At 45.9% G+C, this 54,431-nt stretch carries 53 protein-coding genes, 1 tRNA gene, 1 rRNA gene and 1 riboswitch; of the genes, 38 read left to right on the plus strand and 17 right to left on the minus strand.

What is annotated here, in order from left to right:
• Nucleotides 1-3: 3 nt before the first annotated feature.
• Together rrf and D8S93_RS22125 are read left to right on the plus strand one after the other, a co-directional pair.
• Nucleotides 4-120 (plus strand): 5S ribosomal RNA (gene rrf, locus D8S93_RS22120).
• A gap of 70 nt (nucleotides 121-190) precedes the next feature.
• Nucleotides 191-281: transfer RNA gene (locus D8S93_RS22125), tRNA-Ser, on the plus strand.
• A 724-nt stretch (nucleotides 282-1,005) separates the two neighbouring features.
• Here the strand turns inward: D8S93_RS22125 and D8S93_RS22130 are convergent.
• From D8S93_RS22130 to hemC, 4 genes are read right to left on the minus strand one after another with little or no spacing between them, the layout of a single operon-like run.
• A complete protein-coding gene (locus tag D8S93_RS22130; protein ID WP_152815575.1) occupies nucleotides 1,006-2,187 on the minus strand; it encodes a heme biosynthesis protein HemY in 1,182 nt (393 codons plus the stop codon).
• Complete coding sequence (locus tag D8S93_RS22135) at nucleotides 2,187-3,398, minus strand: uroporphyrinogen-III C-methyltransferase (protein WP_152815578.1); 1,212 nt, start codon at nucleotides 3,396-3,398, stop codon at nucleotides 2,187-2,189. Before D8S93_RS22135 ends, D8S93_RS22130 begins: the two co-directional genes overlap by 1 nt.
• Before the next feature lie 17 nt (nucleotides 3,399-3,415).
• Complete coding sequence (locus D8S93_RS22140) at nucleotides 3,416-4,144, minus strand: uroporphyrinogen-III synthase (protein ID WP_152815581.1); 729 nt, start codon at nucleotides 4,142-4,144, stop codon at nucleotides 3,416-3,418.
• 2 nt (nucleotides 4,145-4,146) lie between these two features.
• Nucleotides 4,147-5,085, minus strand: coding sequence for a hydroxymethylbilane synthase (hemC, locus tag D8S93_RS22145; RefSeq protein WP_005393847.1), 939 nt, complete (start codon nucleotides 5,083-5,085; stop codon nucleotides 4,147-4,149).
• 346 nt (nucleotides 5,086-5,431) lie between these two features.
• On the opposite strand from hemC, the gene D8S93_RS22150 reads away from it, so the two are divergent.
• Nucleotides 5,432-7,960 carry a class I adenylate cyclase gene (locus D8S93_RS22150; RefSeq protein ID WP_005393844.1) on the plus strand — a complete coding sequence of 843 codons (2,529 nt, stop codon included), beginning with the start codon at nucleotides 5,432-5,434 and terminating at the stop codon, nucleotides 7,958-7,960.
• Nucleotides 7,961-8,029: 69 nt separating this feature from the next.
• Here the strand turns inward: D8S93_RS22150 and cyaY are convergent, their stop codons facing one another.
• On the minus strand, nucleotides 8,030-8,344 hold the full coding sequence (gene cyaY / locus D8S93_RS22155) for an iron donor protein CyaY (protein WP_054868105.1): 315 nt from the start codon (nucleotides 8,342-8,344) through the stop codon (nucleotides 8,030-8,032).
• A gap of 74 nt (nucleotides 8,345-8,418) precedes the next feature.
• Between cyaY and lptM the strand changes: the two genes are divergently transcribed.
• The 7 genes from lptM to D8S93_RS22190 all read left to right on the plus strand — a co-directional run bounded on the left by lptM (nucleotide 8,419) and on the right by D8S93_RS22190 (nucleotide 15,664).
• Entirely contained in the window at nucleotides 8,419-8,535 is a 117-nt protein-coding gene (gene lptM, locus D8S93_RS25445; protein ID WP_005378746.1) for an LPS translocon maturation chaperone LptM, read from the plus strand.
• A gap of 61 nt (nucleotides 8,536-8,596) precedes the next feature.
• Complete coding sequence (gene lysA, locus D8S93_RS22165; RefSeq protein WP_006743007.1) at nucleotides 8,597-9,850, plus strand: diaminopimelate decarboxylase; 1,254 nt, start codon at nucleotides 8,597-8,599, stop codon at nucleotides 9,848-9,850.
• 10 nt (nucleotides 9,851-9,860) lie between these two features.
• The gene (gene dapF, locus D8S93_RS22170) at nucleotides 9,861-10,691 is read left to right on the plus strand and encodes a diaminopimelate epimerase (RefSeq protein WP_152815584.1); all 831 of its coding nucleotides are present in this window, start codon (nucleotides 9,861-9,863) and stop codon (nucleotides 10,689-10,691) included.
• Nucleotides 10,685-11,416 (plus strand): DUF484 family protein, encoded by a 732-nt coding sequence (locus D8S93_RS22175; RefSeq protein WP_006743009.1) that lies wholly within the window; start codon nucleotides 10,685-10,687, stop codon nucleotides 11,414-11,416. The genes dapF and D8S93_RS22175 overlap by 7 nt, the downstream gene beginning before the upstream one ends.
• Nucleotides 11,382-12,314 carry a tyrosine recombinase XerC gene (gene xerC / locus D8S93_RS22180; protein WP_012841287.1) on the plus strand — a complete coding sequence of 311 codons (933 nt, stop codon included), beginning with the start codon at nucleotides 11,382-11,384 and terminating at the stop codon, nucleotides 12,312-12,314. Before D8S93_RS22175 ends, xerC begins: the two co-directional genes overlap by 35 nt.
• A gap of 8 nt (nucleotides 12,315-12,322) precedes the next feature.
• Nucleotides 12,323-13,039, plus strand: a complete 717-nt coding sequence (gene yigB, locus D8S93_RS22185; protein ID WP_104971062.1) for a 5-amino-6-(5-phospho-D-ribitylamino)uracil phosphatase YigB — start codon at nucleotides 12,323-12,325, stop codon at nucleotides 13,037-13,039.
• Nucleotides 13,040-13,177: 138 nt separating this feature from the next.
• A complete protein-coding gene (locus D8S93_RS22190; RefSeq protein ID WP_152815587.1) occupies nucleotides 13,178-15,664 on the plus strand; it encodes an EAL domain-containing protein in 2,487 nt (828 codons plus the stop codon).
• 74 nt (nucleotides 15,665-15,738) lie between these two features.
• Here the strand turns inward: D8S93_RS22190 and D8S93_RS22195 are convergent, their stop codons facing one another.
• Both D8S93_RS22195 and D8S93_RS22200 read right to left on the minus strand, forming a co-directional pair.
• Complete coding sequence (locus D8S93_RS22195) at nucleotides 15,739-16,353, minus strand: tRNA-uridine aminocarboxypropyltransferase (RefSeq protein ID WP_152815590.1); 615 nt, start codon at nucleotides 16,351-16,353, stop codon at nucleotides 15,739-15,741.
• Complete coding sequence (locus D8S93_RS22200; RefSeq protein ID WP_152815593.1) at nucleotides 16,353-17,903, minus strand: COG3650 family protein; 1,551 nt, start codon at nucleotides 17,901-17,903, stop codon at nucleotides 16,353-16,355. The genes D8S93_RS22195 and D8S93_RS22200 overlap by 1 nt, the downstream gene beginning before the upstream one ends.
• Before the next feature lie 47 nt (nucleotides 17,904-17,950).
• Here D8S93_RS22200 and D8S93_RS22205 point away from each other — a divergent pair, with 47 nt between their 5' ends.
• Nucleotides 17,951-18,421 carry an EVE domain-containing protein gene (locus D8S93_RS22205; protein ID WP_152815596.1) on the plus strand — a complete coding sequence of 157 codons (471 nt, stop codon included), beginning with the start codon at nucleotides 17,951-17,953 and terminating at the stop codon, nucleotides 18,419-18,421.
• 52 nt (nucleotides 18,422-18,473) lie between these two features.
• On the opposite strand, the gene D8S93_RS22210 is transcribed toward D8S93_RS22205, so the two are convergent.
• Nucleotides 18,474-19,298 carry a Cof-type HAD-IIB family hydrolase gene (locus tag D8S93_RS22210; protein WP_152815599.1) on the minus strand — a complete coding sequence of 275 codons (825 nt, stop codon included), beginning with the start codon at nucleotides 19,296-19,298 and terminating at the stop codon, nucleotides 18,474-18,476.
• A gap of 236 nt (nucleotides 19,299-19,534) precedes the next feature.
• On the minus strand, nucleotides 19,535-20,542 hold the full coding sequence (locus D8S93_RS22215; RefSeq protein ID WP_047010230.1) for an alpha/beta fold hydrolase: 1,008 nt from the start codon (nucleotides 20,540-20,542) through the stop codon (nucleotides 19,535-19,537).
• Nucleotides 20,543-20,607: 65 nt separating this feature from the next.
• On the opposite strand from D8S93_RS22215, the gene rhtB reads away from it, so the two are divergent.
• The 7 genes from rhtB (at nucleotide 20,608) to D8S93_RS22250 (ending at nucleotide 27,288) form a co-directional block, all read left to right on the plus strand.
• Nucleotides 20,608-21,225, plus strand: coding sequence for a homoserine/homoserine lactone efflux protein (gene rhtB / locus D8S93_RS22220; protein WP_012841293.1), 618 nt, complete (start codon nucleotides 20,608-20,610; stop codon nucleotides 21,223-21,225).
• Between the two features lie 24 nt (nucleotides 21,226-21,249).
• On the plus strand, nucleotides 21,250-22,473 hold the full coding sequence (locus D8S93_RS22225; protein WP_152815602.1) for an EAL and HDOD domain-containing protein: 1,224 nt from the start codon (nucleotides 21,250-21,252) through the stop codon (nucleotides 22,471-22,473).
• Between the two features lie 155 nt (nucleotides 22,474-22,628).
• Nucleotides 22,629-22,964, plus strand: a complete 336-nt coding sequence (locus D8S93_RS22230) for a metalloregulator ArsR/SmtB family transcription factor (RefSeq protein WP_005393826.1) — start codon at nucleotides 22,629-22,631, stop codon at nucleotides 22,962-22,964.
• Nucleotides 22,965-23,006: 42 nt separating this feature from the next.
• Complete coding sequence (locus D8S93_RS22235; RefSeq protein ID WP_005393824.1) at nucleotides 23,007-24,008, plus strand: ArsJ-associated glyceraldehyde-3-phosphate dehydrogenase; 1,002 nt, start codon at nucleotides 23,007-23,009, stop codon at nucleotides 24,006-24,008.
• Nucleotides 24,009-24,020: 12 nt separating this feature from the next.
• Nucleotides 24,021-24,515: a cyclin-dependent kinase inhibitor 3 family protein gene (locus tag D8S93_RS22240; protein WP_152815605.1), complete on the plus strand. Its 495-nt coding sequence runs from the start codon at nucleotides 24,021-24,023 to the stop codon at nucleotides 24,513-24,515.
• 256 nt (nucleotides 24,516-24,771) lie between these two features.
• On the plus strand, nucleotides 24,772-25,989 hold the full coding sequence (gene arsJ, locus D8S93_RS22245; RefSeq protein ID WP_152815608.1) for an organoarsenical effux MFS transporter ArsJ: 1,218 nt from the start codon (nucleotides 24,772-24,774) through the stop codon (nucleotides 25,987-25,989).
• A 285-nt stretch (nucleotides 25,990-26,274) separates the two neighbouring features.
• Nucleotides 26,275-27,288, plus strand: coding sequence for an acyltransferase (locus D8S93_RS22250; protein ID WP_005393819.1), 1,014 nt, complete (start codon nucleotides 26,275-26,277; stop codon nucleotides 27,286-27,288).
• On the opposite strand, the gene D8S93_RS22255 is transcribed toward D8S93_RS22250, so the two are convergent.
• Nucleotides 27,285-27,614 (minus strand): DUF2500 domain-containing protein, encoded by a 330-nt coding sequence (locus tag D8S93_RS22255; protein WP_005393817.1) that lies wholly within the window; start codon nucleotides 27,612-27,614, stop codon nucleotides 27,285-27,287. The genes D8S93_RS22250 and D8S93_RS22255 overlap by 4 nt on opposite strands.
• A gap of 328 nt (nucleotides 27,615-27,942) precedes the next feature.
• Between D8S93_RS22255 and D8S93_RS22260 the strand changes: the two genes are divergently transcribed.
• The 4 genes from D8S93_RS22260 (at nucleotide 27,943) to D8S93_RS22285 (ending at nucleotide 30,997) form a co-directional block, all read left to right on the plus strand.
• A complete protein-coding gene (locus D8S93_RS22260) occupies nucleotides 27,943-28,311 on the plus strand; it encodes a hypothetical protein (protein WP_005393815.1) in 369 nt (122 codons plus the stop codon).
• Nucleotides 28,312-29,393: 1,082 nt separating this feature from the next.
• Nucleotides 29,394-30,014 (plus strand): lysoplasmalogenase, encoded by a 621-nt coding sequence (locus D8S93_RS22275; RefSeq protein ID WP_005393811.1) that lies wholly within the window; start codon nucleotides 29,394-29,396, stop codon nucleotides 30,012-30,014.
• Between the two features lie 69 nt (nucleotides 30,015-30,083).
• The gene (locus tag D8S93_RS22280; protein WP_005393809.1) at nucleotides 30,084-30,305 is read left to right on the plus strand and encodes a YecH family metal-binding protein; all 222 of its coding nucleotides are present in this window, start codon (nucleotides 30,084-30,086) and stop codon (nucleotides 30,303-30,305) included.
• A 107-nt stretch (nucleotides 30,306-30,412) separates the two neighbouring features.
• On the plus strand, nucleotides 30,413-30,997 hold the full coding sequence (locus D8S93_RS22285; protein WP_005393807.1) for a YhgN family NAAT transporter: 585 nt from the start codon (nucleotides 30,413-30,415) through the stop codon (nucleotides 30,995-30,997).
• Between the two features lie 57 nt (nucleotides 30,998-31,054).
• On the opposite strand, the gene D8S93_RS22290 is transcribed toward D8S93_RS22285, so the two are convergent.
• Nucleotides 31,055-31,321 carry a DUF1145 domain-containing protein gene (locus D8S93_RS22290; protein WP_005393805.1) on the minus strand — a complete coding sequence of 89 codons (267 nt, stop codon included), beginning with the start codon at nucleotides 31,319-31,321 and terminating at the stop codon, nucleotides 31,055-31,057.
• Between the two features lie 25 nt (nucleotides 31,322-31,346).
• A complete protein-coding gene (gene rsmD / locus D8S93_RS22295) occupies nucleotides 31,347-31,946 on the minus strand; it encodes a 16S rRNA (guanine(966)-N(2))-methyltransferase RsmD (RefSeq protein WP_012841297.1) in 600 nt (199 codons plus the stop codon).
• Between the two features lie 230 nt (nucleotides 31,947-32,176).
• Here rsmD and ftsY point away from each other — a divergent pair, with 230 nt between their 5' ends.
• From ftsY to glpG, 6 genes are all read left to right on the plus strand, one after another.
• A complete protein-coding gene (gene ftsY, locus D8S93_RS22300; RefSeq protein WP_152815611.1) occupies nucleotides 32,177-33,409 on the plus strand; it encodes a signal recognition particle-docking protein FtsY in 1,233 nt (410 codons plus the stop codon).
• Between the two features lie 22 nt (nucleotides 33,410-33,431).
• Nucleotides 33,432-34,106, plus strand: coding sequence for a cell division ATP-binding protein FtsE (gene ftsE, locus D8S93_RS22305; RefSeq protein WP_005393800.1), 675 nt, complete (start codon nucleotides 33,432-33,434; stop codon nucleotides 34,104-34,106).
• On the plus strand, nucleotides 34,096-35,064 hold the full coding sequence (gene ftsX, locus D8S93_RS22310) for a permease-like cell division protein FtsX (protein WP_005378695.1): 969 nt from the start codon (nucleotides 34,096-34,098) through the stop codon (nucleotides 35,062-35,064). Before ftsE ends, ftsX begins: the two co-directional genes overlap by 11 nt.
• A 177-nt stretch (nucleotides 35,065-35,241) precedes the next feature.
• Nucleotides 35,242-36,099, plus strand: a complete 858-nt coding sequence (gene rpoH, locus D8S93_RS22315) for an RNA polymerase sigma factor RpoH (RefSeq protein WP_005378693.1) — start codon at nucleotides 35,242-35,244, stop codon at nucleotides 36,097-36,099.
• A 494-nt stretch (nucleotides 36,100-36,593) separates the two neighbouring features.
• The gene (gene glpE / locus D8S93_RS22320; RefSeq protein WP_005378691.1) at nucleotides 36,594-36,914 is read left to right on the plus strand and encodes a thiosulfate sulfurtransferase GlpE; all 321 of its coding nucleotides are present in this window, start codon (nucleotides 36,594-36,596) and stop codon (nucleotides 36,912-36,914) included.
• Complete coding sequence (gene glpG / locus D8S93_RS22325) at nucleotides 36,914-37,756, plus strand: rhomboid family intramembrane serine protease GlpG (protein ID WP_005393785.1); 843 nt, start codon at nucleotides 36,914-36,916, stop codon at nucleotides 37,754-37,756. Before glpE ends, glpG begins: the two co-directional genes overlap by 1 nt.
• A gap of 58 nt (nucleotides 37,757-37,814) precedes the next feature.
• Here glpG and D8S93_RS22330 read toward each other — a convergent pair whose 3' ends face one another.
• The gene (locus D8S93_RS22330) at nucleotides 37,815-38,225 is read right to left on the minus strand and encodes a flagellar basal body-associated protein FliL (protein WP_046874381.1); all 411 of its coding nucleotides are present in this window, start codon (nucleotides 38,223-38,225) and stop codon (nucleotides 37,815-37,817) included.
• A 161-nt stretch (nucleotides 38,226-38,386) separates the two neighbouring features.
• Here D8S93_RS22330 and D8S93_RS22335 point away from each other — a divergent pair, with 161 nt between their 5' ends.
• Nucleotides 38,387-38,926 carry a chorismate lyase gene (locus tag D8S93_RS22335; RefSeq protein WP_080955994.1) on the plus strand — a complete coding sequence of 180 codons (540 nt, stop codon included), beginning with the start codon at nucleotides 38,387-38,389 and terminating at the stop codon, nucleotides 38,924-38,926.
• The gene (gene ubiA, locus D8S93_RS22340) at nucleotides 38,927-39,781 is read left to right on the plus strand and encodes a 4-hydroxybenzoate octaprenyltransferase (protein ID WP_005393780.1); all 855 of its coding nucleotides are present in this window, start codon (nucleotides 38,927-38,929) and stop codon (nucleotides 39,779-39,781) included. It abuts the gene before it with no gap.
• Nucleotides 39,782-39,848: 67 nt separating this feature from the next.
• On the opposite strand, the gene plsB is transcribed toward ubiA, so the two are convergent.
• Entirely contained in the window at nucleotides 39,849-42,275 is a 2,427-nt protein-coding gene (plsB, locus tag D8S93_RS22345) for a glycerol-3-phosphate 1-O-acyltransferase PlsB (protein WP_152815614.1), read from the minus strand.
• A gap of 368 nt (nucleotides 42,276-42,643) precedes the next feature.
• Here plsB and lexA point away from each other — a divergent pair, with 368 nt between their 5' ends.
• The 3 genes from lexA to dinF all read left to right on the plus strand — a co-directional run bounded on the left by lexA (nucleotide 42,644) and on the right by dinF (nucleotide 45,652).
• Nucleotides 42,644-43,267, plus strand: a complete 624-nt coding sequence (gene lexA / locus D8S93_RS22350) for a transcriptional repressor LexA (protein ID WP_005393778.1) — start codon at nucleotides 42,644-42,646, stop codon at nucleotides 43,265-43,267.
• Between the two features lie 185 nt (nucleotides 43,268-43,452).
• Nucleotides 43,453-44,247: a class I SAM-dependent methyltransferase gene (locus tag D8S93_RS22360; RefSeq protein WP_005393777.1), complete on the plus strand. Its 795-nt coding sequence runs from the start codon at nucleotides 43,453-43,455 to the stop codon at nucleotides 44,245-44,247.
• Nucleotides 44,248-44,302: 55 nt separating this feature from the next.
• Nucleotides 44,303-45,652 (plus strand): MATE family efflux transporter DinF, encoded by a 1,350-nt coding sequence (dinF, locus tag D8S93_RS22365; protein WP_319803066.1) that lies wholly within the window; start codon nucleotides 44,303-44,305, stop codon nucleotides 45,650-45,652.
• A 56-nt stretch (nucleotides 45,653-45,708) separates the two neighbouring features.
• Here dinF and sthA read toward each other — a convergent pair whose 3' ends face one another.
• A complete protein-coding gene (sthA, locus tag D8S93_RS22370) occupies nucleotides 45,709-47,139 on the minus strand; it encodes a Si-specific NAD(P)(+) transhydrogenase (RefSeq protein ID WP_005389689.1) in 1,431 nt (476 codons plus the stop codon).
• 263 nt (nucleotides 47,140-47,402) lie between these two features.
• Here sthA and fabR point away from each other — a divergent pair, with 263 nt between their 5' ends.
• On the plus strand, nucleotides 47,403-48,044 hold the full coding sequence (fabR, locus tag D8S93_RS22375) for an HTH-type transcriptional repressor FabR (protein ID WP_005378632.1): 642 nt from the start codon (nucleotides 47,403-47,405) through the stop codon (nucleotides 48,042-48,044).
• Nucleotides 48,044-48,409, plus strand: coding sequence for a YijD family membrane protein (locus D8S93_RS22380; RefSeq protein WP_005378634.1), 366 nt, complete (start codon nucleotides 48,044-48,046; stop codon nucleotides 48,407-48,409). The genes fabR and D8S93_RS22380 overlap by 1 nt, the downstream gene beginning before the upstream one ends.
• A gap of 66 nt (nucleotides 48,410-48,475) precedes the next feature.
• Here the strand turns inward: D8S93_RS22380 and trmA are convergent, their stop codons facing one another.
• A complete protein-coding gene (gene trmA / locus D8S93_RS22385) occupies nucleotides 48,476-49,585 on the minus strand; it encodes a tRNA (uridine(54)-C5)-methyltransferase TrmA (RefSeq protein WP_033907263.1) in 1,110 nt (369 codons plus the stop codon).
• A gap of 184 nt (nucleotides 49,586-49,769) precedes the next feature.
• Nucleotides 49,770-49,970, plus strand: a riboswitch (cobalamin riboswitch).
• Nucleotides 49,971-50,025: 55 nt separating this feature from the next.
• On the opposite strand from trmA, the gene btuB reads away from it, so the two are divergent.
• Genes btuB through murI form a run of 3 tightly spaced genes read left to right on the plus strand, consistent with a single transcriptional unit; the run spans nucleotide 50,026 to nucleotide 53,449 of the window.
• Nucleotides 50,026-51,861 (plus strand): TonB-dependent vitamin B12 receptor, encoded by a 1,836-nt coding sequence (gene btuB / locus D8S93_RS22390; RefSeq protein ID WP_152815620.1) that lies wholly within the window; start codon nucleotides 50,026-50,028, stop codon nucleotides 51,859-51,861.
• A gap of 60 nt (nucleotides 51,862-51,921) precedes the next feature.
• Nucleotides 51,922-52,605 (plus strand): ATPase, encoded by a 684-nt coding sequence (locus D8S93_RS22395; RefSeq protein WP_104969913.1) that lies wholly within the window; start codon nucleotides 51,922-51,924, stop codon nucleotides 52,603-52,605.
• 40 nt (nucleotides 52,606-52,645) lie between these two features.
• Nucleotides 52,646-53,449: a glutamate racemase gene (murI, locus tag D8S93_RS22400; protein ID WP_046874611.1), complete on the plus strand. Its 804-nt coding sequence runs from the start codon at nucleotides 52,646-52,648 to the stop codon at nucleotides 53,447-53,449.
• On the opposite strand, the gene D8S93_RS22405 is transcribed toward murI, so the two are convergent.
• Nucleotides 53,412-53,867 carry an RNA-binding protein gene (locus D8S93_RS22405; protein ID WP_031780357.1) on the minus strand — a complete coding sequence of 152 codons (456 nt, stop codon included), beginning with the start codon at nucleotides 53,865-53,867 and terminating at the stop codon, nucleotides 53,412-53,414. The two genes, murI and D8S93_RS22405, sit on opposite strands and share 38 nt — an antisense overlap.
• Nucleotides 53,868-54,431 lie beyond the last annotated feature (564 nt).

Raw genomic sequence — 54,431 nt, forward strand, 5'->3', positions numbered from 1 at the left:
TTGCTTGGCGACCATAGCGTTTTGGACCCACCTGATTTCCATGCCGAACTCAGAAGTGAAACGAAATAGCGCCGATGGTAGTGTGGGGCTTCCCCATGTGAGAGTAGGACATCGCCAGGCTTTAAATATCGTTATTTGCATAGACAAGTAACAACATCATCAGTGTACTAATCTGTTGATGACAATTTGTGGAGAGATGGCTGAGTGGTTGAAAGCACCGGTCTTGAAAACCGGCATACGTTAATAGCGTATCTAGGGTTCAAATCCCTATCTCTCCGCCACTATTCAGAAGCCTCGCTAGAAATAGCGAGGCTTTCTTCGTTTCTGACGCTTGGAAATTCGTTAGGGACTGGAATCAATCCCTTAGCTGATCGTATCCCCGGACTAGGTATCCCTGCACTATGTCACTTGAGAAGCCTTGCTTTAAGCGCGTTCTCGTTATCCACGGGTTGTGCTGCGACAGAAGTTCATAACTTTATCTTCTAACGAGAGCCATCAAGTCTGAGTATTGGCATTCCTACCTCTAAGGGTAAAGTGTTTCTGTTAACAAGAGACTTGCCTTTACTCTTTACTCGATGTTACGTGCGTTAGCGCTCTTAGTGTTACCTAGTGGCTCTTCGCTATCTTGCTCTGGTTGGTACAATAAACACGTTCTAAGTATTGTATAGGACTGTCCTCACTAAAGAGAATGGAGAGTATCGGAGCTTATGTGCCTATTTTTTCTTCCTACTCTATTCCAAGTTATCTGCATTTTGTTAGTAGAGCTCCTTCCTAGAAGCTTAGATTTTGAAGAAAGTGAGTAAGCTATTTTTTAGAAGATTTTAGTGAGCTTAATGGAGTGCTTCTGGGAACGAACTAAAGAAGCTTTGCTGGGGCTTCCCAAAGAAGTTTAGGCGATTACAGGGCATTAGCTCTAGTGGATATTGCAGGTTTGTGTAGTGTTGATGAGTGACAGGCAATAAAAAAGCCGACAGTAAACTGCCGGCTTGGTTAGATGACTGCTAATTAGTCGTTCTGAACTAGCGTGAGAGCTTTACGAGAGACTTCGTGAGCGGCTTTAGTTAGATTCTGCTTCTCTAGTGTATCTGCTAGGAATGCATAATCAGAGACGTCAGAGCGAAGCTTTAAGGCGATCTCGAAGTGGTCTTGGGCTTCTTGCCACTTCTCTTGACGGAAATAGAAGTGCGCTAATGCGCTATGCGCAGCGGCGTTATCTGGCTCTTTCTTTACTACTCCCTCTAAGAAAACCACGACAGGGTGGATATCTGGCAGGTTTAGATCTGGCAGTAGTTGATAAAGCTCAGGAGCCGGTTGTTTTTTCAATGCTTCTTTTAGCACAGTAAAGGCTTCAGCATCTGCTTTCCGGGCTATCAACTCACGAGCAAAACAGGCGACTAGGTGTGTGTCTTGTTTTACTTTGCGTGCAAGGCCATTCCAATGAGAGATAAGCCCTTCGCTACCCTGTTGTTGCGCTACTTCATGGAGTAAGCCGCACTGCGCCTTTTGAATCAGCTCTGCATGTTCTTCATCCGTGATGAGTTTTGCTTTGGTTAATTGTGGCAAGAGGTCAATAAGAGGTTGCCACAATTTTAGCTGCATGTACGTTGTTTTCAGCAAGTTCAATACAATCGAATTACTCGCATACTGACCTTTTAACGATTGCAAAGTATCGAAAGCAGCCTCGAACTCGTTGTCGCGGATAAATTGTTTCGCTCGAGTCAGCTCTACTGCGAGATGAGCATTCTCTTGCTGGCTTGCTAGCTCTAGGTAGTGATCACGTTTTACTTTATCACCTTGACCTTGAGCAGCTTCAGACGCAACTAAGTAACAAAGTAGCGGCATATCGTGATGATTTGCCCAACGAGTCACTTTTTTCTCGGCACCTTTCCAGTCTCCTTCTAGGAGTTTAATAATGCCTTCATTGGTGTATCGACGGGAGTGGCGCATTTTGCGCACGCTGAAGTAGTTCCATGTTGTAGAACTTGCGTAAACTAGCTTTTTAATTAGGTACTCAAGTAGAAAAAGACCTGCGAGTGCTGCGATAACGAATACGACCAATGTCGTTACGCTCATCTCGATCGTTTTCTCAGCGATGGAGATGAGTACATAGCCTTGCTGACCAGAAAATTGAGTGCCAACAAATAGTCCTGCACCTAGTACAACAAATAGGAAAATAAGACGAAACATTACTTATCCTCCATACCTGTCATCGTTGTGACTTCGCGACGTAGGCGCTCACGGATGACATCTGATAGTTGAGACTGACTTTGCAGTTTCGTTGGGTATTCCACTTGAATGTTTTGCTGGCTTAACTGGTTAACAGTTTTGTTGAACTCTTTAACGGAATTATCGTCTTGGTTGAAGAAAGCTAATGCCCATTTGTCGGCCGTTTTTAGAGACGTGGTGTAAATTTCACCTTGCTCTTGGTACACCGCTTTTATTGCGGTCTCCAATTTGGCTTTGATGTTTTCTTTTAGGTAAAAGTGTTGCTCAGGAGAAAGCAGTGGAATGACGTTACCATCGCGCGTGCGGAAGGTAATGAAGTTTTCTGAAAAGTCTTTCAGAGAGGTCATTAAGTTATCTTGCCAGTTTGCAATATCTTCCGACACTTCAGTGTTCTCTACGACTTCTGCTTCTGGGAGTAGTGCATTGGCGAGAGGTAGCTTGTCTACTTGCTGTTGCAGAGCAGTTAAGCGTAGTACCAATCCATCACGGTCAATCAGCGGGATAGTACGAAGTTTGGTGATATCGTTCGCCATTGCTTTACGTAGTTTGACGAGGCTAGGGTCATTCAGTGCTGCAATGCGTTGATCAGCACTTTCCATTAGTTGAGTTGCGCTTTCTACGTCATGCTCTAAGAACAGTTTACGACCCGCTAATTTGACGAGGTAATCGGCTTCAGCAAGTAGCCAGTCGTTTGGTCGGCGACCTTTCACATCGGCAACGGCAAGCTGTAAGCTTTCAATGCTCTTCTGTTGCTGTCCCAGTACCACTTCCGCTTTGTGTGTCACGGTCGTTGCTCTCTCGATGGTTTCTTCTTGTACCCGGCTGAGCTCTTGCTTCATGGAAGCTTGAGTGCTTTCTAGCTGACTTTTTAGTTGGGCGATCTGCGCTTGGTAATCGGCTTGCTGCTGATGTAGCTTGTATGCGAGGCCACCGCCAAAAATAATCGATAAGATGATAGCGACTGTGCCTAGTTTAACTCCGCGCTTGCCTTGTTTTTCTTCAAACTCGACTTTGGCTGGCTCGGCTGTTTTTGGGGGCTCGGCCACTTTTGGCTGTTCTTTTTTAGGGGCCGCATCCTGCTGCGATGTGTTTTTTTCGGCTAGCGGTGCCGATGAGGTTTCTTCGGAAAGGTTTTTATCGTTATTTTTTTGGTCGTTATTTTTACTTGTCATGCCTATATCCTGTGTAGCTAGGGCTGGAGAGCCGCCAGTAATTCTTGGTTGGATGCGCTTCCCGTGCATCTCACCCGAGTGAACCCCCTTTGAAGTGCGATGTCAGCGATACGCTGACTGGGGATATACAACTCTTGTTGATTAAGCCAAGTCAATTGCTCTGACGTCAATTGGCTGCACAAATAATCCAGTTGTTCACCACTGGTGACGATGATCTGGTCAATTTGTTGGGTTTTCCATAGTGAGACACAGCTTACTGGATCGAATGGGATGAATTCTCTCTTGTAAGTCTCACTATAGTGAACTTTTGCGCCACGTCTCACCAATGCATCTTTGATCAGCTCTCTTCCACCGTTCCCACGAAGGATAAGAACCTGTTGTTGGGCCACATTATTGAGCTCTGGCAGTCGCAATAAATGTTCACTATCACTGACTTGGGGATAGTGTACTTTCTGTTGGGTACATTTGCTTAAATAGTGTGCTGTTTTTTGACCAACGGCAAGGTAAATGGCTTGTTTCGGCCATGATGTCTCGTTGCTGGTTAAGATTTGCTGTGCACATTGCACGGCATGTCGACTAACAGCGATAACAATTTGAGCTTGATGCAGGTGTTTAGAGAGGTGCGTGTCCGTGAGATCGGCGACAATGTCGATCAGAGGATGGTGATATGCGGAAATGCCGTGCCTTTCGAGCAGAGAGCAAAGCGCGTTACCTTGCTCTCCCGGCCGAGTGACCAACACTGCCATGATTATTCGTGATCTGCGTACAGCTTAGTTAGGATTTCACGAGCGCCGTTATCCAGTAGTTCATTGGCTAACTGCACTCCTAACGTTTCGCCGTCTTTACGATGGCCACGGATTTCACCACGAACAATTTCGCTGCCATCTGGTTCGCCAACTAATGCGCGTAGCCAAATGTTATCGCCATCTAGCAGGGCATAGCTGCCGATAGGTACCTGACAGCCGCCTTCTAGCGTCAGGTTCATTGCGCGCTCACACAAAACGCGGTCTACGGTGTCTTGGTGGTTAAGCGGCTCAAGTAGCTTAAGCAGCCTTTCATCGTCAAGGCGGCACTCAATACCGACAGCACCTTGGCCTACCGCAGGTAATGATTGCTCTGGCTCGATAAAGCTACGAATGCGTTCTTCAAGTTTCAATCGTTTAAGGCCAGCCGCAGCAAGAATGATCGCATCGTATTCACCCGCATCTAGTTTACCAAGGCGAGTGCCCACATTACCGCGAAGCTCTTTAATGATGATATCTGGACGATATTCTTTCAGTTGGCATTGACGGCGCAAACTGCAAGTACCAACCACTGCACCTTGAGGGAGTTCATCAATGTTGCTATAGGTATTGGAGACGAAAGCATCACGAGGGTCTTCACGTTCACAAATGGTCACGAGGCCAAGACCTTCCGGGAAATCGACGGGCACGTCCTTCATTGAGTGAACGGCAAGGTCTGCACGGCCTTCTAGCATTGCGACTTCAAGCTCTTTTACGAATAAGCCTTTGCCGCCAACTTTTGCTAGCGGTGTATCTAAAATCACGTCACCTTTGGTCACCATGGTTACTAACTCGACTTCCAAGCCAGGGTGAGCGGCTTGAAGGGCGTCTTTGACAAAGTAAGCTTGCCATAAAGCAAGAGGGCTTTTTCGAGTTGCAATGCGAATAGGTGTGGATTGTGTCATGATCTTCTCAATGCTGTTTGGATTTGGGTTTATCCTACCATTCTCATCAAGAAATGCTTACTGTTAGTTCGTTATCTCTGAGAGCTATGAATGGAATTACATGACGTTATGAAAATAGTGTGACTGGATTCTCAATTAGACTAAGGACTATTATTAGTAATAGGTAATAAGAGCGACACTACCGCGCGATTAATTTTGTGACTAAAGTATGGTTTTGCATCCTGAGTGGTGCGTGGGCGTGAAACTTTACCCGCACCAATAAAAGTGTTAAATTGATCACGTTTTTAGGCCGTTTTGGTTTAAAACGTCAGCAGATTTTCGTGATTGTTCAACCAAGGAATTCCCCTTGCAGGCTTACACCCAAAAAATCATTCAGCGACTAGATAATTTGAATCAGCAGCGAGTTGATCGCGCGCTGGCGCTTATGGATTCGCAAAGCCAGCAAGTCTTCCACTTGATTCCTGCCTTGTTGAACTACAACCACCCTGTGATTCCTGGCTATTACGATGCCGATGTCCCGTTTGGTGTGCATGGGCTGGCGCTAAATAGCATTCAGCAGCAATTCATTGATGACATCCAACTTGCGATTGGTCAGCCACTTAAGACGGCAGAGAAGCCGGCTATCTTGGGCTTATACACCATGGGCAGTACCTCATCAATTGGTCAAAGTACTTCTAGTGATTTAGATATTTGGGTGTGTATTTCGCCAGATATGGATTGTGACGAGCGAGAATTGCTGACCAATAAATGCTTGCTGATCACCGACTGGGCACAAAGCCAAGGGGTGGAGGCGAACTTCTTCTTAATGGATGAAGAACGCTTTAGAAGCAACCATTCTGAAGAGATGACGGGTGATAACTGTGGCTCATCTCAGCACTTACTTTTGCTTGATGAATTCTATCGCAGCGCGGTGCGTATTGCTGGACAGCGTTTATTATGGCAAATAGTGCCGCCAGAAATGGAAGAGTGTTACGACGAGTACGTTTCTCAATTGTGCAGTGAAGGTTACATTGACTGTAGTGAATGGATCGACTTTGGTAAATTGAACCGCATTCCTGCTGAAGAGTACTTCGGCTCGAACTTGTGGCAGCTATACAAAAGTATCGATTCTCCCTACAAATCGGTATTAAAAGCCATTCTGCTTGAAGCTTATTCGTGGGAATACCCGCATACGCAACTGCTAAGCATCGACACCAAACGTCGTTTCTTTGCCCATGAGCCAGACCTCTATGGCATGGATGCGTACTACTTAATGCTGGAAAAAGTGACTCGCTATTTAGAGCGAATCCAAGACGACACTCGTTTGGATTTGGTGCGCCGTTGCTTCTATCTCAAAACCCATGAAAAGTTGTCGCGTGAACCGGATGTCGGTTCAGTGGCTTGGCGCCGTGAAGCGCTGAGCGACATGATTGCAAAATGGGATTGGGATGCCAGCGTTGTTGCTGAGCTTGATGATCGCCGCAACTGGAAAGTTGAACAGGTAAAAGTGGTGCATCATGCGTTGCTGGATGCGTTGATGCAGAGCTACCGTAATTTGATTCAATTTGCGCGTCGCAACGACATTACCTCCGCTATCAGCCCGCAAGACATCAGTATTTTGGCTCGTAAGCTTTACGCCGCTTTTGAAGTATTGCCGGGCAAAGTGACGTTGCTCAACCCGCAGATTTCCCCTGATTTGCATGAACCGGATTTAAGCTTCATCGAAGTGAAAGATGGCGGTGTGAACAAGTCTGGTTGGTATCTCTATAAACAACCTCTGATCGCGCACCGCATTTTGGGGCAGCCATACTTAGAACATCATGAATACTTGAGCAAGCTAGTCTCTTGGGCATTCTTTAATGGTTTAATCACCGAGTCGACTCGTTTGCACGCGGTGGTGCGTGAAGCGCAACTGGATATCGATAAGTTCTACCAAATGGTGAGCGACTTACGAAATACCTTTGCGCTGCGTAAGCGCCGTCCGACGATGCAGGCATTAGCGAGCCCATGTGAAATAAGCCAGCTAGCGATGTTCATCAACTTTGAAAACGATCCTACGTCAGAGCTTTCGGGCCGTTCACTGAAAGTGGATGTAAAAAATACCGATATCTTCAGTTTTGGTCCGGAACATAAAAACTTAGTCGGCAGTGTCGACTTGGTTTACCGTAACTCCTGGCATGAAGTGCGTACGCTGCATTTCAAAGGGGAAACGGCGATGCTGGACGCACTGAAAACCATTCTGGGCAAAATGCACCAAGACGCGTTGCCACCAGAATCGGTGGATGTGTTCTGTTATGCGAAGAACATGCGTGGTGTGATGCGTAATATGGTCTACCAGCTTTTAGCGGAATGTATCGACTTACGCTTGAAGCCAGTAGAGCAAGAAAAACGCCGCCGCTTTAAAGCGATGCGCCTTGGTAACCAAACTTACGGGTTGTTCTTTGAACGTCGTGGTGTGTCGGTGCAGAAGTTAGAAAACTCAATTGATTTCTATCGCAGCATTTCTACTAACAAACTTAAAGGCTCGCCGCTATTAATGCTCGATCGTGAGCAAGAGTATCAAATGCCAGAAGCGGTGGATGGTTTTGCCAGTGAAGGTCTGGTGCAGTTCTTCTTTGAAGATAATGAAGATGGCTTCAATATTTATGTGTTGGATGAGTCAAACCAAGTTGAAGTGTATCACCAATTCAGTGGCTCCAAAGACGAGATGATTTCGTCCGTGAACAGCTTTTACACATCAGTAAAAGACGACAGTCGTGTTGCGTCGAAATTTATCAACTTTAACCTGCCGCAGTACTACCAGATTATCCATCCAGAAGAGGGCAATGCTTATATCATCCCTTATCGTAATGATGGTTGCTCGCCGCATCGTCCGACGAAAGCGGTGAATGCGTAATTAAACCCGTATCAATAAACAAAAAGAGCACTTCGGTGCTCTTTTTGTTTTGGTGACGATTGACCAGCATTATGCCCAATCAATGGCTTCGCCCGCGTGCTTTTCACACTCTTGCTTCACCATTTCAAATAGTTCCATGCCCGTTTTTGAGCAGGTCCATTTATCTTCAATAAGCTTGAAGTGGAAACCACCAGATTTGGACGCTAGCCAGATTTCATGCATCGGCTCTTGGCGGTTAATGATGATTTGGCTGCGGTCTTCAAATTCCAATGTCATTACGTTGCCAGTGACTTCGTAATCAATGTCTGCGCCTGAATCATCGATGGATTCTTCGATGATTTGTATCTGCGCATCCACCAGTTGATGAAATTCAGTATCGTTCATCCGTCTATCCTATTGCTTTTCCTGAGTGTGGTGCGATTATAGGGGGCATTGATTCAATAATCACGATATGCGAAATGAAAAAATTAGTTACTGTGTTGTTTGTGATGGTTGCCGCGACGTTAGCGGGATGTGGCCAGTCTGGCTCACTATACATTCCAGATGACACTCAACAGAATGAGCAATCACAATAAATAACCGCGCCTTAGGGTGAAATTAGGGTTCAGCAGTCGAATAAAATAAGGGAAGCGAATTTTGGATTACTTCAACTATCAGGATGATGGCCAGCTTTGGGCCGAAGACGTCCCACTTCAAGCTCTTGCAGAGCAATATGGCACTCCTCTTTACGTATATTCTCGAGCCACGCTAGAGCGCCACTGGAAGGCGTTTGATAGTGCTGTGGGTCAACATCCTCATCTAGTTTGCTACGCGGTGAAAGCGAACTCAAACCTAGGCGTATTGAACGCACTGGCGCGTTTGGGTTCGGGCTTTGATATCGTATCAGGTGGTGAACTTGAGCGTGTGATTGCCGCAGGCGGTGATCCGAAGAAAGTCGTCTTCTCTGGTGTTGGGAAAACACCTGCAGAAATGAAGCGTGCTCTTGAGCTAGGTATCAAATGTTTCAACGTTGAATCTGAGCCCGAGCTAGAACGTTTGAATAAGGTTGCGGGTGAGCTTGGTGTGATTGCGCCAATTTCTCTGCGTATCAATCCAGATGTCGACGCGAAAACACACCCTTACATTTCGACTGGTCTTCGCGACAATAAATTCGGCATTGCGTTTGATCGTGCGCCAGATGTTTATAAATTCGCGCAAAGCCTGCCGAACTTGAATGTGCAAGGCATCGACTGCCACATTGGTTCTCAGCTGACCAATATCGACCCATTTATCGACGCGACAGACCGTTTATTAGCTCTGATTGATGATTTAAAAGCGCAAGGCATTAACATTCGTCACCTTGATGTCGGCGGTGGTTTGGGTGTGGTCTATCGTGATGAGTTACCACCACAGCCTTCAGATTACGCCAAAGCGTTACTAGGTCGTCTTGAAAATCACCAAGACTTGGAGCTGATTTTTGAGCCGGGCCGAGCAATTGCTGCGAATGCAGGTATCTTGCTAACGCGTGTTGAGTTTTTAAAACATACTGAGCACAAGAACTTTGCCATCATCGATGCGGCAATGAACGACTTGATGCGTCCTGCACTATACCAAGCATGGCAAGATATCGTGCCAGTTTCGCCGCGCACGGGTGAAGCACAGACTTACGATTTGGTTGGCCCTATTTGTGAAACCGGCGACTTCTTGGGTAAAGATCGCGCACTCGTTTTGCAAGAAGGTGATCTACTCGCGGTTCGTTCAGCTGGTGCCTATGGTTTTGTGATGTCTTCGAACTACAATACTCGTACCCGAGCGGCAGAAGTAATGGTGGATGGTAAACAAAGCCACTTAGTTCGCCAGCGTGAGGAGCTGACCAGTTTGTGGCAGCTGGAACAGATTCTACCGGAGTAACACACAACAAATGCATTTCCACTTTTCCAAAATGCACGGTTTGGGCAACGACTTCATGGTCGTCGACTGTATTACCCAGAACGTGTTTTTCTCGCAAGACCTGATCCGCCGTTTGGCGGATCGTCATACCGGCGTTGGTTTTGACCAATTGCTCGTGGTAGAAGCCCCTTACGACCCTGAAACTGATTTCCATTATCGGATTTTCAATGCCGATGGTAGTGAAGTCGAGCAGTGCGGGAATGGCGCGCGCTGCTTCGCGCGCTTTGTTCGCTTGAAAGGGTTGACCAATAAATACAGCATCAGCGTAAGCACCAAAAAAGGAAAGATGATTCTCAACATCGAAGATGATGGAGAAGTGACGGTCAACATGGGTGTTCCAGAGTTTGAGCCGAACAAAATTCCTTTTAAAGCCAAGCAAAAAGAGAAAACCTACATCATGCGCGCTGGTGAAAAAACGCTGTTCTGTGGCGCGGTAAGCATGGGTAACCCGCATGTGGTGACGGTGGTCGATGACGTGAATACTGCTGATGTCGATACATTAGGCCCGCTGCTTGAGTCGCACGAGCGTTTTCCAGAGCGCGTCAACGCTGGCTTTATGCAGGTGGTGAGTCGTGACCATATTCGTCTTCGAGTTTACGAGCGAGGCGCAGGTGAAACACAAGCTTGTGGTAGCGGCGCTTGCGCGGCGGTAGCGGTAGGGATTCTTCAGGGTCTGCTGGATGAAAACGTTAAGGTTTCTCTACCAGGTGGTGAACTGCGAATTGCGTGGCAAGGTCCGGGTAAGCCGTTGTTTATGACCGGACCTACAACGCATGTATTTGATGGTCAATTGTCTTGCTAGTAGAAGAAAAAGGAAACGGTTTGTCTCAAGTAGAAGCAGATGCCTTAACGGCTGAAGTGGTGGCCGAGTACCTCAAAGATCATCCCGATTTTTTTGTGCAGCGTCCAGAGCTTGTGGATCGTCTATCTTTCCCACACTCAGACTTGGGTGCGGTGTCTTTGGTGCACATACAAATGAATCGCCAACGTCAGCGCATTGAAGAGTTAGAGGAAGAGATCACCACACTGATGTCGCTTGCGGCGAACAACGATCGCACCTTTTACGAATTTATGGATTTGCAGGGGCAGATTCTAAAGTGTGGTGACTTTAAACAAGTCATTCATTCTATTGAAGAGAAAGCTAAAGCACTTGGCTTACGCGCGTTTGTTCGATTGTTTAGTCAATGCGACGCATCGATTCAATTGAGTAAGGAAAGTTATCAACGTTTTGCGACCACTCACTTAAATGGCAAAGATGCGTACTTAGGGCGTCTGAGAAAAGTGGATCGTGAAGCTTTGTTTGGCAATATGGATGTGCCGGAAATGGGGTCCTATGTGGTACTACCGCTCGTGAAACAGCAAACACTGGGCGTGCTTGCGTTCTCTAGTGAGGATGGCGGTCATTTTCAACCAGATATGGATACCTTGTTTTTGCGTCACCTATCATTAGTAGTGGCACATCTCGCTCAAACATTGGTATGGCAAAGTTACGATGACGACAACTCCCAACACTCCTCTGCCAAATAGTCTGCAAAAGCCTCTTGAGCGCTTCTATGAATTCTTACGAAGCGAAAAGGGGCTCAGCCTACATACTCAACGCAATTACAAACAGCAGCTAGAAACCATGGCGCAGCACTTGGCTGAAATGGGACTTAAAGATTGGTCTCAAGTGGATGCAGGCTGGGTGCGCCAATTAGCAGGTAAGGGCATGCGGGAAGGCATGAAAGCCAGCAGTTTAGCGACGCGCCTCTCATCGCTGCGTAGCTTTTTCGATTTCCTTATTCTGCGTGGCGAGATGTCAGCTAATCCTGCCAAAGGGGTTTCAGCGCCACGTAAAAAGCGCCCGTTGCCGAAAAACCTCGATGTTGATGAAGTGAGCCAACTGCTTGAGGTCAACGAAGACGACCCGTTGGCTGTGCGTGATCGTGCCATGATGGAGCTGATGTACGGTGCTGGCTTGCGTTTGGCTGAGTTGGTGAGTGTGGATGTACGTGATGTACAACTGCGCAGTGGCGAGCTTCGTGTTATCGGTAAAGGCGACAAAGAACGTAAAGTTCCATTCTCTGGCATGGCAACTGAATGGGTTGCCAAGTGGTTGAAAGTCAGGGGCGATCTTGCTGCACCAGGTGAACCCGCCTTGTTTGTGTCTAAACTCGGAACGCGTATTTCGCACCGTAGCGTGCAAAAACGTATGGCAGAATGGGGACAGAAACAGTCTGTGGCGAGCCATATTAGTCCGCATAAATTGCGTCACTCGTTTGCGACACATATGCTCGAATCCAGCAATAACTTACGTGCGGTGCAAGAGCTTTTAGGGCACGAGAACATTTCGACGACCCAAATCTACACGCACTTGGATTTCCAACATTTAGCGCAAGCCTACGACCAAGCCCACCCACGCGCACGTAAAAAGAACGGGGAGTGAGCCGAAGTATGAAATTTTATCGCCGTATCGAACCTATTAAGGCCATGACCTTCGATCTTGATGACACGCTGTACGACAATTACCCGGTGATTATCCGTATGGAGCGTGAGTTGCTGGCTTGGTTGCAACAAACACATCCAGCCGTGGCGCACATGGATAAGGCTGATTGGATGCAGGTAAAAAAACATGTGCTCCAGCAGAGACCGGATCTCAGAAGCGATGTGACGCTTTGGCGTTTAGTGCAGCTAAAGCATGGTTTTCTTTCAGTTGGCTATGATGAAGCGCAAGCTCAAGCCGCAGCTGAAGAGGGTGTGCAGCTCGCTTTGGATTGGCGCAGTCAGTTTGAAGTGCCCCAATCAAGCTTAGATGTTTTAACACAACTGGGAGAGCGAGTTCCGCTCGTGGCGATCACAAACGGAAACGTCGATTTAGATAAAATTGGCTTAACGCCGTATTTTCAATGTGTACTCAAAGCAGGGCCTGATGGGTTGGCGAAACCCGCCACCGATATGTTTGCTAAGGCGAAACGGTTCTTGGATATTCCAGCAGAGAATATTCTGCATGTCGGTGATCACCTAACCACGGATGTGCATGGTGCAAAGTCGGCTGGTTTTGCGGCTTGTTGGTTCAATGATATGAATAAAAATGTCATTAACCATTCAAAAACACGTACTTTACCTGATATTGAAATCAATAGTTTGCAGCCGTTACTCACACTTTTTTAATTGCTTTCGCATTAATCCATTCTAATCTCATTTTGTGTCTAGAAAAGCAGCGTAAAGCCACGTAAATTATTCACTATTAAGTAAAAAGAGTAACGCCACACGTCGTGGTGAAGATAGTGTTACGGCAGTGGTAGGTGCATGCGAGCTTTTTCAAAACTGGTTTATGATGTCAGTCAGTTAAATGACTTTTTAGTCACTTCTCAGTTCTCTTCAAGTAAACAATATTTGGTGCAAATATTGTCGACTCAATCACGCGACTTTACGACCACACTTGCGGACGCTGTTTTATTGTTGCTGCCGAATGCTCATGTCATGGGGCATAGTACGCGTAATGTCATTCTGGAGGGGGAGATATTTACCTCTGGTTGCCTGATCAGTGTGACTGAGTTCGAACAAACCACGCTTACTTCTGCTGTACAAACCTACTCTTACTCCCCCGATATTGATGGTGGAGAGCTCAAACGCTCGCTTCTGTTGCAGCATAATTCGCAAGTGATCCTCAGCTTTGCTGTGCAAATTGAACGACGTGACTATCCCTTGTTTCAAACGTTCGCTAGTGAAGAAGTCGTGATCTCTGGAGGGTTGGCGCAGAGTATTGATGATGGATGCTGGGTGCTATATCAAAACCGAGTTTACGATAACGCTGTGGTTGCCGTAGCTTTGCACAGCGATACCTTGAAGCTATGGACAGATGCGTATTCGGAATGGAACCCGATTGGCATGCCACATAAAGTCACCCATGCAAAAGGAACGCGCTTGTATTGCTTAGGTGAACAGAAAGCGTTGGACGTATACAAGCGTTACTTGGCGGATGGGCATGACGTGACGCTGAGTCAACTGCTCAGCTTTCCTTTGTATCGAGAAAGTTTGGGGCGTAAGGAAGTTTGCACGGTAACGGAGCTACACGCTGATGGCAGTATGAGTTTCGACAGGCCTTGGTGTCTTGGTGACGAAGTACAATTTTGCTATAACCACCCCTCATTAACGCTCGAACAGGTGCGACATGGTGTGGTTGAGTTAGCCATGCACCAACCTGAAGTCGTGATAATTTTTAACTGCGCGTCACGGTTAGACTTTATTGACAGCAGCGACGAAGTCCAAGCCTTCAAAGATATCGCGACGACGTTTGGTAGTTATTGTATGGGGGAACTGCATGGCGGTATTGGACAGCCAGAAATTCTTCATCACAGTCTGACGTATTTAGCGATGCGAGAGGGAGATGAAGTACAAGCATTGAACTTGCCTAAGTCGCCCGTTAGCTCCTCTATTTCACCATTGTTTAGCTTGATTCGAAATGCGATTGGCGACCTCAACCATATGAACGCGCATATGGGGTATCAACTCGATCGCCAAACGCGCAAGTTACAAGAAAGCTATCGGCGAGATAGTCGCACTGGATTACAAAACCGAGTCGCGCTGCAAGAGCGGCTGAGTAGCATTGATTTGGATGAGCACTTGCTGACTCTAAAGCTACTTAACTTCAGCCATATCAATGAAAAATACGGTTATAGAGTAGGGGATCAGCTACTTAAAGACCTCTCAATGCATTTTACGAATCGACTGCGAAAGCGTTTTGGCATGCCAACGGCTTTGCAGCTTTATAGTATTGGGGTTGGTGAGTGGGCGTTCATATTTAAAGCTGACCAAAGCAGCGAAACCATCAAACAGCACTTTACTCGTTTTGCCGACGCGGTAGAGCAAACTAATTTTGAGCCCATTGGTCTGCGCGAAATAGATTATCTTTCTATCTCACTGTGCGGTGGCTTAGTGAGTCGTCGAGATTTTCCATCAGCTTCTGCGGATGAGCTATTGCTCAAAGGTATTGAAGCGAGGCGTTCCGGTGTGCGCAGTAATACCCATATCTGCAATGCGAAAGACATCGAAGTCAGTGAGGATGTACGTAAAGAGCAACTTGGATGGTTGAGTTGCGTCAGTAAAGCCATTCTCAAACAGAACATCATCACCTATAGCCAGCCGATAGTGCATGCGGATAGCCATAAATTGGCAAGCCAAGAATGTTTGGTTCGCATTTTGGAGGAGGATGGAACGGTGATTGCGCCAGGGCGCTTCCTGCCTATTATTTCCGATACGCATCTTTATACTCGATTGAGTCGGCACATGATCCATTCTACGTTATATTACATGCGAGATAAGCAAGGTGACTTTTCTATTAACTTGTCGCCGCAAGATTTGCTTAGTGATAAAACTTTAATGCTTTTAGAGCATGAAATTTGTCAGCTCAATGACCCTAGGCGAATTGGTTTGGAAGTGTTGGAATCTGAGCAAATCAAAGACTACGGTCTAATGATCGAAGTATGCAGTCATTTCAGAAGCTTAGGAGCGCGTATCATTGTTGATGATTTTGGCTCAGGCTATTCCAATATTGATGAAATCCTAAAGCTGGAGCCGGAAGTCATAAAGCTCGATGGTAGCTTGATTCGTGATATCGATAAAGAGTTAAAGCAGCGCAAAATAGCTTCTCAGTTGGTGCGTTTATGTCAGGTGTTTAACGCGGAGACGGTGGCGGAGTTTGTCCACAATCGAGAGGTGTGCAAAATCGCGCAGGATATGGGCGTCGACTATCTGCAAGGCTATTATCTGGGTGAGCCGACCCGATTATTTTAATGCTGTTTCACGTGAAACCATTCCAAATAAAAACGCAGCCTTGGCTGCGTTTTTTTATTTTGAGCAATTTGGTTTTAGTTGCGTGAGTTCGGTGATTGCTTGAGAGCGTGTCCACTTTTTTCGGCTTGAAATAGTGCAAGGTAGTGAGCAAAGAATGTGAGCATTTTTTGCTGGTTATTTTGCTCGCCTAGTTGTCCAAGTAAATGTGCGGCGACTTCAAACGTGCACAAATTGCCTTGTTGTTGGTTGCGTCGCAGCCGATATTGCGAGTCCGCCGATGCAGACAGCGCCATAGTAGGGATACTTTCTAACCAACGGCTCTTGTTGATCATCTTGCGCGCCTCTTGCCAGGTAGCGTCCAAAATAATAAACAGCGGATTTTTGGTTTGTTGCTGGCTTTGGAGCGCCACATGTTCGAGTGTGACGCTTTCTTCACTTGGGAATAGAAGCACTGGATACAGCGACGGATCAGCTAATCGAGCGAGCAATTCTGCTGGTGGTTGTTTTCGGTCCCAGATTACTCGCTCAATATTGAGTTGGCACTGCTCTAGTAGCTGGCCGGTATTAGTATCACGCGTCAGTTCATTCGGATGCATCAACAGCAAGATGTTGTGCTCGCTGGTAAGTTTCGGCACCAGTGAGCACATACAGTTGAATTGAAAACCACAATTTGGACACGGTTGCGACATTACAGACGAACTCCTTCGCGCACAGGGCTAACCCCATCCGAGAACAGACGCACGCCACTGATTTGGTTTGGCGTTGCCGTTGGTGCCATGCTTGGGTTGAGTGGGTAGCTAACCCCAGTGTATTGCATCACGTGTTGGGCTGCCTTAGATCCGCCACCGCTGACATTAAAAATAAGATCTCGCCAGCCATGAGAGGTTTGTTGGCCGAGCATAATCGGGCTTTGTACCAGTGTGATGCGGCTATTGAAGCGCCACTCTTTTTCGTGATGTTCAAATATCAGCAATGTACAGCCACCGGAACCACACCAATCCAGCAGTACTAATAGCTCTTCGTTACCATCGCCGTTGAGGTCGTAAGTTAGCCAACGGTATTGGTTGTTGTTGGGGTTAGTTTGGTGAATGAAGAAGTAGTTGCGCACGGCGGCATCTACTTTGGGGTCAAACTCCGCACTAGAAGGTACGTCTGCACTGCTGATGGGCTTGTTGGCGCGTTTCTCGGCTGGTTGCATCATGCCCTCATCACGAACGGTGGCAGGGTAAAGCACTAAACCACCATCGGCGATTGGGTATACCAAATTGCCGACTTTTTCTTTGGTCGCTTTGAGCTGATTGCCTTCTCGCGTAAACAGTCGCTCTGACATCAGTCTTTGTTGTTGATGATGCGTCATGACGACTTGAACCTGAGACGGACTTAATTGTTGCCAGTACCCACGTTCGATTAACGGTGCTTGCCCATTGGCGTAACTGTATTTTGTTGTGGCGCTGTGGTCTGGGTTTAAGGTCATTTGCACCTCAAAACCTTGTGATTGGGTTGAAGTCGCGACATAGGTATTGGCCCAGCCAAGCGTAGCGTCCACATTTGCAGCTGTACCACAACCTTGATAAGTGTCGCCATCATGTTTTAGCGTCGCTTTCCAGCCATACAAAGAATCACTCATCGTATCTGAGCAGAGGTTTTCTGTTAGGCGAAGTTCACCATCTTGTAGTTGATATGTGCGCTGGCGAGGTTGAAGTTGACTGCTCTTAATCGCTAATTTTTTGGTTTGTTTGCCGATTTGCTGGAATGTCAGTCCATTAGCCTCAAAGCTTGCCGACCAAGAAGGCTCATTACCAAACACGCGAGTTGGTTTGTTTGGTTGCTGACAACGGTTTGGATTTTCCGTTGTGAGGAAGTTCACTTGTTCCACGACAAAGTTAGCATCGAAATCGGCAGAAAACCCATCGATGCCCGGTGGGTTGAGATGGCCGATAACCTCGCCATACATGGTCTGGTAAGGTTCGTTATTTAACTGAATTGCTCGTTGCATTTGCTGTGGTGACAGTTGTAACCAATATTGCTTGTCGCTGCCACAAGGCATGATGTATTGACTCTCGTGACCGACGATCACTTTTCCACGTAGCATAAAGGTTTGAGGTTGAATGGTGTCAGGCTTATCTAAGGTGGCTGGTGGAGAAGCTGGGTCGGCAGCGCCAGATTGTGGCGGCTGCGAACTACATGCTTGCAGAACCAGCAGAGTGGCAAGCGCCACTGGGTTTTTCAAAGCCTTCATGTTATATCTTCCTCATTATTATTACTCAATCGGCATCGGATGGCATTATGGCATATTGGTTATTTAAAACTGAACCAGATACCTTTTCTATTGACACGCTTCGAACCCAAAAGGTTTCATGTTGGGAGGGAGTTCGTAATTATCAGGCGCGCAATATGATGCGTGACCAAGTGAAGGTGGGCGATTTCGTCCTGATTTATCACTCTTCTTGCAAGAATGTTGGTGTTGCCGGTATTGCTAAAGTCGTGAGAGAAGCCTATCCCGATCATTTCCAGTTCGATCCTGAAAGCGATTATTTCGACCCAAAGTCAGACCCAGACAACCCGCGTTGGATTATGGTGGATGTCGAATTCGTGCGTAAAACGGCGCGAGTGATTCCGTTATCGGTGATGAAAGCGATGCCAGAACTTGAGAACATGCCATTGGTGAAACGTGGAAATCGCTTGTCGATCATGCCTGTGACAGAAGAAGAGTGGGAAGCGATCCTTGGCAAAGAGAAGTTGCCAAGTCAGCGATAAAAGAAAGGGCTGCGAATGTGCAGCCCTTTGTTATTGTTTGGAGTATTGCTGCTTACAGCAAGTGATCTTGTAGGTAGTGTGCAACCGCATCTTCTGCATTGCTGCCAATCACTTCGTTATTTGGCAATGCTTTCATCACTTTCTCGTGTGATGTACCCATGACCAATCCTTTACCTGCCATCGACAGCATTTCTACGTCATTCATTCCATCACCAAATGCCACGCAATTTTCTAACGTGAGGCCGAGTTTTTTCGCTACCGCTTCAAGAGCATGGCCTTTAGACACACCTGCACTCATTATTTCCAAGCACCATGGTGTTGAAAACGCAATATTCAGCTTATCGCCAAATTGTTCACGTAGTTTGTTTTCAAATACCACCAAGCGTTCGTGGTCTTGTGCTGGATGAGTGAAGAAGATTTTCGCAATACCGTCAGTTGGCGCTTGGTCTTCATCGAATAAGACGTATGTGAATTCGTCATGGAAATCACGCAATGTTTCGTCGTCTTTGTTCATCAACCAACTGTCATTTTGATACATGTGGATAAGTATTTCTTGATCGTGCTTGATCGTGTCGATCACTCCTTGAACCAGTTCTGCAGGGACATTCTCGCTGTACATCAGCTGATCTTCCTGGTCATGCACACGGGCACCGTTCGAGGTGATCATGTAAGCCGGAATACCGACCTGACGACGGATGCTCGCAACGTCTACGTGGTGACGGCCTGTTGCAAAGACAAAGGTGTAACCCTTTTCATGCAGCGCTTTTAGCGTCTCTTTTGAGTAAGCACTGAGCTGATGGTTTGGTGCGAGTAACGTGCCATCCAGATCAGAGGCAACGATTTTAGTGATCTCTTTGCAAGGTAGCGATGTGCTCATGAAGTCCTCGTAAACGGTTTGGATAGTGTGGAACAGGTGATTGCAAACGGAGTACAGCAGACTGACTAGATCATGCTGCTCCGAATGCGGGGGAACTTTGGTCGGTTGCATCTGCATGGTTCAACGCAGCCAGACCCAAGCAGTGTACGTCAAAATGAGGATGAAAAAGAGGGTAAATCAATGTGCAGACATTTCCTCTTTAATCATGGCCGTGAAATGGTCGCCTAGAGTTCTTATTATGTTTTTTCGTTTGGCGATGATTTCGGGTCATTCATAAAGCGGAAGATCGCATCGAGTGCTTGATTACGATACTGGTCGGTCTCGAATAAGATCTCATGCTGTGCGCCTTCGATAGAAAGTAGCTCCGCATGTGGGTTGGTTTTACGCAATTTATCGATAAAACGTTTTTGTGCCAGATTGCTGACAATACGATCGTTCCCAGCTTGAATCAGGAGCACCGGTACTTTGACTTGGCGAGTCAATAAAAAGCATTGTTTTGCTGCCATTAGCCCTTGCCATACCCATCGAGTGCTCGGTCCACCGACTTGCAGTTCCGGTTTTTCCGTATAGAGATTTCGGAACCATTGGTAGCGGCCGTAACTTTGGCTGAGTGGGTTATCTTCAAAGGGTTTAGGGAAGTAGGCCTGATGTCCTGGTGCATATCGTGGCAAAGTCGATACCGCTGACATAATTTGTGTCACTGGAATCGCTATTGGCGATAAGTACCATGGCAGATTAATACCAAACATAGGCGCACTAAGAATCAAGCCGGTAAAGGGATGTTCTGGGTGAGTTTGCAGATAACGTGTAGCGATTGCGCCGCCCATGGAGTGGGCAATGATGAAACATTGCTGATAGTCGCTAAGGTCGTGTTTGTTTACGACCACGTCCATATCGTCAATATAATCAGTAAAGTCATAGACGTGACCCATATCTGAGTCAGACAATAGACGATCTGATAAACCTTGTCCGCGGTGGTCAAAGGAATAGACGTCGAAGCCTTGGCGATAGAGATCGTAAAACAGTTCTTGGTATTTCCAGGAAGATTCAATGCGCCCATTAACGATGAGCACGGCTTTTTTATGTTCTGGGTTGGTCAGTTTGCACCAGTAGATGTTCTTTTTCTCAGTTCCTTTAACAAAGCCTTCTTGGCGAGTTTGCCAAAGTGCCGCGATCGGACCACCAATTGCTTGCTCAAATAATGACTCTTGAGTATAAGTCAAAGGTGAATGGTTAGTAGCCATTAGTCGATTACCTGAAGATACGTTGTTTACGCGATGTATCATCGAAGAATTAGTGAGGAAATGCAATGGATACCCACGTCTGGTTAGCTTATGTAGTAACTGCAATCGTTTTTAGTTTGGCTCCGGGGTCTGGCACGGTGAACTCAATCAGCAATGGTTTGAGTTACGGTACTCGCAAATCTTTGGGGGCTGTGATCGGTCTCCAAATTGGTTTGGCCATTCACATTGCGTTAGTTGGGGCGGGAATTGGTGCGCTGGTCGCACAATCGGCAACGGCATTTTCTGTCATTAAATGGGTTGGCGCGGCTTATTTGGTTTGGTTGGGTATCCAGAAATGGCGAGACACCTCCAGCTTGGTAGCGGCAGAGAGCCACAAAGACATGTCTGGCAAGGCACTCTTGTACAAAGCTATTTTGATTAACCTGACGAACCCTAAATCGATTGTTTTTCTGGTGGCGTTGTTTCCACAGTTTATTGACCCGGCACAAGACCAACTGACGCAACTGTTGGTGCTTGGTGTTACGACTGTTGTGATCGACGCGTGTGTGATGTTGGGTTACACCACCTTGGCGGCGCAAATGGGACGTTTTATTCGCTCTGATAAAATCATGGGGAAAATAAACAAAGTCTTCGGTTCAATGTTTATGGGTTGTGGTGCATTATTAGCAGCTGCAAAGTCATAAGCCATTTATAGGTCCTTCTTTAGCATGAATACAACGTATGTTGCTCGCCAGCCGATCTTTAACCGCAAAAGACAGACGCTGGGTTATGAATTGTTGTTTCGAGATGGGGAGAGTAATGCATACCCTTCGCATATTGAGTCAAACCGAGCAACATACCGATTAATTGTCGAGAATTTCCTATCTCTGGGCACTAACCCAGTGATTGCTTCTTCGCGATGCTTTATCAATTTTCCTCATCAAAGCTTGGTGCGCCGCTTACCGCGCAGCTTGCCAAAAAACAAAATCGTCGTCGAAGTACTGGAAACTTGCCAGCCGACCGATGATCTTCTCGATGCGATTCGCGAGTTGTATCGAGAAGGTTATTTGATCGCGCTGGATGATTTCACCTTAACGCCGGAGTGGCGTCGCTTCTTACCTTACGTGCACATCGTTAAACTCGATATCATGGCAATGGGGTTGGAAAAAGCGTGTGCGTTGGTAAAAGCTCACCTTGCTAAACGCGTCAAGTACCACTTTTTGGCGGAACGTGTTGAAACCGCAGAAGAGTTTGAGCAAGCCAAAGCGGCTGGCTTTAAGTTTTTCCAAGGCTACTTTTTTAGCAAGCCATTAGTTTCGCAAACAAAATACGTGAGCCCTGAGCAAGTGTTAGCGCTACAGCTTTTTCGTGAAGTCTGCTCACCAGAGCCAGACTTTACTCGTATTGAAACCATCATTACGCAAGATGTCGCGTTGTCGTACAAATTATTGCGCTTTGTAAATACGCAAGCGCCAAACCTCGCAGTCGAAATCAGCTCGTTTCGTCAGGCCTTGATCTACCTTGGTCAGGATAATCTTAAGCAGTTTGTCTCCTTGGTCGTGGCGTCGTATATCTCTAGTAACAAGCCTCGAGAGCTGTACCACCTTTCATTACAACGAGCGCAGTTCTGCCAATTAATGTCGCGTTATCAGCCATTTTCCCACCTCAACGAACAAGGGTTTATGGTCGGCTTATTATCGATTTTAGATGCGATGCTTGATTTGTCGGTAGAATCTTTAGTCAAGCAATTGCCACTTAGCGAATCCGTACAACAAGCCTTATTACATCGCAAGGGAGCTTATGGTGCGCTGATTTCTCTCGAAGAGTGTTACGAGCGTGCCGACTGGTCAGGCGTTGAAAAAATCACGACGCAGTTGGGGTTGTCTTTGGAAGAGGTCAAGCTCTCGTTAGGCGAAGCGGTTCGCTGGAGTCAAAACGTCGCAACCGCGTAAATTTCTGCCGTATCTTTATTCTCTCTAACCGTTCTTCTCTCAATCTTTATTGGCTGTTTCGATGTGAAACTTTTATGACGATGATGGGTTCACTCTTGACGACATCTCAGAGTTAAATAAATATATACGCATATCCATATATAGGTATGTTTATTATGCTTCCACATCAGTTTTTCAAGCTGTTATCCGATGAAACGCGCGTACGTTGTTTAATGCTGGTGGCCCGTGAAGGCGAAACTTGCGTGGGTGATTTGGCGTTTGCGTTGCAAGAGAGTCAGCCGAAAGTTTCTCGTCATCTTGCTCAGTTACGCTCCAGTGGCATCTTGGTGGATAAACGCCGAGGGCAATGGGTGTACTACGAGTTATCGCAGCAACTACCAGGTTGGATGCGTAAGCTGATTGAAGACTTAGTGGCATCAAACTGTTTGAAGCAAGAGTACCAAGACGACATCACACGCTTGCACGATAAAAGTCGTGAGGCTTGCTGTTAATAGCAAACAGAGATTCAAGGTAGAAGATTAAAGGGTAAAACTATGACAATTAAAGTAGGCATTAATGGCTTTGGCCGAATTGGTCGTTTAGCACTGCGAGCGGCATTCGATTGGCCAGAGTTAGAGTTTGTGCAAATCAACGATGTCGCAGGTGATGCAGCGACGCTTGGCCACTTATTAGAGTTCGATTCAGTGCAAGGTCGTTGGCACCATGAAGTGCAGGTTGAGGGCAATGAACTCGTCATCAATGGCAAGCGCATCGCCACGACTCAGCAACGTGATATCGACGCCGTGAACTGGTCTGGCTGCGATGTTGTGATTGAAGCGACAGGTGTACACCGCAAAACCTCGTACCTAGACCAATACCTCGATCAAGGTGTGAAGCGCGTGGTGGTGAGTGCGCCAGTGAAAGAAGAAGGCATTGCGAACATTGTTGTTGGCGTGAACGATCATATTTTCGACCCTGAAAAACATCGTATCGTGACAGCCGCTTCGTGCACAACAAACTGTATAGCGCCTGTGGTGAAAGTCATTCATGAGAAGTTGGGCATTGAGCAATCCTCTTTCACGACAATTCACGATTTGACCAATACGCAAACCATTTTGGATGCGCCACATAAAGATCTGCGCCGTGCTCGTGCGTGCGGCATGAGTCTTATCCCGACCACTACCGGTAGTGCGACTGCGATTGTGGAAATTTTCCCAGATTTAAAAGGCAAGATTAACGGCCACGCGGTACGTGTACCGTTGGCGAATGCGTCATTGACCGACATCATCTTCGATGTAAAACGCGATACCACAGCAGAAGAAGTGAATGCTTTGCTGAAAGAGGCGTCGGAAGGGGAGCTAAAAGGCATTCTTGGCTTTGAGGAACGTCCGTTAGTGTCGATCGATTACAAAGGCGACCAACGCTCAACCATCGTTGATGCACAATCCACCATGGTGGTTGGCTCACGAATGGTGAAGATTTACGCGTGGTACGACAATGAAATGGGTTACGCAACGCGCACCGCAGAATTGGTTCGTAACGTTGGTCTGGCATAACCGGAGTTCATAATGTCTCATCCTACATGGCAATTAGATTTGGACTCTGGTGCATTAGTCCTAACACCGTGCCCGGGTACCAAAGGCGTCGAGTTGAAAGCGTCGTTGGAACAGTTGAAGGAGCAGGGGGTTCAAGCGGTCGTTACTGCATTGGACGATAGCGAGTTAGCAGCGAAAGACGTTGCGGCTTTGGGTGACACCACTCAGCAGCTGGGCATGAAATGGTTCCAGATCGAGATTGAAGATGACTGCGCACCAAGTGACGAATTTGCGGCGAAGTGGCACCAAGCCAGTCCGGAACTGCATGCGATTCTTGCTCAAGGTGGCAAAGTCGCGATGCACTGCATGGGCGGCTCGGGTCGCACAGGTTTGTTTGCGGCTCACTTGCTGCTAGAGAAGAAATGGCAGTTAGAAGATATCGTGCGAGAAGTGCAGGCTCTTCGCCCTGGTGCGTTTACAAAACCGGTGCAGCTTGAGTACATCGAACGCGTGGCGCAAGACGCTTGATCAGCTTAAATAGCTTTTGGAACATCATGATCCAAAAGCTATGTTCCAGTTTATATAATGGAAAATAGGTCAGCAGTAAAACTAAAGGTTTTAATTTAAGATTTTGTTTTTATTGGTTATCTTTGTCCGTTTGTAAATTTCGGTGTGTTTGTGAATTCGAACTAAGGTTGTATCGCCTTATGGTTGGTGTACAGGTTAATAAGCATTTGGCACATGATGATCTAAATGCTTCTATCGCTGTACATAAGAGGTCAATATGATTTCTCAATTGAACAAAAGTATTCGTCAGTACATGTTAGTGACGTTTAACTATTGGAACTTTACCGTGACCGACGGAGCGCTGCGTATGCTGGTGGTGCTCTATTTTCACGACTTGGGTTATTCCACTTTAGCTATTGCCTCACTGTTCCTTTTCTATGAATTTTTTGGTGTGGTGACCAATTTGATTGGTGGGTGGTTGGGCGCAAGGTTAGGCCTGAACAAAACCATGAACATTGGTTTAGCTATGCAAGTGTTTGCGTTGTTGATGCTGGCAGTACCCAACGCATGGCTGACGATTCCTTGGGTGATGGCGGCGCAAGCTTTGTCGGGGATTGCCAAAGATCTCAACAAGATGAGTGCCAAGAGTGCGATTAAAACATTAGTACCAGACGAGCAGCAAGGCGCACTCTACAAATGGGTGGCGATTTTGACAGGCTCGAAGAATGCACTCAAAGGGGCGGGCTTTTTTGTTGGTGGCTTGCTGTTGTCTTGGGTGGGCTTCCAAAACTCGATGTTTATTATGTCGAGTGTGCTGGCATTGGTGTTTGTTTGCAGCATGATCTGGCTAGAAGCAGACATGGGTAAAGCAAAGAGCAAACCTAAGTTTCGCCAAATTTTCTCCAAGTCCGAATCTATAAATATTTTATCTGCGGCACGTATGTTCTTGTTTGGGGCGCGTGATGTGTGGTTTGTGGTCGCTCTACCTATTTATCTTGGCAGTGTGTTTGGCTGGGATCACTTGTGGGTCGGTGGCTTTTTAGCCGCATGGGTCATTGCTTATGGGTTTGTGCAAGGCTTTGCGCCGCGTATTACTGGCAAAGCGCAAGGTCGCGTGCCTGATGGTAGTGCAGCATTAGTATGGGCAGGAATTCTTGCGTTAATTACGGGCGGTATTGCTTATGGTGTGCAAATCGGTTGGCAGCCTGAGTTGGTGATTGTTGTGGGGTTAATGATTTTTGGCGCTGTGTTTGCCATTAACTCTTCACTTCACTCGTATCTGATTGTGAGCTATGCCAAAGGCGATGGTGTGTCTCTCGATGTTGGCTTCTATTACATGGCCAATGCGATGGGACGTTTGATTGGCACGGTATTATCGGGTTGGATCTATCAAGAGGCTGGTCTTGCGGCGTGCTTATGGGTCTCCTTTGCTTTCTTGGCGCTGACGACGTTGATTTCGATTAAGTTGCCAAAAGCTAACGTTGCCACAGCGTAAATTTTGCCCGGTGTTTTTATCTGTAGATCGTACAAAATGGCTCCAACTTGGAGCCATTTTTTGTTTCTTGTACATCACGCGGCGTAATCAAGTGGTGTGGGTTCGGTCTCGTGAGTTCATGCTGATGTTTGGTTTTTGTTCCCGCCAACGGATTAGAGTGGCGATGAAATCCCCGTTGTAGGTCATTGTTGCGTTAAAAATAAGCAAAAACAGATTGTTAACCATTTCACTGGCTGAGATTTACCCTATGCTATAAACGATAAGCGACTCAAAGTAGGGAAAGGTATGAGAGAAAGGGTTCTGTTTTTTGATTTATTGCGCTGCTTTGCTGCGGTGGCAGTGATCGCCATTCACGTCTTGGCCCCTTATCGAAATGAGTTAGGAGTGATTCCGTTTGACCAATGGTTGACGGCGGTAGGCGTTAATAGCGTTACCCGCTGGGCGGTGCCAGTTTTCATTCTGATCACCGGAGCGCTGATGCTCAGTGACACTCGGCCATTTGACGGTAAGTATTATATCAAAAGGCGTTTAGGCAAAGTCTTAGTCCCATTTCTTATTTGGTCGATGTTTTATGCATACCTCTCTGGCTGGACGGCTCAAGGGTTTGACTTTGAAACCGTAAAAGAGGTGTTAAGCAATAGCCCATTCCACGCAACGTATTACCACCTCGGTTTTTTCTATTACTTTATACCGCTGTATTTTGTGATTCCGTTGTTCCAATGGATGGTACGCAACGTTGATGACAATGTGTTGTATACCTATCTCGCATTTTGGCTTTTCACCAGCACGCTGTTTTTGTTCAAGATTGATGGTCCGTGGAGTAACCAAATGTGGCTCTACATGGGTTACCTTCCTCTGGGTTATGTTCTATTTCAAAAAGTGCCTTTGAACCGCTCTATGGTGACCTTATTTACAGGGTTTGGCCTCGTCGCGTTGGCTGTGACATTTACTATGGTCGTGACGAACAGTTTAGAGGCGGAGAAGTACACGGTTGGACGCTGGCTTTCTTACAAAACACTGAATGTCATTCTAGCGGCTTCGATGATTTTCATGATCGGTCGTTACTTTGGGGAAGGCTTGTCACCAAAAGTACAAAAAGTGGTGAGTGTGATCAGTCAGCACAGCTTGGGGATTTACTTACTTCACCCAATTTTCTTATGGCCGATGAAAGCGTTTGGTTGGTACACCGGACATCCCGCATGGGTGATTCCAGTCTGGATAATTATAAGTGGAGCTGGAGCCTTGGCGATGAGCTATCTCTTTTCTCGCTCTGCCAAGACTCGTTGGTTACTGCCTTAACGTTTGATGGCGAAGTGAAGGAATTTGTTACCACGATAGGTTAGCGTTCCTTTATCTCCAGGGTTGAGTGCATGGTAGTAGTGCACTCCAATTTGGAACTCTCGTTTAGGGCCAATAGAACCGCGTTGGACATAAATCCAATATTCTTGGTCGTCTTGGCCAGGTGGTGCATCTGGGATGTCGATAGCTTGCTTATCTAAAATAGTTACCTGTGCACTTTGTTCTGGAGCATCTTCGCCCACATAGTGCTTGCTATAGAAACGAAAAAATACCCATGCGCCCAAAGCAATAAGGGCGAACAGGGCAACAATAAGTGAGATTGGCATGTTAACCTCCGATGTTTCATTGAGCTCTATTCTACAGAACTCACTGATGAAACGATGAGTTGAGATAACTTATTCATAATCTAATGAAAGGGACATGAATTTTATTCGGCGCACTTCACGGTTTATCTCAATGGGGACGCGATGAAATCGTTGCTTCATCTGCAAGCTACGTCACTAAAGCTGAACTAAGCAGCTTTCACTTGTCTGGCTATATGCGCTCAAGGGCACAAATTGAAAGTAAAATTGCACTTAACGGCTCGAAAAAGCTCTAAATTTATAGAAGAATAAAAATAACGAACACGGGAAGGGTCTAGTAAGGAGGGTTACGATGTCAGATATTGAAAAAGTAGTCATGCGTACCCGAACGATCGAAAAACTTTTGCGTACTCAGTACCATGCAGAAGGGAAAGGGTTACACCAACTTATTAATAGTTGTGAAGAACGTTTACCACATGACGTGATAGCGAAGCTTCGTTTTATCGCTACTGTGCGTAATAAAGTGGTTCACGAAGACGATTATAAGCTGGATGATCGGAAAGGCTTTATGGCGGCATGTGACGCTTGTGAAAAAGAGCTAACGCCAAGAAGCTCTCGTTTTATTTGGCGTGCAGCAATTTTGCTAATGACGTTGATTACGCTCGCAGCTCTTGGTTTCTACTACATGCATTGGGATATCTTGTCCAAACACATACAGTAGAAAAGCACAGATAAATAAAAAAGGACGCATTTGCGTCCTTTTTTATTTTTAATCAGTAGGTTAGTACATCATTGGCAGTGTCATTAAACCCACAACCACTGCAATCATTACCAGCCCTTGTTTTTGAGAAGATGAAATCATAACACTACCCCTTAATCTTTGATGAACTCGATGAATTTAATATAGCACTGTTTTTGTGGTTTGATCAACATATGCTCGATAATCTTTTCAAAAAATACACTTAACTTGTCTTTTTTACGTGTTTTTGACTAATGAAATTGTGTTTTTTGTGTTGTATTTAAAATACTCGTATTGTGTGATTGTTGTTCGCATTTCATTTAAGTATATGATTTTAAAGTGTCAATCTTGGTTTGTTGTTGGCTTGGAAATTGTTTTTTTGTTTCGTTTGGTATGTTGATTGCCGATTTTGTCTGTGTTTCTCAAAAATTGAGAAAATAAAAAGATGTGCTATGGAGGTGCATCATTGAGTTGCGGTGTGGAAGGGGAATTTTCTTATCTAATGAGAAAATATGGGCTTAAAAAGTGTTTAGTGATTTGATGGTTTATGAAGTCGGTGTTTTCGATGGTTATTGAGAATGTGGCTTTATTTATCATTAGCTTACGTTCGTTATTTGATGTTTTTGTTATTGAGTTAAGTTTGATTTTTCATGTTGTTCTAATCTGTTCATCGGTGGTTTCTACTATCTTAGCTCGCTACCAAGACGATTTTCTGTTTTGTGTCTGTTATTTATTCTTGTTGCCTGTGATGTATACAGTCTGATGGTTTAGTCATCAGTTTTTTACGTAATGGGTTACCAAGGCCATTGGGCTGCTTTTTAGTTAAATGGCCTGACTTAGCGAGGGTTATTGTGCCGTGTGATTTGATGAACTTGGCTCATGGGATAGGGCTCTGCCCCATATTTATGGCCGTCATTAAGGCTCATCGACTTAATTGTTGTGCAGACTGAGGGTTACAAAATGTTTCGAATCGCTAGCGAGATCCAACTTTCGCAGATTGTGTCTTTACATCAAAACTGGTCTACCTAGACTAGCGGCGAGTTTAAGTAAAAGGTGTATACGGCATGTGGAGTTGGCTGGCGATAGGGCTATCAGGTGTGTATTCCGTGTTGGGAGCAAAACAAGCTAACCCGACACAATCCCTCGTGTTTAAAATCTTTACTCTGCTACTTCTTCTTGTGTTGGTGTTAACTCAAGGCGCATCCGCAACATATACCTACTGGATTGCGGGTGGGCTTATTGTGTCTATGGTGGCAGATACGCTGCACTCGTTTAAAACTCGCAAGCTAATTTACTTTGCTGCGTATTTACTTGCTCAGGTGTGCTACAGCAAGTCATTTTGGGTGCAGCTTAATGGTGAGATTGTCTGGTGGCTGTTGGCCCTACTGCTCGCAGCGAGTATCGTGGCGTTCTTTTTGTTGCTACCTCAACTCGACTCTCTGGTGTTTCCTGTTGTGATCATGGGGATGATGTTGGTTCAGCTTGCTTGGGCGGCGGGTGAAGTTTGGTTGCAGGCCCCGAGCTATGCCAATGCTATCGGTTTCAGCGGAACCCTAGTTTTGATCTATTCGGCGTTGGCGTATGCGATACACGGTTACCGAAAACCGATGAAACACGCCTATTTGTGGGTAAGTGGTAGCTACTTCTTTGCCCACGCCCTCATTGTTGCCTCTATCATTTACTAATTTAAGTCAAAGCAGCTCCCGAAGATTTCAGTAAACTGGACGTATTGTTCTTGATGACTGGAGTCAATAATGAGTGAAATCCATGCCCACGAGCTGCTAAACCTACTTCGAGAAACGCCAATGGATCGCGAAGCGCTGGCACAGCACTTTGGCAACACCGTTCGCTTTCACACCTGTAAACTGAATGATCTAGACTTAGATGCATTGCTAGCATTTTTGCTCAAGCGCGACAAAATACGTGAGCTTGAAGGTAAGTTTGTGGTCAATATGGCGCGTGTCTGTAATCACTAAGCGGCGGCTATGATGCGAGGGTGAATATGCTGTTTTCGCCCTCAGCCATGTACTCACGTTGTCAGTTTGCTATACACTGGCCGCCATTTTTTAGGTGAGGCCAGAATATGGACATTCTTTCTGCAGCGACCATGCTGTTTCTAATCATGGACCCTCTCGGTAATTTGCCGATTGTGTTGTCTATTCTCAAGCACATCGATCCTAAGCGTCGCCGTAAGGTATTGATTCGTGAACTACTGTTTGCCTTACTGATCTTGATGTTGTTTCTGTTTGCAGGACAAAGCATCTTAAGTTTTTTGCATGTCCAGCCAGAAACGCTCAGCATTTCAGGTGGCATTATTCTCTTCATTATCGCGATTAAGATGATCTTTCCGAGTGCTGGCAGCATCACTGGACTGGCGGCAGGCGAGGAACCCTTTATTGTTCCGATGGCCATTCCTATGATCGCGGGCCCTTCAGTGATTGCAGCATTGCTTTTGCTATCTTCACAGCATCCAGAAAAAATGTTGGAAATGTCCGCATCAGTTGTGATTGCGTGGGGCGCAACATTCTTTATTCTAATGTTTTATGGCTTCTTTAATCGTTTGTTGGGCGAGCGTGGCTTAAAAGCGGTAGAGCGTTTAATGGGCTTGTTGCTGGTGATGATCTCTACTCAAATGTTTTTGGATGGTGTTAAGAGCTATCTTGGGTGATGGAAGAAACGCAATAAAAAAGCCGCTCTTGTGAGCGGCTTTTTAGTATTTGGGCGATTACATCATGTGTTTACGACGAATATCGAGCAGGGCAAAAATACCAAAGATCAGGATGGAATATTTTTCCCAACTGCTCATTTTAATTTTGTCGCCAAATGCGCCAATGAAGATGGCCATTTGTAAACCGTGCATGATGAACAAAAAAGCGGTCATGATGTACAGCGCAATCGCGGCATTACCGGGAAACGGCATAAAGATATTGAGGATCAATACTAACCAAACAAAGGCGATAGCCGCTTTGGCCAGCAGAATTAATGCTTTCATTTAAGTGTCCTTTTAAATCGAGGCGTTATGCGGAGGTACGTTCATACAGACGGTAACTCACTTGGCCTGCTGTTTTTTCTCGATGTAACTGCCAGTTTTCTGGTAAGTCGGCAATATTGAGTTCTTTTTCTGTTTCAATATAAATCATCGCGTCTTCCGCGAGCCAGCCATTTTGTTCTAGCAGAGCCACGGTTTCATCCAATAGTCCCTTACGAAACGGTGGGTCAATAAACACCACATGGTGCGCAGTACCCGGCTGTTTTAAAAAGCTCAGTGCGTCGGTATTCACTACTTGGATGTTGTTCGCGTTAAGAGAGGCAACGTTCTTCTGTAATTGCTGGAAAGCTTGTGGGTTCAGCTCGACCATGGTCACTTGCTCTGCTTGGCGCGAAGCCGACTCAAAGCCTAAGCCGCCGGAGCCGGCAAACAAGTCGAGACATTTTGCTTGCGGCACATCTTGAGCCAGCCAGTTAAATAGCGTTTCTTTGACGCGATCGGTCGTTGGGCGTAAGCCTTCAGCATCGTGTACAGGAAGTTTTCTGCCTCTCCATAAGCCACTAATAATGCGAACAAAGCCCGTTGTTGGCTTTTTTTGTGATGAGTTTTGCTGGCGACGTCTTACCATAGATTTTTTGACCGCTAATAAAGTGATACTATATCTAATCGCCCAAGCCGTGAGCTTGGAGCTTGGATACAGCCCAGAATATTCAAGATGACAGAGTGTAACACTAATAAGATTAGAATTACCTAATCGGAAAGTTTTCACAACTTTGTCATTAGCCTTTTTTAGACAGATAATAATCTTGTCAAAAAAGAGTCATTAATAGATAAAAGAACAATCTAGGATAGCCCCAGATGACGGAAAAAAAGAAGCGCGGATTACTTTCGTGGCTAGGTTTTGGTGACGAAGAACAAAGCCCAAAACCAAAAACTGAAGAAACAGTAAAAGAAGAAGCAGTGGAAGCGCCTTCTGAAGAGCAGCAAACCGACGCGGCTGCTGAGCAAGCGGAAGCAACGCCAGAACTTGAAGAAGAAGCGAAACAATCAGAGGCTGCCCCAGCAGAAGCAGAAGCAGAAGCAGAAGCAGAAGCAGAAGCAGAAGCAGAAGCAGAGGAGCCAGAAGTCGTATCGGCCGCACCTCGCGTTCAAGAGCAAGAAAAGCCAACAGAGAGCTTTTTTGCTCGTCTTAAACGCAGCCTAAGCCGAACAAAAGCAAATATTGGTGCTGGCTTCTTCGGTCTGTTCAGCGGTAAGAAAATCGATGAAGACTTATTTGAAGAGCTAGAAGAGCAACTGCTTATTGCTGATGTGGGCATGAATACCACAACAAAAATCATCAACAACCTGACAGAAAAAGCCACACGTGGCGACCTGAAAGACGGCGAAGCCCTTTATGGTTTGTTGAAAGAAGAAATGGCTGAGATTCTTTCTAAAGTCGAGCAGCCACTAGAAATCGATAGCAACAAAACGCCTTATGTTATCTTAATGGTGGGTGTAAATGGCGTGGGTAAAACCACGACCATCGGTAAGCTTGCCAAGCAGTTCCAAACTCAAGGCAAAAAAGTGATGCTTGCAGCGGGCGATACTTTCCGTGCCGCAGCGGTTGAGCAGCTACAAGTATGGGGTGAGCGTAACAACGTTCCTGTGATTGCCCAGCATACTGGCGCAGACAGTGCTTCTGTTATTTATGATGCGATTGAAGCGGCAAAAGCACGTGGTGTGGATGTTGTGATTGCCGATACCGCGGGTCGTTTACAGAACAAAGCGAACCTAATGGAAGAGCTGCGTAAGATTGTACGTGTGATGAAGAAAATTGATGACTCTGCACCACACGAGATCATGCTGACGCTAGACGCAGGTACAGGGCAAAATGCCATCAGCCAAGCGAAACTTTTCAGTGATGTTGCCCCTCTAACCGGGATTACCTTGACTAAGCTGGATGGTACAGCGAAAGGCGGCGTAATTTTCGCTATTGCTGATCAGTTCGGTATTCCAATTCGTTACATTGGTGTGGGTGAAGGTATCGAAGACTTGCGTCCATTTGAAACTCAAGAGTTTATTGACGCACTGTTTAGTCGTGAAGAATAAAAAGAGTTAGAGGAAATCAACGGTGATCAAATTTCAGCAAGTAAGCAAAGCTTACCGAGGTGGTCGACAAGCACTGCAAAAAGTCGATTTTCACCTGAGGCGCGGTGAAATGGCGTTTTTAGGCGGACATTCCGGAGCTGGTAAAAGTACCTTGCTGAAATTGATCTGCGCGATAGAGCGCCCAACCGATGGAAAAATCCATTTTAATGGTCACGATATCACGCGCATTCCAAGCAAAGACATCCCTTTTTTGCGCCGCAATATTGGGATTGTTTTTCAAGATCATCGTCTACTGATGGATCGCAGCGTATACGACAATGTCGCTCTGCCGATGCGCATCGAATCGATTTCTGAAAACGAAATCAAACGCCGCGTTTCTGCGGCGTTAGATAAAACTGGCTTGCTTGATAAGGCTCGTTGCCTGCCGAGCCAACTCTCTGGTGGTGAGCAACAACGCGTCGGTATTGCCCGTGCCGTGGTCAATCGACCAACGTTGCTGGTGGCTGATGAGCCGACAGGTAACCTCGATCCCGAACTATCCAATCGCGTATTGCGTTTGTTCGAAGAATTTAATCGTGCTGGAGTGACCATCTTACTCGCCACGCACGATGTGGGGTTAGTAAACACTCGCCCACAGTATCGTCATTTTGAATTAAACCAAGGCTTCCTAAGTGAGGTAGAAGACTATGGCAGGTAACAAGCACTCCCAAAAGAAGGGGAAAGGCCGCAGTGCCAAGCGTGCAAATACCGATGGTTTTTTCTCTGTCCACGCAAAACAAGCAAAATCCTCTTTTAGCGCCTTATGGCAACGACCTTTAGGTAATATCCTGACCCTAGCCGTTATTTCAATGGCACTTGCTATGCCAGCTTGTTTGTATCTACTGGGCAAAAACGTCGCGGGTGCCGCGGAAGATGTGGCATCTCCCTCGCAAGTTAGTGCTTACTTAGTAGAAGGCATGCCGGATGCACGTGTGATGGTTCTCAAAGATCAAATTGAAACTTGGCCTTTGGTAAAAGAGGTGGAATATATTTCACCGCAACAAGGTCTATCTGATTTAAGCCAATATGCAGGATTCGATCAGGCTATCAGCCTTTTAAGTGGCTATGCGCTACCCGGTGTGTTGGTGATTACGCCAGACTCGGAGCTAAAAAGTGATATTCAGTCATTAGCCAAAGACGTTCGAGAGCAACAAGACGTGACCGATGTGAGGCTTGACGAAGACTGGCTGGCGCGTCTTGATGCGATCAAAACTCTCGCGAGTATTATTGTCATTACTCTGACAGTGTTGATGCTCGGTGCGGTATTTTTAATCGTTGGCAACACGTTGCGATTTAATGTGCTGGCGAATAAAGAAGAGATTCAAACCATGAAACTGATCGGTGCGACGGACAGTTTTATTCTGCGCCCTTATTTGTACACGGGTATGTGGTTTGGCGTATTAGGTGCCACCATCGCGTGGTTGGTAACGGCTTTAGTGACCATTGTTATGAATAGTGCGGTGGAAGATCTTGCTGCGTTGTACGACAGCCAGTTTCGCCTGATTGGTCTAAGCTGGGATGAATCTTTGCTATTAATCATCATTGGTAGTCTTTTGGGATGCATTGCGGCGCGCTTTTCTGCGCAACGACATTTAAAAGAAATTGAACCAGTTTAAGTGATGAAGGTCTTACTACTTGGATTTTATTAGCACTAGCTAATCTGGATCCCTTGTTTAGACCGAATGTTTATGGATAATTGCTTCCCCTTCTTGAAACTTGTTCATTTTGAGTTCAAGATATCGAAGCTAAATTTGCAATGTAATGCTCCAGATCAGAGATTGATGAGGAATTGAATGACAAAAGAAGCGTATCCGATGGCTCTAGTCACGCAAGATAGCCTTGATAGCTATATTCGCTCAGTAAACAGCTACCCAATGCTGACTGCAGACGAAGAGCGTGAGCTGGCAGAACGATTACACTACAAAGGTGAGATTGAGGCTGCAAAAGGTCTGATTCTTTCGCACCTACGATTCGTTGTTCACGTTGCTCGTGGTTACTCTGGCTACGGTTTGCCAATGGCGGACCTTGTACAAGAGGGTAACATCGGTCTAATGAAAGCCGTTAAGCGTTTTAACCCAGAAGTAGGGGTTCGCTTGGTGTCTTTTGCTGTCCACTGGATCAAAGCAGAGATCCACGAATATGTGCTACGTAACTGGCGTATCGTGAAAATTGCGACCACTAAAGCGCAACGTAAGTTGTTCTTCAACTTGCGTAAGTCGAAAAAGCGCTTGGGTTGGTTTAACAACGGTGAAGTCGAAACCGTTGCGCGTGAGTTAGGTGTTGAACCTTCTGAAGTTCGCGAGATGGAATCACGCTTAGCGGCGGTGGATTCAACCTTTGATATGCCAACTGACGAAGACGACAGCTCAAACGCTTACACAGCGCCAATGCTGTACCTAGAAGACAAATCGTCTGATGTGGCTGACAACATTGAAGCTGCAAACTGGGAAATGCACACCAACAATCGCTTGGGTCATGCATTAGCGAGTTTGGATGAGCGTAGTCAGCGCATCGTGCGTTCTCGTTGGTTAGATGATGAGAAAGCAACATTGCAAGACTTAGCTGATGAGTTCGGTGTTTCTGCCGAGCGTATTCGTCAGCTAGAAAAAAACGCAATGAAGAAACTAAAATTGGCTGTGGGTGAATTTTAAGTTCTACTGCTAATTGAAAGTAAGATTTTCATAAAAAAGCCGAGATCATGTGATCTCGGCTTTTTTATTGTCGATCGAAAATCGATAGCGTTTGCGATCCGGATTTTATGTGCTACCTGTGTATAACTCTGTGAAGTAATTATTTATCAACTGTTCGAAACCCGGACAAAATAAGGGATTCAAGCACTTTTCCATCTGGGGATAGTTATAGATATACACACAGTTAGATCAGGATCATCACTACATATTGTGGATCAAAAGATCCAAATACACTTTATCAACGCAATTCACAGCTTTATCCACAAATGGTTGGAATGTGTACACTTTTGAAAAGCCTGATTATCCATGTGTCTAAGTTTGCCGTTGGATAGGTTACAATAGCGGCAGTATACCCAAGCGGCTTCAAATATAGATTTTATGCTGTACCACGGGTGCTGATTAGCACGTTAGGTTCGAGGTTGCTTGGGTATATTAATAAGACAATGAGAAAGTAAATGGATCAGTTTAAGCATATCGATGTACAAGGTGCGCAAGCGCTGCTCGAGCAGGGTGATGCGAAGCTTGTAGATATCCGTGACCCTCAATCGTTTGCCGTTGCGCATGCGGAGTCCGCGTATCACTTAACCAACGATACGATCGTTGCGTTTATGGATGAAGTGGAGTTCGAACAACCTATTCTGGTGATGTGTTACCACGGCATTAGTAGCCAAGGTGCGGCGCAATATTTAGTTAACCAAGGCTTTGAACAGGTGTACAGTGTGGATGGTGGCTTTGAAGCCTGGCATCGAGCAGAACTACCGATAGTGAGAAGTTAATGAAGAGATTGGTAACGTTAAATAATCCACGTATGGCACAAGCCTTTATTGATTATATGGCCTCTCGCCAAATTGACATCGAAATGATGCCAGAAGGGGATGGGCAATTTGCGCTGTGGCTGACTGATAGCCAGCATGAAATAGAAGCGGAAGCCGAACTTAAGCAGTTCCTTGCTAACCCGTCTGATTCAAAATACAGCGCCGCCTCGTGGGACGTTGCCGATACTCGCAAGAGCACTTTTCATTATTCTAGCCCGAGTATCATGAGCATGGTCAAAGCAAAAGCCGGCCCAATGACTTTGCTGATCATGACGGTGTGTACCATCATCTACTTGTTACAAATGTTTGGCTTTGGCAATGGCGTGTTTAAGTTGTTGCACTTCCCAGCCTTTGAGGGACAACAATGGCAAGTGTGGCGATGGCTAAGCCATGCGTTACTGCACTTTTCAGTGACTCACATCGTGTTCAACTTACTATGGTGGTGGCAGTTGGGGGGCGACATCGAACGTCGTCTCGGTTCCGGTAAGCTATTGCAACTCTTTGTAGTATCAGCAGCGCTTTCTGGGGCTGGCCAATTCTATGTTGAAGGGGCAAACTTCGGTGGCTTGTCTGGCGTGGTCTATGCACTGCTTGGCTATTTGTGGATATTGGGTTACCGCTTGCCACATTTAGGCCTTACGCTACCCAAGCCAATCATCGTTTTTATGTTGGTATGGTTAGTTCTTGGTTTTGTGCAGCCGTTCATGGCGATTGCAAACACCGCTCACTTAGTGGGTTTACTGTCGGGGATGGCGATTGCGCTGTTTGATTCAGGCAAGATGAAATACCAACAGCAAGCCTAAAGCTGAAATGAAAAGACCGCTCAAGAGCGGTCTTTTTTATGTTCAAAACGATTTGGGTTTATTGGTAAAGGTATTTTGTAAACAACAAATCGGCAATGATGGTTTTACCTGTTTCGGGCAAAAGTGTTTCGTTGAGGGTCGTCACTAAGGTTTTGCGCAGATCTTCTCGGCCAGAAAGGGACTTAATAGTATCTTCTGTTTGCTTACCCAGTAATTCAATTACTGCATCGCGAATCAAAGGTTGGTGATGCTCAACAATCGATAAATCTTGTTGGCTCATTACCATGATGTCGATGCGCACTTGCACATAACCTAACTTTTTGCCTTTGGTGTAAAAGTTAGTAGTGAGATCAGGCTCAAGGGTAAAGTATGCCAACTTAGGTCCAGCTTCTTCCGTTTCAGCCCAACTTGGTGCGGCGAACAGTATGGTTAACGCAAAAATAATTTGGGCTATATAACGTTTGTACATATTTCTAACTTTTCTTTCTCTGGATCGCGATATTCGAATCGCTTCAGTCTTGATACAATGGGCCGTCTATAACAAATAACGGAACTTACGGTTACATACATTACTATGGACGGTAAGTTGTTGCTTTATTGTACGCATAAAGCCTCCAATTGAATACTAGTATGAATCAGCCAACATCACTCTATCTTGCTTCTTTATTGGAAGTAGAGTGGCAAAACCCCGACGAATTCGAATTTCCAAATGAATTTGCCAAGCACTGGCTTGAAGAGCAAGGGTCTTTGTCACGTCGTTTAAAGCAACACTGCCAAGCATTAACGGTAGAATTGCTACAAAATCAGATCGTCACTGCGGCGACGTTAAAACAGGACGAAAGCCAGTTATTGTCCGAACAAGATTGCTTACTGCGAGAGGTAATTTTGTGTGGTGACAATGATAACTGGGTTATCGGACGGACATTGATTCCTCGCTCAACCTTAGTTGATCAGCAGTATGATTTGGCTCAACAAGGGGATATCCCATTAGGACTAACAGTGTTCAGCGCAGACAACGTTGAGCGAGACTCTTTGCAAATGGGATGGGTAGCCGTACCAGAAGGACGTTTGTTAGCGCGACGCTCAAGGTTGTGGATGAATCACAAACCGATGCTGGTCGCCGAGTTATTCTTATCTAATTCACCAGTTTACGCTAAGGAGACAGTGTAAATGTCCGCAGAAAAAGCCAAAGCATATTGGCAACTGATGCGCATGGATCGCCCAATTGGTTCACTGTTACTGATGTGGCCAACGATTTGGGCGCTGATTATCTCAGCCCAAGGGATGCCGAGTTGGGATGTATTTATCGTGTTTGTATTGGGTGTATTCCTAATGCGTAGCGCGGGGTGCGTGATTAATGATTTTGCTGACCGCAAAGTCGACGGCCATGTAAAACGTACCAAGCAACGCCCACTGCCATCAGGGAAAGTGACAGCAAAAGAAGCGATTGGATTATTTTTGGTTTTGGGTATCAGCTCATTCTTGTTAGTGCTGACCATGAACCCGTTGACGATTCAGCTATCCTTCGCTGGCATTGTGTTGGCGTTCATCTATCCATTTATGAAGCGTTACACTCATATTCCACAACTCTTTTTAGGCTTGGCTTTTAGCTGGGCAATTCCAATGGCGTGGGCTGCACAAACCGGGGAGCTACCACTGATAGTTTGGTTTGTGTTTCTGATTAACGCTTTATGGACCATTGCTTATGATACTCAGTATGCGATGGTCGATCGCGATGATGATTTAAAGATTGGCATTAAATCGACGGCAATTTTGTTTGGTCGTCATGACAAACTCATCATTGGGGTATTGCAACTGATTACACTCGCGATGTTGGTTTGGTTAGGGCAGTTCTACCAATTGGGGCAAAGTTACTACTGGACCCTTTTGATTGCAGCGTCGTTGTTTGTTTATCAGCAGCACTTAATTCGTCACCGTGAGCGGGAGTTGTGCTTTAAGGCTTTCCTCAACAACAACTATGTTGGCATGGTGATAGCGATAGGGTTATTGGTCGCATTTTGGTAAGCGAAGAAATAGCAAAAAGGCATCCGATTGGATGCCTTTTTTCTTATTTTGGAAGAAGGTAAAACGGTTACGACTGAAGTTGATGAATACTCTCTTCGATCGTCAGTTTCACTTCTGGATAAAGCAGAGTGAATAGTAATCGTGCAAATTGCTGCGTTTTCTTCGTGTCACAGTTACCATCGTTATCGAGGTATTTTTGCTGTTTGAGTGTATTGAACATAGCGGTAAACACACCTTTATCGAAGAATTCTGGAGCATTAATACCGTGTAAGCGTCCTAAACGTTGAGCAATATCTTGGCTCTTCTGTTCTAGGTCCGATTTACCGAGCTCTGGGTAAGCAACAAGCAAGTTCATCGCAATAGAGTAGCGCTGCAGTGTTTCCGAGATTGTACGACCTAGCAGAACCAAAGGCTGGTTGTTCGACTGATTGATCTCCAGCTTATCACCATCGAGGCTAATCATTTTCTGCTCGGCAAACTCATGCAGTGTTTTAACGACCAATTCATCCAACTCGTCTTCTTGATAGCTTAAGAACAACTCTTTCTTCAAGAATGGGTAGATTTGCGCGACATTCGCTTGAATTTTTTCTACCGAAAGGTTGCGCTGACGAATGATCATCTGAGCAATTAATGATGGCAGAGCAAACAAGTGGATGATGTTGTTGCGGTAGTAGGTCATCAGGATCGATTGGCTACGATCCAGCGAAATGATGTCACCCATGCTATCGGTTTCAATCACGAACTTATCAAGTGAAATCGCATGATCGACCAACTCCTCAGCACTTTCGGTAGGGATAGTGGAGGTGCTTGAGTACGGATTATTTTTGAGTAGCTTTAAGTAACACTCGATCTGATTGATCAGCGAGTCACGAGAAAGTGCACGTTGACGAGAAGCAAGCAGTGCGGTTGCACACAAGGTCAACGCGTTTGCCGCCGCCGCATCATTGATGTGCGTCATCATCTTATTAGCAAGGTCGTTCACCACAGGATTCATCCACTGTGGTTTGTTACCACCCATGCTGTCGATGTCTTTCGTCCACTCAGGAGCATGCTCGTTCAAGTATTGGTTGAGCTGAATTGGCTCACCGAAGTTCACATAGCCCAAACCAAAGTTACGCAGTTTACGCAGAGTACGCAGTACAAGCCCTGCGTTTTCTTTCTCTTTGCGTTTGCCACGCAACTCTTTCGCGTAAGTGCCTACTTCCATTACGTGCTCGTAACCGATGTAGACCGGCACTAGTGTTACTGGGCGGTTTAGACCACGTAGCATTGCTTGGATGGTCATAGCCAGCATACCCGTTTTCGCTTGCAGTAAGCGACCTGTACGTGAACGACCACCCTCACTGAAGTACTCGACTGAATAGCCTTTGGCAAACAGCTCAGCTAGATACTCGCGGAAAATGGTTGAGTACAGTTTGTTACCTTTAAAGCTACGACGAATAAAGAACGCCCCACCGCGACGGAAAAGAGGACCGGCCGGGAAGAAGTTCAGGTTAATGCCTGCCGCAATGTGCGGAGGCACCATGCCTTCATGGTATAAAACGTAAGACAACAGTAGGTAGTCCATGTGACTACGGTGACACGGAACGTACACAATTTCGTGGCCGTCTTGCGCTAAACGACGCACAGTCGAGGCGTTATTGATGTGCAACCCTTGGTACAGCTTTGTCCATAGCCAACTCAGGATGCGGTCGCCGTTTTTCACTAGACCGTAGGAGAAGTCGGCGGCGATTTCATCCATGATGTCGTGGGCTTCTTTACGTGCCTTATCAATCGAGATATTTTTGCTCTTGGCTTCGTCAGCGATCGCCAGTTCAATAGCTGGAGATTTCAATAAACGAGCAAACAACACTTGGCGTTGTGGCAGGTTTGGGCCTGAAGCCGCAAGTTTTTGGCGAGAGAAGTGGATACGCGCCACGCGAGCCAATTTGTGCGCAATTGCGCTGTCGGTACCGTGAGAGTCTGCCATATAACGCAGAGATACCACGGGACTAAAGCGAACCAAGCAGTCGCGTCCTGCTGCCATTACCGCTTTCGCCTTTTGCGGGCCATTCATTGGCTGAAGGTAAGGCTTTTGGTTTTCTTCTTTACCTGGTTTACGACCCCAAAGCACGGTTGCAGGGATCATTTGAACGTCCAACTCACTATCCAGCTTATGCAGTTCCAGCAAGTCTGTGAACAGAGAGACAGAGTCGGTTGGGACATCATTATCGTTGTTCATCACAGTTGGACGCGCAGCGATAAAGACGAAACGGTTCAGCGTTTTGCCATTGATTTCCAGCGGACTGAGCGGGTCAGGCAGACCAAGGCTCATGGCTTGTTTTTGCAGTGTCAGCAAATCCACGTTCGAGCGGAACGGTAGGGCATATACAATCGGCTTAGCGAGGTCGATATTCAGATCTTCAATCGGGTTCGACGGGATTGTGGTGCCCTTTACCAGTACCGATAAAGGTAGTTTTAGTAATGAACGTGAAAATGATTGTCCAGAAGACATAAAGTTCACAGCCTCAATAGGTATTCAAACAGGCCTAACCTTATTTCAGTGTCCGCTTTGCATGTCTTCTATAGAAAAAGAAATGAGTACGGCAAAAGAAATAAGCCTAGGCGATAAAATTTAAGCGCAGCAAGGATACCAGAAACTGGTCAAACCTTTTAATTTTATTGGCTGTAAATTAGTCGAACTCCTAAGTTGTTGCTTTACTTTGATTAACTGAAAAGGCGGTGTTTTAAACGCATGAATAATGAACTTGGGCAGCAAACGAAGTGCACTCCACAAATAAATTAAAAAACAACCAATTGGGTTTTCATTTGAGCATTTACTGGATATACTCACAGTTAACTGTATAAAAAGACAGGTGAGACATGAAGCCGTTAACGCCACGCCAACAACAAGTCTTCGATTTGATCAAAAGTAAAATCGATGACACCGGAATGCCACCAACTCGTGCAGAGATTGCGCGTGAGCTTGGCTTCCGCTCTGCGAATGCCGCAGAGGAACACCTAAAAGCGCTTGCTCGTAAGCAAGCAATTGAAATTATCCCAGGTGCATCGCGTGGGATTCGTATCCTACTTGATGACTCTGCCGCTAATGACGAACAGGGCTTGCCTTTGATTGGTCAAGTTGCTGCGGGTGAGCCGATTCTGGCTCAGGAACACGTAGAAGCGCACTACCAAGTCGACCCTGCGATGTTCAAGCCGCAAGCGGATTTCTTACTTCGTGTAAATGGCGAAAGTATGAAAGACATCGGGATTATGGATGGCGATTTGCTCGCGGTGCATAAAACCCAAGACGTGAGAGACGGTCAAGTTGTCGTTGCGCGTGTTGATGATGATGTGACTGTGAAGCGTTTGGAGCGCAAAGGTTCAACCATATTACTGCATGCTGAGAATGAAGAGTTTGCCCCAATTCAAGTGGACTTAACGTCTCAGCACCTTACGATTGAAGGCTTAGCCGTTGGTATTATTCGCAATACCGATTGGATGTAAGTGTGTTTAAGCAGCCCAGTTTATCTGGGCTGTTTTGTCTTTTCTCTTTGTTCTACTTCCTCTAAAAGCTTGCTTATCATCTTGACCTTGTTTGTTTTGAGCAATTTATAAGCTTGATAATGTAATTGATATTCATTATCATCTTTATTAATGTCTATGTTTTCTCTCTGGCGCAGGAAATGCCCATGTCTCAGTCTAAACATCAAGTTCCTAACCATTTATTAAAGCCACTGTTATTGCGTAGCCGTGAAAGCATGGTCGACAATGGCTTGGTGTACGATCCGATAGCTGCTAAAGCGTGTTTGAGTTGTAAGATGGCGCCGGATTGTTTGAGTGGTGATATTGCGCAGAAGCAATTGCTGCACGTGACGCTGACTCAGCTTTGTGACCAGCAGGTTAGTCACTTCTTACAGCAGTATCCCGATGCTTGGATAATCAATGTTGGTGCTGGGCTGGATACCCGCTTTTATCGTTTGGATAATGGGCGCTGCCATTGGATAGAGCTGGACGTGACGGAAAATTTGGTATGGCGTCAGCGCTTGTTCCACAAAAATGAACGTTATGAACATCGCTGTGGCAGTGTGGATGAAATGTCGTGGCTAGAGACGTTAGCCATTCCAGAGCAAGCACCAGTACTCATTTTATGTGAAATGGCACTGCTCGATTGCACAGAGCGCCAAGTCGCGAAATTTATTCAAACCTTGGGTCGACATTTTGTCTCTGCTGAACTGTGTATGGTGCTGGCAGGAGATTTAACGGAAACCAAATGGGGACAAAAGCTTGGCTCTGATCGTTATGCTCATGGCTTTGAAGCGCCTGCAGAACAGATATTGCAATGGTTACCATGGGCACAGTGGGTGAAAGCTTTCTCGCCATTCGATAGATTCTGTTCTCGTTGGAAAGCTTGGCAGCGTTGGCTTAATAAGATTCCAATGTTGAAGCATCGCCTCACGCCAGTCCTCGTTCACATCAAGTGGTAATTGGCTAGTCGTTAAACGCTCAGGTACACTCGTTGATCTTACTGATGAGGTGCCTGTGACAAATTCAATCTTCTCTCCTTTATCTAACCCACAAGTTCATCGCCAGGTCTTAGCTTTAGCGATACCTATGGTGCTGTCGAATATTACTGTTCCATTGCTCGGTTTGGTCGATGCTGCGGTGATTGGTCATCTAGACCACGCTTGGTATTTGGGTGGTGTTGCGTTGGGCAGTACCATGATCAGCGTGACATTTTGGCTGCTTGGTTTTTTGCGTATGTCGACTACTGGGTTGGCGGCGCAGTCCTATGGCGGTGAAGACCGAAAGCAACTTGCCTTGGTGTTCATGCAAGGCTCACTCATGGCACTGCTGTTTGCGTTAGTCTTCCTTATTGCCCATAACCCGATTGCTGATTTGATCTTTGGTTGGAGTGACGCCAGTGCTGAAGTGAAGCACTACGGCATGCAATATTTCTCTATCCGAGTGTGGAGTGCCCCCGCTGCGCTAATGAACTTTGTGTTGTTGGGATGGTTGCTCGGAACGCAAAATTCCAAAGCACCAATGTGGATGGTGATCATCACTAACGTGACTAATATTGTCCTCGATTTGTTGTTTGTGATGGGTTTGGGGTGGAAAGTAGAAGGTGCTGCGCTGGCATCGGTGATTGCTGACTACTCAGGCATGGGTTTTGGTCTCATGTGTGTCTGGAAAACCTGGCGAGAGAGGCAATTACCATCACCTCAAAAGCTGCTAGCCAGCACTCAACACGGGTTAGGGCGCTTCGTGAAATTGAATCGCGATATTTTCTTACGCTCTTTGTGTCTGCAAGCGGCTTTTAGCTTTATGACGTTCCAAGGCGCGAGCTTTGGTGATGAGGTTGTCGCTGCAAATGTGGTTCTGATGAGCTTCCTGATGATTATCTCGTATGGCATGGATGGCTTTGCTTATGCAATGGAGGCCATGGTCGGGAAGGCGATTGGCGCCAAAGATAGGCAACAATTGAGTGCATCGCTTGTCGGCACTTTCTTTTGGAGTTTGGTTATTTGCTTGGGGCTGACCGCGCTCTTTGGTTTGGCGGGATCGCAGTTGATCGCCATGATCACTTCAATTGAGGCGGTACAACAGCAAGCAGCGGTGTATCTACCTTGGCTGGTAGTGATGCCACTTGCGTCGATGTGGTGTTTTCTATTAGATGGCATTTTTGTCGGTGCAACCAAAGGCAAAGACATGCGCAATAGTATGTTTGTCGCGACCAGCAGTTTCTTCGTCGTCTTTTACTTGTTCGCCGAGTGGGAAAATCACGCTCTGTGGTTTGCAATGACGAGCTTTATGTTGATGCGGGGTATTGGCTTAGGGGTTATCTTTCTCTGCCAATGGCGTAAGGATACCTTCCTCGCACAATGTTGATATAAAAACAGCAGGTCAAAGCCTGCTGTTTTTCTGTTTGCTATCAAGAAGCATAATTAGAACAAGCGGTTCAAACCATTCAACGCAGCGACACGATACGCTTCGGCCATCGTCGGATAGTTGAAGGTGGTATTGACGAAATACTCGATGGTATTCGCTGAGCCTTTTTGCTCCATAATGGCTTGACCGATGTGGATAATTTCCGCGGCACGTTCGCCAAAGCAGTGAATCCCTAAAATTTCTTTGGTTTCACGATGGAACAATATCTTCAAGCTGCCGATGTCTTTCCCTGCGATCTGTGCACGAGCTAGATGCTTGAAGGAAGAGCGTCCTACTTCATATGGTACTTTCGCAGCTGTTAGCTCTTGCTCGGTTTTACCCACAGAGCTAATCTCAGGGATGGTGTAGATACCCGTTGGAATATCATCAATCAGATAGTTTTCTGCCTGACCTTTCGTAATGGCTTGTGCGACAAATCGCCCTTGGTCATAAGCGGCGCTTGCAAGGCTAGGGTAACCGATGACATCGCCTACAGCATAAATGTGTTCAATATCGGTTTGGTAGTTACGGTTTACTTTTAGTTGTCCGCGAGAGTCCGCTTCCAGACCAACTGCGCCCAAATTCAACTTATCGGTGTTACCTGTTCGACCATTTGCATACAACAAGCAATCCGCCTTCATCTTCTTGCCAGATTGTAGGTGAATAATCACGCCATCTTCTGTGCCTTCGATTTTTTCATAGGTTTCATCATTACGAATTACCACACCGCTGTTCCAGAAGTGGTAAGACAGCGCATCTGACACTTCGTTATCCAAAAACTCCAACAAGCGGTCGCGGGTATTGATAAGGTCGGTTTTCACTCCAAGTCCGCGGAAGATAGAAGCGTATTCACAACCGATAACGCCCGCACCGTAAATGATGATATGGCGAGGGTCGTGTTTCAGGCTCAAAATGGAATCACTGTCGTAGATGCGCTCATGCAAGAAATCAACGTCGTTAGGCTGATACGGACGAGAACCCGTCGCAATGACAAACTTATCCGCTGAATAGATTTCTTCTGTGCCGTCGCTTTGCATCACTGCAATTGAGTAGTTATCGATAAATCGCGCGGTTCCGAACAAAAGTGTGCATGAGTTACGGTCATAAAAGCCCTGACGAAGTCGAGTTTGCTTATCAATGACCGATTTAGCATGACCTAAAATGTCAGAAAATGTTGCATGAACGCTGGTGTTGTTTCGACAAAATAACGGGTTGCTATTAAATTCGATGATGCGGCTAACGGCATGACGCAGTGCTTTTGATGGAATAGTACCCCAGTGAGTACAACCGCCGCCGACACTGCTTTCTTTCTCGACAATGGCAACATTCAGTCCCGCTTTGGTTAATCCCATTGCAGCCCCTTCTCCGCCAGGGCCACTACCGATTACGATCACGTCATAGTGATTAACATGCGCCATGATGCCTTCCTTGTTATATTTGCTTAACATTGCTTTAGCGCGATTTTAACTCATTTACTCTATTGGTACACGTCATGCCTGTTAGAGAGTGGAAGTGATCACGCAGAATCGACCAAAAGGGTGATTTGGTATGTTGTATGTCTATAAATTGCATCGAGAACATTGCAATTAGATGCATGCCAATAGTAACGTTCTCGGCGCTCAGAGCGAGCGAAGCAACATATCTTTCTCCGTAGGAGCAAATTGCGTTATATTGAGGCTCTTGTACCCTACAGAAAAAGAGCAAGTTAAGAATGAAATCGATGGGAATCCGCGCACAGCAAAAAGAGAAGACACGTCGATCATTGATCGATGCGGCATTTAGTCAATTAAGTGCGGATCGCAGCTTTTCCAGCCTTAGCTTGCGAGAAGTCGCCCGAGAGGCAGGGATTGCACCGACTTCTTTTTACCGCCACTTCAAAGATATGGATGAGCTAGGCTTAACTATGGTCGATGAAGGCGGTTTGCTACTACGTCAACTGATGCGTCAGGCGCGTCAACGTATTGTGAAAGAAGGTAGCGTAATTCGTACCTCGGTCGAAACCTTTATGGAATTCATTGAAAGTAGTCCGAACGTCTTTCGTTTGTTGTTGCGTGAGCGCTCCGGCACTTCTGCTGAATTTCGTACCGCAGTTGCTCGAGAAATCCAGCATTTTGCGGCAGAATTAACCGAGTATTTAATGAGCACCGGCGTGACCAGAGAAGAGGCGTATACTCAAGCAGAAGCGTCTGTGACTTTGGTTTTCAGTTCGGGGGCTGAAGCTTTAGATTTAGATCGACGTGAGCGCGATGAACTCGCCGAGCGATTGATCATGCAATTGCGAATGATAGCCAAAGGGGCCTATTGGTATCGCAAAGAACGTGAACGTAACCGATTAAAAGGCGGGATAGAATAATGTCGAATGGAAATAAATCTGAAAAGAAAACGCTGATTTTGGCACTGGTTGCAGGTATGTGTGGTGATGCTTTGTTGTCATGGTTGACCATGAGTGAAGTATCGTTTTCAATCTTCCCATTGATTGCACTCGTACTGGCTGTACAAGCTCTTTACCAAGAGTACCTAAATAACCCGGTATCAGAAGATATCCCATTAGTTGGCTTGGCGTGTTTCTTCGTTGGTGCGTTTGGTCACTCTGCGTTTATTAAAGCGCAATACCCAGAAGCAGGCTCAAACTTCTTTGCGATCATGGTTTCAATGATCTTACTCGCATGGATTGGTAAGAAGCTAGGTTTTGTCAGCAAGAAGACTTCTGCAGAATAAGCAAAACGAATCAAATTAAAAAAAGCGAGCCATTGAGCTCGCTTTTTTTGTATTTGACGCGGTGGGTTACGCTTTGCGTTCCAATAGCACGCCCGCTTCCATATGGTGGGTATAAGGGAATTGGTCAAACAGAGCAAAACGCGTCACGTTGTGTGTTTCGCATAGAATGTCCAAGTTCTCTTTTAGAGTCTCAGGGTTACAAGAGATGTACATGATGCGCTCGTAACCTTGCACCATTTTACAAGTATCGACATCCATCCCAGCACGTGGTGGGTCGACAAAAATCGTGTTGCAGTTGTAGCTCTTCAGATCCACACCTGCATCTTGTAGACGACGGAATTCACGTTTACCTTCGATCGCTTGAGTAAATTCCTCTGCTGATAGACGTAAGATTTGTACGTTATCAATCTTATTGGCGGCGATGTTGTACTGTGCAGATACAACCGATGGTTTGGCTAGCTCAGTTGCCAGGACGCGGTCGAAATTTTGTGCCAAGGCCAGCGAGAAGTTACCGTTACCACAGTAAAGTTCTAGTAGGTCACCAGTGCTTTCTTGGGTACAGTCGACCGCCCATTCCAACATCTTCTCTGCCACTTTACCGTTTGGCTGAGTGAAGCTGTTTTCAACTTGTTGGTAGATGTAGCTTTGACCATTTACGTCTAGCTTCTCGATCACGTAGTCGCGGTCTAGGACAATCTTCATCTTACGAGCACGACCAATGATGTTTAGGTTGAAGCCTTCATCATTCAAACGCTGCTTAAGGGCTTTCGCGTTCTCAATCCACTCTTCATCAAGTTGGCGATGGTAAAGCAGTGAAACCAGAATCTCACCGCTTAGCGTCGATAGGAAATCCACCTGGAACAGTTTACGACGTAGCGAGTCGTTGTCTTTCATCGCTTCAACCAATAGCGGCATCAGGTCGTTGATCAGACGGCTTGCTGCAGGAAATTGGTCAACACGGTATTTCTCACGAGTTTCTTGGTTGAACATGATGTAGTAAAGATCTTCGCCTTCATGCCAAACACGGAACTCAGCACGCATGCGGTAGTGCTGCTCTGGTGATTCAAACACTTCCAGTTCTGGCATGTTGTATGGCGCGAACATATCCGTGAGACGTTCGACTTTTTCAGCCAGTTGTTCTTGGTAGCGTTGTGGGTTTACATCAAGAGTAGCCATGATCTTACCTTTTATGGTGCATTCAATTTAAGAGCGCAGATTTTATTCAATCTCAATAGGATGTCCAGTTTTGTACTGGAATTGATTTAAAGATAGTGCGTACAGGCAGAGTAGAAAGCAAAATCAATCAAAACGTTACAACTTGTAAGGGCAATATTGGCTGGACAAATAATCAATAGCTGAATAATATTTGCCTCAAGTTGGTGTTATCTAGCAATCTAGATGGCTGAAATGGGAATCTGGTGTGAATCCAGAACTGACGCGCAGCGGTAAAAGAGAACGAACGCTCATCAGACACTGCATTAGTTTATGTGGGAAGTCGAGCAAGTAGGCGGTACACCCGTGCTCTTGAGTCCGAATACCTGCCAACAACTGAGCCACAGCACTGGACTGTCATGATGACAGGGCTCGGAAGGAATTACGCGATTTAGGACAATACAATGAGAAAATCCGCACTGGCGATCACTTTGGCATCGCTGCTTTCACCTGTCTCTTATCTACAGGCCCAAGAAACCTCCACTGACGAAACCATCGTTGTTACTGCAAACCGTTTTGAGCAAGCCGAAAGCCGTACGTTGGCAGATGTCGAAGTGGTTACTCGACAAGACATTGATCGCATTCAAGCGAAAACCCTACCAGATGTGTTGCGCCGTCTTACGGGGATTCAAGTTTCACAAAATGGTGGTCGTGGTCAGTTAGCGTCTTTATTTGTTCGTGGTACCAGTTCCGACCAAGTTCTAGTACTGGTTGATGGCGTACGTTTTGCGCGTGCAGCGAAGGGCGCTGTGGACTTTAACCAAATCCCACTTACTTACGTTCAACGGATTGAGTACGTGCGTGGTGCGCGTGCGTCACTTTATGGTTCAGAAGCGATTGGTGGCGTGATCAATATCATCACCATTGCGCGTGCTGACGAAGAAGGAACGAAGTTAAGCGCTGGTTTAGGTAGCTTAGATTACCAAGAATTGAGTGTGGCATCTGGCATTAAAGTCACAGAGAGCGGCCAACTGAATATCGCGCTTGGTAGTGAAAGTGATGATGGCTATAACGTTCGTCCTGTACCGGGAGTTAATGACGGCGATCGCCATGGCTTTGATACAAAGAATGGTCTGCTAGGTTACGTGCATAACTTCAATGACCAGTGGTCTGTATTTGGTAACCTACGTGCTTACGAAAATGTTTATCAATATGACAGCAGCTACGGCAGTCGCGGTTATTACGAAGCAGAAAAAGACGACCTTTCTGCCACTCTGGGCGGTAAGTATCAGTCTGGTAACGTGATGTCAGAACTACAAGTAACGGCACAGAAACAGAAGTCTTGGAACTATGAGCAAGCAAAAGGCAAACACTCAGGTACTGAAGATGAACTGGAACAGCAAAATGTCCAGTGGACCAACAGTTACTTGTTAAACAACAATACGACGTTTGCTGGTGGTATTGATTGGCGCAACGAATCTTACAAAGACAAGAGTGCGAATAAAACGTTTGATCGTACCAATGGCGCTCTGTTTGGTATGGCAACCACTAGTATTGATAAAGCAATGCTTGAGGGCAGTGCTCGCTTGGATGATAACGAAGAATACGGTAGTGAGTTCACTTACAGCTTAGCGGCTGGTTACCAGTTTGTGCCAGAGTTTGGGGTTAAAGCTTCTTTTGGTACTGCGTTTAAGGCTCCAAACCTATATCAACAGTATGACCCAACATACGGTGAGAAAGATCTGAAGCCGGAAGAGTCAGATGCTTGGGAGCTAGCATTCAGCGGTGATGTCCAAGGCGTTTTTTGGTCCGTTACGGGTTATGACTATAAAATCACGAATCTTATCGATTACCATCCAACCACATACAAATATTTGAATGTCGATGGTGAAACACATATCCAAGGTGTGGAGCTTGTTGCTGAGTTTGATACAGGGATTGTGCAGCACCAGTTGAGTGCGGATTACAAAGATGCTGAAGACGATAAAGGGCATCAGTTGCAGCGCCGCGCTAAAGAAATGTATAAGTGGAACGCTTTAGTGAGCTTCGATAAAGTGGACTGGTCGGTTAGCTATCAGTACGTCGGTAAGCGTCCAGATGTGGATTACAGCACTTGGCCTTCACAAGATATCACGCTTTCTTCTTACTCGTTGGTTGATACGGCTGTGACTTACTATCCGAGTGAGTCGACCTCTATTAGCGCTCGTATCGATAATCTATTTGATGAAGAGTATGAGATGGCAAAAGGTTACCCTGCTGCGGAGCGAGCGTACTATCTAAACGTTGGCTACGAATTCTAATCGTGAATGAACACAAACCGCCTTCGGGCGGTTTTTAATATTTTTGTGATGGAAAATCGAATGACGAAACCTAAGCAAGTGGTGATCAGTTGGTCCAGTGGCAAAGATTCGACATTAACGCTTGAGCGCCTTAACGAGAATCCAAATTATCAAGTTGTCGGTTTGTACACGACTTACGTAGGGAAAGAAGTCCCTTTCCAAGCAACTCCGCTTGAGGTTGTAAAAATGCAAGCCGACTTACTTGCGCTTCCGCTCATTACTATCGAACTGCCTGAAGTTTTTCCGAGTAACGACATTTATCAATCGACCATCGTTAATGCATTACAAAGTAGTGGTCTGAATATAGAAGCTGTCGCATTTGGCGATATGTTTTGCAATGGCATTGCCGAGTACCGACGCAGCTATATTGAACCTGCTGGCTGGGAGTGCGTCTTTCCGCTATTAGGGGAGAGCAGCGACAAACTAGCGATGGAAATCATAGAGCGTGGTATTCAAACGATGTTGATCACCATCGACGGAAGTGTTCTCCCTCCAGAGTGGTGTGGTCGCTGGTATGACAAAGTCCTAATAGAGTCATTACCAAGTCAAATTGATCCCTGTGGGGAAAATGGTGAATTTCACACACTGGTCACGTCTTCGCCGTCTTTTCAAGGGCATATCGAGCTAACGAAGCGAGATGTAGAATCTGGAGATAGATTCAGCCATCAAAGATACCATGCTAAAGCATTGCCAAAACAAATCTAAGCAGTATGATCGCAACGTTTCTGTTCTTTAGGTAAGGCTCGTGCGAGTAGCAAGTAAGAAAAAAGTCCTAGTTTTTGACTCCGGTGTTGGTGGTCTTTCTGTATTCCAAGAGATACATCGCCTATTGCCGCATCTTGACTACTTATACTTATTCGATAATCAGGCTTACCCTTATGGTGAACTCGATCAGGCGGTACTCATTTCACGAGTTAACCAACTGGTCTCTTCATTAGTCGAAGAACACCAAGTCGACATTGTTGTCATTGCTTGTAATACGGCAAGCACCATAGTGCTTCCTTCCTTACGTGAAAATCTATCGATTCCCGTTGTTGGTGTTGTCCCTGCGATTAAACCCGCATCGCTTTTGGCATCAAAAGGGGTAGGGCTGATCGCCACTCCGGCGACAGTAACACGCCAATATACTCACGAATTAATACGAGACTTTGCGCAAGGCAAACCAGTTGAGCTGTTGGGATCAACTCGCTTGGTGGATATGGCCGAAGAGAAGTTGCGAGGCAACAGCGTTTCTCTAGACGAACTGACAAAAATCCTGCTTCCGCTTCGCGATAAAGTAGACGTTGCGGTGCTCGGTTGTACTCACTTCCCTTTAATCAAAGAGGAAATTCATCAAGCTTTGGGTGGGGACGTTACTTTAATTGATTCGGGTGCAGCCATTGCACGTCGAGTAAAAGCATTACTATTAAGTGATGAAATTGAGGATACGGAAGAGGGAAGTAAGTCGATTTATGCCAGTGCAACTCCTTGGCAGGAAGATGCACTGAACATTTGTTTAAAGAAGCTAGGTTTTAATCCTGTTCTGGTTTACCACCATCCGGGTGTTTAGGATCGTTCGCAATTCTCACTTTTAGCGTTCTCTCCATATATTCCTTTTCATTCAGTTTAGCGATAGCTGGCTTGGCATCTGCCGCAGCCATCACGACAAAACCAAACCCTCTTCTTTTTCCAGTGCGCTTATCTTTCATTAAGCGTACTGCATAGACCTGTCCATATTCAGCAAACAAATCGCGAACGTGACTCTCATTGGCCTTATAAGGAAGGTTGCCGACATACAGAGTTTTAGTTGATGGATCCGAGTCTGTTGATTGAATAGAAGGTGTCTGGCTAGAAAATGAAAATAAAAAAGCAGTAGCGATAACACCAATGAGAAAACTCAAGGCTGGTGGGATGGTGACTTGAGAGAAGACGATTCCCCCAACGACGGCCAGCCCAGCACATAAAATCAGATTTTTTTTAGACGTCATTTTAATTACTACACATAGTGATAAAGAGATCGATTGTCCATTAACAGAATAGACACATGAATCTTACGTATATGGTTGGTGTTTTTCCAACCAATTGCTGTGATATGTCTCAAATGTGACGAAGAAATATGCAAATATCACGCTTTTGGCTAACTAATGACCTGTTGAAAGTTTTTTTGCAAAAAACGCTTGTACTAATTTATCAACTCCCTATACTGCGCATCCACCGACACGGAGTGAGACGAAAGTCACACAGCGAGTCGGAAGTGAGAGAAAAAGAAATTTGAAAAAAATGCTTGACTCTCTCACGGTGCGGAGTAAGATACGCACCCCTGACGACGAGCAACTAAGTTGCTGGATAAGTTAGAAAAGCTCTTTAAAAATATAAACCTATCAATCTGTGTGGGCACTCGTTGATGATAATCCAATTAGAAGCTTCGGCTTCAAATTAGGTTTCAATGAAACGAAGTGACCATTGAATCTTCGGATTCAGCACAGTCAATTCAAACATTACTTTTATGTAATGTTCAGTATTCATTGAGCCGAACAAAATCTTAAATTGAA

Origin of the sequence: Vibrio sp. VGrn 2 (assembly GCF_009361695.1) — a bacterium.
In the GTDB taxonomy this organism is placed as follows: domain Bacteria; phylum Pseudomonadota; class Gammaproteobacteria; order Enterobacterales; family Vibrionaceae; genus Vibrio; species Vibrio diabolicus.

Excerpts from the sequence above, each read along its gene's own strand:
- D8S93_RS22130 (WP_152815575.1), bottom strand. The coding sequence starts at position 2,187 with ATGTTTCGTCTTATTTTCCTATTTGTTGTACTAGGTGCAGGACTATTT.
- D8S93_RS22135 (WP_152815578.1), bottom strand. The coding sequence starts at position 3,398 with ATGACAAGTAAAAATAACGACCAAAAAAATAACGATAAAAACCTTTCC.
- D8S93_RS22140 (WP_152815581.1), bottom strand. The coding sequence starts at position 4,144 with ATGGCAGTGTTGGTCACTCGGCCGGGAGAGCAAGGTAACGCGCTTTGC.
- hemC (WP_005393847.1), bottom strand. The coding sequence starts at position 5,085 with ATGACACAATCCACACCTATTCGCATTGCAACTCGAAAAAGCCCTCTT.
- cyaY (WP_054868105.1), bottom strand. The coding sequence starts at position 8,344 with ATGAACGATACTGAATTTCATCAACTGGTGGATGCGCAGATACAAATC.
- lptM (WP_005378746.1), top strand. The coding sequence starts at position 8,419 with ATGAAAAAATTAGTTACTGTGTTGTTTGTGATGGTTGCCGCGACGTTA.
- dapF (WP_152815584.1), top strand. The coding sequence starts at position 9,861 with ATGCATTTCCACTTTTCCAAAATGCACGGTTTGGGCAACGACTTCATG.
- xerC (WP_012841287.1), top strand. The coding sequence starts at position 11,382 with ATGACGACAACTCCCAACACTCCTCTGCCAAATAGTCTGCAAAAGCCT.
- yigB (WP_104971062.1), top strand. The coding sequence starts at position 12,323 with ATGAAATTTTATCGCCGTATCGAACCTATTAAGGCCATGACCTTCGAT.
- D8S93_RS22190 (WP_152815587.1), top strand. The coding sequence starts at position 13,178 with ATGCGAGCTTTTTCAAAACTGGTTTATGATGTCAGTCAGTTAAATGAC.
- D8S93_RS22195 (WP_152815590.1), bottom strand. The coding sequence starts at position 16,353 with ATGTCGCAACCGTGTCCAAATTGTGGTTTTCAATTCAACTGTATGTGC.
- D8S93_RS22200 (WP_152815593.1), bottom strand. The coding sequence starts at position 17,903 with ATGAAGGCTTTGAAAAACCCAGTGGCGCTTGCCACTCTGCTGGTTCTG.
- D8S93_RS22205 (WP_152815596.1), top strand. The coding sequence starts at position 17,951 with ATGGCATATTGGTTATTTAAAACTGAACCAGATACCTTTTCTATTGAC.
- D8S93_RS22210 (WP_152815599.1), bottom strand. The coding sequence starts at position 19,298 with ATGAGCACATCGCTACCTTGCAAAGAGATCACTAAAATCGTTGCCTCT.
- D8S93_RS22215 (WP_047010230.1), bottom strand. The coding sequence starts at position 20,542 with ATGGCTACTAACCATTCACCTTTGACTTATACTCAAGAGTCATTATTT.
- rhtB (WP_012841293.1), top strand. The coding sequence starts at position 20,608 with ATGGATACCCACGTCTGGTTAGCTTATGTAGTAACTGCAATCGTTTTT.
- D8S93_RS22225 (WP_152815602.1), top strand. The coding sequence starts at position 21,250 with ATGAATACAACGTATGTTGCTCGCCAGCCGATCTTTAACCGCAAAAGA.
- D8S93_RS22230 (WP_005393826.1), top strand. The coding sequence starts at position 22,629 with ATGCTTCCACATCAGTTTTTCAAGCTGTTATCCGATGAAACGCGCGTA.
- D8S93_RS22235 (WP_005393824.1), top strand. The coding sequence starts at position 23,007 with ATGACAATTAAAGTAGGCATTAATGGCTTTGGCCGAATTGGTCGTTTA.
- D8S93_RS22240 (WP_152815605.1), top strand. The coding sequence starts at position 24,021 with ATGTCTCATCCTACATGGCAATTAGATTTGGACTCTGGTGCATTAGTC.
- arsJ (WP_152815608.1), top strand. The coding sequence starts at position 24,772 with ATGATTTCTCAATTGAACAAAAGTATTCGTCAGTACATGTTAGTGACG.
- D8S93_RS22250 (WP_005393819.1), top strand. The coding sequence starts at position 26,275 with ATGAGAGAAAGGGTTCTGTTTTTTGATTTATTGCGCTGCTTTGCTGCG.
- D8S93_RS22255 (WP_005393817.1), bottom strand. The coding sequence starts at position 27,614 with ATGCCAATCTCACTTATTGTTGCCCTGTTCGCCCTTATTGCTTTGGGC.
- D8S93_RS22260 (WP_005393815.1), top strand. The coding sequence starts at position 27,943 with ATGTCAGATATTGAAAAAGTAGTCATGCGTACCCGAACGATCGAAAAA.
- D8S93_RS22275 (WP_005393811.1), top strand. The coding sequence starts at position 29,394 with ATGTGGAGTTGGCTGGCGATAGGGCTATCAGGTGTGTATTCCGTGTTG.
- D8S93_RS22280 (WP_005393809.1), top strand. The coding sequence starts at position 30,084 with ATGAGTGAAATCCATGCCCACGAGCTGCTAAACCTACTTCGAGAAACG.
- D8S93_RS22285 (WP_005393807.1), top strand. The coding sequence starts at position 30,413 with ATGGACATTCTTTCTGCAGCGACCATGCTGTTTCTAATCATGGACCCT.
- D8S93_RS22290 (WP_005393805.1), bottom strand. The coding sequence starts at position 31,321 with ATGAAAGCATTAATTCTGCTGGCCAAAGCGGCTATCGCCTTTGTTTGG.
- rsmD (WP_012841297.1), bottom strand. The coding sequence starts at position 31,946 with ATGGTAAGACGTCGCCAGCAAAACTCATCACAAAAAAAGCCAACAACG.
- ftsY (WP_152815611.1), top strand. The coding sequence starts at position 32,177 with ATGACGGAAAAAAAGAAGCGCGGATTACTTTCGTGGCTAGGTTTTGGT.
- ftsX (WP_005378695.1), top strand. The coding sequence starts at position 34,096 with ATGGCAGGTAACAAGCACTCCCAAAAGAAGGGGAAAGGCCGCAGTGCC.
- rpoH (WP_005378693.1), top strand. The coding sequence starts at position 35,242 with ATGACAAAAGAAGCGTATCCGATGGCTCTAGTCACGCAAGATAGCCTT.
- glpE (WP_005378691.1), top strand. The coding sequence starts at position 36,594 with ATGGATCAGTTTAAGCATATCGATGTACAAGGTGCGCAAGCGCTGCTC.
- glpG (WP_005393785.1), top strand. The coding sequence starts at position 36,914 with ATGAAGAGATTGGTAACGTTAAATAATCCACGTATGGCACAAGCCTTT.
- D8S93_RS22330 (WP_046874381.1), bottom strand. The coding sequence starts at position 38,225 with ATGTACAAACGTTATATAGCCCAAATTATTTTTGCGTTAACCATACTG.
- D8S93_RS22335 (WP_080955994.1), top strand. The coding sequence starts at position 38,387 with ATGAATCAGCCAACATCACTCTATCTTGCTTCTTTATTGGAAGTAGAG.
- ubiA (WP_005393780.1), top strand. The coding sequence starts at position 38,927 with ATGTCCGCAGAAAAAGCCAAAGCATATTGGCAACTGATGCGCATGGAT.
- plsB (WP_152815614.1), bottom strand. The coding sequence starts at position 42,275 with ATGTCTTCTGGACAATCATTTTCACGTTCATTACTAAAACTACCTTTA.
- lexA (WP_005393778.1), top strand. The coding sequence starts at position 42,644 with ATGAAGCCGTTAACGCCACGCCAACAACAAGTCTTCGATTTGATCAAA.
- D8S93_RS22360 (WP_005393777.1), top strand. The coding sequence starts at position 43,453 with ATGTCTCAGTCTAAACATCAAGTTCCTAACCATTTATTAAAGCCACTG.
- sthA (WP_005389689.1), bottom strand. The coding sequence starts at position 47,139 with ATGTTAAGCAAATATAACAAGGAAGGCATCATGGCGCATGTTAATCAC.
- fabR (WP_005378632.1), top strand. The coding sequence starts at position 47,403 with ATGAAATCGATGGGAATCCGCGCACAGCAAAAAGAGAAGACACGTCGA.
- D8S93_RS22380 (WP_005378634.1), top strand. The coding sequence starts at position 48,044 with ATGTCGAATGGAAATAAATCTGAAAAGAAAACGCTGATTTTGGCACTG.
- trmA (WP_033907263.1), bottom strand. The coding sequence starts at position 49,585 with ATGGCTACTCTTGATGTAAACCCACAACGCTACCAAGAACAACTGGCT.
- btuB (WP_152815620.1), top strand. The coding sequence starts at position 50,026 with ATGAGAAAATCCGCACTGGCGATCACTTTGGCATCGCTGCTTTCACCT.
- D8S93_RS22395 (WP_104969913.1), top strand. The coding sequence starts at position 51,922 with ATGACGAAACCTAAGCAAGTGGTGATCAGTTGGTCCAGTGGCAAAGAT.
- D8S93_RS22405 (WP_031780357.1), bottom strand. The coding sequence starts at position 53,867 with ATGACGTCTAAAAAAAATCTGATTTTATGTGCTGGGCTGGCCGTCGTT.